The sequence below is a fragment of the Rhodobacteraceae bacterium Araon29 genome (assembly GCA_039640505.1).
GTDB lineage: Bacteria > Pseudomonadota > Alphaproteobacteria > Rhodobacterales > Rhodobacteraceae > CABZJG01.
Window position 1 is genome coordinate 1,705,857 of the sequence record CP046865.1, and the last position, 57,671, is coordinate 1,763,527.

Genomic DNA, 57,671 nt, shown 5'->3' on the forward strand with positions numbered 1-57,671 from the left:
AATGACCTCCTTTACGGCGGTCTTGGCGCTGACAGCCTTGCTGGTGGTAGCGGCACTGACACCCTTTACGGCGGCGCTGGAAACGATACAATCGAAAGCCGTTCTGGTAGAGACACGGTTTACGGCGGTGACGGTGCGGACTCTATCTATGACATTGCGCTGGATCTAGTCTATGGCGGTGCTGGTGATGATACGCTGACGGGTGTTTCAAGTGGTAGCGCGGGTGACAGGCTTTACGGTGATGCAGGTGCTGACAGTATAGAGGGCGGCGGCGGCAATGACCTCCTTTACGGTGGCACTGATGCTGACAATCTAGGCGGCGGTAACGACAATGACACGCTTTACGGCGGTCTTGGCGCTGACAGTATAGACGGCGGTAGCAACAACGACACTCTTTACGGTGGTGCAGGCGCTGACAGCCTTGTTGGCGGTGGCGGCGCTGACATCCTTTACGGCGGCACTGATGATGACAGCCTTGATGGCGGTAGCAGTAAAGACACTCTTTACGGCGGTCTTGGCGATGACAGCTTAGATGGCGGTAGCAGCAACGACACCCTTTACGGCGGCGTTGGTGATGACACTTATGTTGTTGATAGCTCAGGCGATGATGTCATTGAGGGCAGCGGTGAAGGCAGGGATCTTGTTGAAAGCTCGGTGAATTACACATTGGGTGATCATGTTGAAGATCTGACGCTGACGGGGGCGAGCAATCTGTCTGGAACCGGTAATGCGCTGGACAACGTGATCAAGGGCAATGAAGGCAATAATAAGCTTGATGGTGGTGCTGGCGCTGACACCCTTTATGGCGGCGCTGGTGATGACACTTATGTTGTTGATAGCACAGACGATGATGTCATTGAGGGCAGCGGTGCAGGCAGGGATCTTGTTGAAAGCTCGGTGAATTACACATTGGGTGATCATGTTGAGAACCTGACGCTGACGGGATCAGGTGATCTGTCTGGTACCGGTAATGCGCTGTACAACGTGATCAAGGGCAATGAAGGCAATAATAAGCTTGATGGCGACGGTGGCAAAGACACCCTTTATGGCGATGCTGGCAATGACACCATCGATGGCGGTGCTAGCCATGACATCCTTTACGGCGGCTCTGACGATGACATCCTTTACGGCGGTGGCGGTGGCGGCGCTGACAGCCTTTACGGTGGCGCTGGTAATGACATCCTCATAGGCGGTGTTGGTTCTGATGTGCTGGCTGGCGGCGCTGGTAATGATAGCATTGCTGTTGGCGGTAAAGATACGGCGACTGGCGGTGACGGTGATGATGTGTTCACACTGGATATCACTGACACGGGTTCACAGGTTAACGCAGAAATTACTGGTGGGGATGAGGGGGATGACACTGATACTCTTGATCTCTCTGGTGCTGCGGGCGGTGTTAACATCACTTACGCAGTTGACCCGGAAGAGGGCACTGTTAGCGGTCTTGATGCGGATGCCGACAAGGATTTAACGTTTGCAGAGATTGAGAAGGTTGTTGCTACTGATCATGCTGACACCATCGACGGATCAAATGCGACATCTTCTCTGACTGTAGAAGCGGGTGACGGTGATGATACTGTCACTGGCGGTACTGGTAATGACAGTATTGATGGCGGCGACGGCAATGATAGTCTGGCTGGAGGTACTGGCACAGACACTTTGGTTGGCGGCCTTGGCGATGACACCTATGTTGTTGATAGCGCGGACGATGATGTCATTGAGGGCAGCGGTGCAGGCAGGGATCTTGTTGAAAGCTCGGCTGATTACACATTGGGTAATCATGTTGAGGATCTGACGCTGACGGGATTGGGTAATCTGTCTGGTACCGGTAATGCGCTGGACAACGTGATCAAAGGTAATACGGGCGCTAATACGCTGAGCGGTCTTGACGGTGAGGATTCCATTTATGGCGATGCGGGCGCTGACAGTATAGAGGGCGGCGCTGGCAATGACCTCCTTTACGGCGGTCTTGGCGCTGACAGCCTTGCTGGTGGTAGCGGTGAAGACACTCTTTACGGTGATGCTGGAAACGATACAATCGAAACCTATTTTGGCAATGACACGGTTTACGGCGGTGACGGTGCGGACTCTATCTATGACATTGCGCTGGATCTAGTCTATGGCGGTGCTGGTGATGATACGCTGACGGGTGTTTCAAGTGGTAGCGCGGGTGACAGGCTTTACGGTGATGCAGGCGCTGACAGTATAGACGGCGGTAACGGCAATGACATCCTTTATGGCGGCACTGATAATGACAATCTAGACGGCGGTAGCGATAATGACACCCTTTACGGCGGTCTTGGCGATGACAGCCTAGATGGCGGTGCTAGCAAAGACACCCTTTACGGCGGTCTTGGTGATGACAGCCTTGATGGCGGCACTAATTCTGACACCCTTTACGGCGGCGTTGGCGCTGACACTTATGTTGTGAATAGCTCAGGCGATGATGTCATTGAGGGCAGCAGCGAAGGCAGGGATCTTGTTGAAAGCTCGGTGAATTACACCTTGGGCAATCATGTTGAGGATCTGACGCTGACGGGATTGGATAATCTGTCTGGCACCGGTAATGTGCTGGACAACGTGATCGTTGGCAATGAAGGCAATAATACGCTTGATGGCGGTGCGGGCTCTGATGAAATCGCTGGCCGAGACGGCTCTGATTGGATAGAGGGTGGCACTGGCGTTGACGACCTTTATGGCGGTGCCGATGACGATAGTCTTTATGGTGGCGCTGATGATGACCAGCTTGAGGCCGGCACTGGCAATGACCGCCTTGATGGCGGCACCGGCGATGACGAGCTTTATGGCGAAGCTGGCGATGACACTTATGTTGTTGATAGCACAGGCGATGTTGTCACTGAGGGCAGCAGTGCAGGCACGGATCTTGTTGAAAGCTCGATTGATTACACCTTGGGCAATCATGTTGAGGATCTGACGCTGACGGGATCGGATAATCTGTCTGGCACCGGTAATGCGCTGGACAACGTGATCGTTGGCAATGAAGGCAATAATACGCTTGAAGGCGGGGCGGGCTCTGATGAAATCGCTGGCCGAGACGGCTCTGACTGGATAGAGGGTGGCACTGGCGTTGACGACCTTTATGGCGGTGCCGATGACGATAGTCTTTATGGTGGCGCTGATGATGACCAGCTTGAGGCCGGCACTGGCAATGACCGCCTTGATGGCGGCACCGGCGATGACGAGCTTTATGGCGAAGCTGGCGATGACACTTATGTTGTTGATAGCACAGGCGATGTTGTCACTGAGGGCAGCAGTGCAGGCACGGATCTTGTTGAAAGCTCGATTGATTACACCTTGGGCAATCATGTTGAGGATCTGACGCTGACGGGATCGGATAATCTGTCTGGCACCGGTAATGCGCTGGACAACGTGATCGTTGGCAATGAAGGCAATAATACGCTTGAAGGCGGGGCGGGCTCTGATGAAATCGCTGGCCGAGACGGCTCTGACTGGATAGAGGGTGGCACTGGCGTTGACGACCTTTATGGCGGTGCCGATGACGATAGTCTTTATGGTGGCGCTGATGATGACCAGCTTGAGGCCGGCACTGGCAATGACCGCCTTGATGGCGGCACCGGCGATGACGAGCTTTATGGCGAAGCTGGCGATGACACTTATGTTGTTGATAGCACAGGCGATGTTGTCACTGAGGGCAGCAGTGCAGGCACGGATCTTGTTGAAAGCTCGATTGATTACACCTTGGGCAATCATGTTGAGGATCTGACGCTGACGGGATCGGATAATCTGTCTGGCACCGGTAATGCGCTGGACAACGTGATCGTTGGCAATGAAGGCAATAATACGCTTGAAGGCGGGGCGGGCTCTGATGAAATCGCTGGCCGAGACGGCTCTGACTGGATAGAGGGTGGCACTGGCGTTGACGACCTTTATGGCGGTGCCGATGACGATAGTCTTTATGGTGGCGCTGATGATGACCAGCTTGAGGCCGGCACTGGCAATGACCGCCTTGATGGCGGCACCGGCGATGACGAGCTTTATGGCGAAGCTGGCGATGACACTTATGTTGTTGATAGCACAGGCGATGTTGTCACTGAGGGCAGCAGTGCAGGCACGGATCTTGTTGAAAGCTCGATTGATTACACCTTGGGCAATCATGTTGAGGATCTGACGCTGACGGGATCGGATAATCTGTCTGGCACCGGTAATGCGCTGGACAACGTGATCGTTGGCAATGAAGGCAATAATACGCTTGAAGGCGGGGCGGGCTCTGATGAAATCGCTGGCCGAGACGGCTCTGACTGGATAGAGGGTGGCACTGGCGTTGACGACCTTTATGGCGGTGCCGATGACGATAGTCTTTATGGTGGCGCTGATGATGACCAGCTTGAGGCCGGCACTGGCAATGACCGCCTTGATGGCGGCACCGGCGATGACGAGCTTTATGGCGAAGCTGGCGATGACACTTATGTTGTTGATAGCACAGGCGATGTTGTCACTGAGGGCAGCAGTGCAGGCACGGATCTTGTTGAAAGCTCGATTGATTACACCTTGGGCAATCATGTTGAGGATCTGACGCTGACGGGATCGGATAATCTGTCTGGCACCGGTAATGCGCTGGACAACGTGATCGTTGGCAATGAAGGCAATAATACGCTTGAAGGCGGGGCGGGCTCTGATGAAATCGCTGGCCGAGACGGCTCTGACTGGATAGAGGGTGGCACTGGCGTTGACGACCTTTATGGCGGTGCCGATGACGATAGTCTTTATGGTGGCGCTGATGATGACCAGCTTGAGGCCGGCACTGGCAATGACCGCCTTGATGGCGGCACCGGCGATGACGAGCTTTATGGCGAAGCTGGCGATGACACTTATGTTGTTGATAGCACAGGCGATGTTGTCACTGAGGGCAGCAGTGCAGGCACGGATCTTGTTGAAAGCTCGATTGATTACACCTTGGGCAATCATGTTGAGGATCTGACGCTGACGGGATCGGATAATCTGTCTGGCACCGGTAATGCGCTGGACAACGTGATCGTTGGCAATGAAGGCAATAATACGCTTGAAGGCGGGGCGGGCTCTGATGAAATCGCTGGCCGAGACGGCTCTGACTGGATAGAGGGTGGCACTGGCGTTGACGACCTTTATGGCGGTGCCGATGACGATAGTCTTTATGGTGGCGCTGATGATGACCAGCTTGAGGCCGGCACTGGCAATGACCGCCTTGATGGCGGCACCGGCGATGACGAGCTTTATGGCGAAGCTGGCGATGACACTTATGTTGTTGATAGCACAGGCGATGTTGTCACTGAGGGCAGCAGTGCAGGCACGGATCTTGTTGAAAGCTCGATTGATTACACCTTGGGCAATCATGTTGAGGATCTGACGCTGACGGGATCGGATAATCTGTCTGGCACCGGTAATGCGCTGGACAACGTGATCGTTGGCAATGAAGGCAATAATACGCTTGGAGGCGGTGCTGGCGCTGACACCCTTTATGGCGGCGCTGGCGCTGACAGCCTTTCTGGTGGTAGCGGCAATGATACCCTTTACGGCGGCGTTGGCGATGACACTTATGTTGTTGATAGCACAGAAGATGTAATCACTGAGGTTGACAGTGAAGGCACGGATCTTGTTCGGAGCTCGGCTAATTACACATTGAGCGATCATATTGAGAACCTTACGCTGACGGGATCAGGTGATTTGTCTGGTACCGGTAATGCGCTGGACAACGTGATCACTGGTAACGAGGGCAATAATATTCTGAACGGTCTTGCCGGTGGGGATACCCTTTACGGTGGTCTTGGCGATGACACTTATGTTGTTGATAGCACAGACGATGTTGTCATTGAGGGCAGCAGCGAAGGTAGGGATCTTGTTGAAAGCTCGGTGAATTACACCTTGGGTGACCATATTGAGGATCTGACGCTGACGGGGGCGAATAATCCGTCTGGTAATGTTAAGCTGACAGGGGCGAATGATCGGTCTGGTACGGGCAACACGTTGGACAACGTGATCACAGGCAATGATGGCAATAATACGCTTGATGGCGGCGCTGGCGCTGACATTCTTTACGGCGGCGCTGGCGATGACAGCCTTGATGGCGGCACCGGCGATGACACCATTTACGGCGGCGTTGGTGATGATACCTATGTTGTGGATAGCACAGACGATGATGTCATTGAGGGCAGCGGTGAAGGCAGGGATCTTGTTCGGAGCTCGGTTGATTATACATTAGGCGATCATGTTGAGAACCTGACGCTGACGGGTACGGAAGAACTGTCTGGCACCGGTAACACGTTGGACAACGTGATCACTGGCAATACCGGTGCTAATACTCTGATCGGTCTCGACGGCGAGGATTCCATTTACGGCGGTGTTGGTGATGATTTGCTTTATGGCGGCAATGACAACGATACAATCTATGGGCATTCCGGAAGTGACACGGTATTTGGCGGATCGGGTGATGACTTTATCAATACCCGAACAGCACCTGGCACGGGTTTTCCGGATATCTCAGTTACCCTAGCGGGCACTAATGTGCCTGCTGATACTGATGATTCAAATGATCTTGATATCATCTATGCAGGTATTGGAAATGATAGCATCCTGAGCGGTGACGACCGTGATTTGGTTTATGGAGGTTCTGATAACGATGTTATAGATGGTGGTTATGACCGGGATACTCTCTTTGGCGACAGCGGCGATGATACCATTGTTGGCAACGAAGGCAGTGATCTTATTGAGGGCGGTGACGGTGATGATGTTCTCTATGGGTTTGCTGACCCGGCTGTTTTAGACGAGGATATACCGGGGCTTACCGGAATACCAATCAGCGCCTTTATCCAAGAAGATTCGGTTGATTCTGCTGATAATAATGATCGTGACACGATTGATGGAGGCATCGGTAATGACATTATTTTCGGTCAAGATGATGATGATAGCTTGTCTGGTGGCGACGGTAATGATGAAATTTTTGGTGGGATTGATGATGACACGCTGAGAGGCGGCCGCGGCGATGATATCCTTTACGGTGGTGATAATAACGACATCTTAGGTGGCGATGATAGTAGAGACTTGCTTTATGGTGGAAGCGGTGCTGATACCCTTGAGGGCGGTAGCGACAAAGACACCCTTTACGGCGGTCTTGGCGATGACAGCCTTGTTGGCGGTAACGGCAATGACACCCTTTACGGCGGCAATGATGCGGACAACATAAGTGGCGGCACAAGCGGTGACCGAATTTACGGTGGCACTGGCAACGACATCTTAGATGGCGACGGCGGCCTAGATCTAATTTATGGTGGCACCGGCAACGATATCATAGATGGTGGCTCGAGAAATGACATCCTTTACGGCGGCGCTGGCGATGACCACCTTGATGGCGGCACGAATAATGACAGGCTTTACGGCGGCGCTGATGATGACAATCTAGAAGGCGGAGCTGGCAATGACACGCTTTACGGTGATGCCGGAAACGATACAATCGAAAGCCGTTCTGGTAGAGACACGGTTTACGGCGGTGACGGGGCGGACTCTATCTATGATACAGCGCTGGATCTGGTTTATGGTGGTGCTGGTGATGATACGCTGACGGGTGTTTCAAGTGGTAGCGCGGGTGACAGGCTTTACGGCGGCGCTGATGATGACAATCTAGAAGGCGGTGGCGGCAATGACAGGCTTTACGGCGGCGCTGATAATGACCGTCTTGTTGGCGGCAGCGGCAATGACACTGTTTACGGTGGTACCGGCAACGATACAATCGATAGCTTTAGTCATGTAGACACAGTTTACGGTGGTGAGGGTGCGGACTCTATCTATGATATAGCGCTGGATCTGGTTTATGGCGGCGCTGGTGATGATACGCTGACGGGTGCTTCAGGTGGTAATTGGGCTGACACGCTTTATGGCGATGCCGGCGCTGACAGTATAGAGGGCGGTGGCGGCAATGACATCCTTTACGGTGGCGCTGATGACGACCGCCTAGATGGCGGTAGTGAAAATGACACGCTTTACGGCGGTCTTGGCGATGATACTATGTCAGGAGGTAGCGGTAATGATACCTTTACCGAAATCGCTGGCAATGGTGCGGACACGATTTCGGATTTTAACACTGGCAACACCGGCTCTATTGATGATGGTGATCAATCGAACAATGACTTTGTTGACCTTGCCGCGTTTTATAATCAAGGCGTAGTAGATGCCATCATCGATGGTGGTGGGCCCGATTTCAAACATGGTTTGAACTTACTTAAGGAGGATCAGAAAGACGGTCATCTGGATGGCACCATTGACGGCGTTGATTATATCGATATCGGTAATATTGACCTTTCTCTGCTATCAGGCGGTGCCGAAGTTGATGCAGATGATCTTTCATATGACAACACTAATGTTGTTTGTTTCAACCGGGGTACGTTGATACGCACTCAAAAAGGTGAACTTCCAATTGAGGACCTACGGCCTGGGGATTTGGTATGGACGCAAGACAACGGCTTTCAACCAATCGCTTGGATTGGTTCACAGAAATTGACCGTTGAGGAACTTAAGCAATATCCAAATATCCGGCCAATACGGATTGAAAAAGGCGCCTTAGGGCTTGAGTTGCCAAGCCGTGACCTTGTTGTTTCACCGCAGCACCGTGTCTTGATAAATTCGAAAATTGTAAATCGTGAAACAAAGAACTCAGAAATTCTAATTGCTGCCAAATTTTTGACGCAAATACCAGGTATATCAATGGATATCGATATAGAAGAGGTTGAGTATTTCCATATGATGTTTGAGACTCATCAATTGGTGATTGCCGAAGGTACATTAGCAGAATCCCTTTATTTCGGGACAGAAGCAGTGAAAGGGTTGCAACCTGCTGCCAGATTAGAATTGCAATTTCTATTTCCTGAGCTTTTTGAAAGTACATTCATCCCTCGGCCAGTCAGGCCATTTATATCGGGGAAAAGGGGGCGTAGCCTTGCTAAACGTCATACGAAAAACAACCAACCGCTACTAGCTAAATATCGAGCGTGATATATTATCAGGCATAGATATTAGGCCTGATATTTGGATTGGAAAACTTTTGAATTGATAAATTTAGGAGATGAGAAGTGAGTAAAATTACGATTAACCGAGTGGAATATGAAACTGATTTGTTTAATGACAAAGCCAAGGCATTGCTTAATTCAGTAAGGGTAATAGAAGATAGTTTAGTAAAGTTAAATGATGAAGTGAAAGTATATAATACCGCTAAAAGAAGTTATGTATCTTCTCTTTTGGCAGAGCTTGAAGAATATAGTGAACCCAAAGATTATAAAACAGGAAAAAAAGCCGCTTCGAAAAAAACTAGATCTTCTGCGAAATCAAAAAAATCAACATAAGTTATTATAGTTACTCATTGATAAATGAAGTAATAAATAAATCGTAATACATACTGTAACTCGTTTGATTTTTATCTGGAACCAGAGGGTAATCCCCCGAAAATTAATAGTGTTCATAAGTAGAGTTTTCTTGGCATAATATCTGAGGAGATTTTGAATGAAGAATAAACGATACAGCGATGCGCAAATTATGGGGATATTGAAGCAGACCGAGAGTGGTCTGCGAATTTCCGAACTTTGCCGCGAACCTGTCATGGTCAATGCCAGCTTTTATAAATGACGTGCGAAGTTTGGTTGCATGGACGCATCTATGATCACGGAGCTGAAGGAGATGACTGATGAAAATCGCTGTCTGAAGCGCATGTATGCCGAGATGAGCATGCAAAACGACTTTCTTAAAGAAAAGCGCTTGGAAAAAAGCGTTAAGGCCGTCTGTGCGTAAAGAGATGGCCGTGAAAGTAGTCGCTACCCGTGGTGTCAGCATTTTCTTGGACTGCCGTACGTTTCAAGTCAGCACATGCTGCTATCGGTATGAACGCATGCTGAGTGACAAGAACTCGGAAATTACCGAATGGCTGGACCGAAAAATCTTTGAAACTATTGAGGAGGTACAAAGCCAAGCTACAGAATGGCTCTGGACTTACACCAACGACCGGCCCAGCATGGCCATCGGTGGGATCACACCCGCTATGAAACTTAAAATGGCCGCCTAATTCCATAAGCGGACCCAATTAAAAATGGGGAGATTACCAGAGCTAGAGCATATCTGGTCTCGGCCAAATTACACACCGCTAAATCAAAATTCGGAATCTTGACATCCAGACTTTTTCAAGCTCAATTTAGTGAAAGATTTCGGGTCTTTCGTAAACAAAATGCGCTGCACCTGGATGAATAACCTGTAATAAAATTGTGAAAGTGTTTTGATATGGATATCTCAAATTACCTCGACTCTAGGAAGGCTATCATTGAACACTGGTATTCAAAAGAAACGGAAAGCTTGAAATTATCCTGTTTGGAAACTGACAAGGTGCTCGATATTATGGCCTGGCTTTCTGAGGAGCAAGAAGCCAGCTTAGCGGTTGTAAATTCAAAGCATATGTTAGTCGGTATTATTTCAGAACGTGATATTATAAAACATCTCGCTGAGAAAAATGTAATTGATGGCAATTTAAAGGTAAGTGATTTACTGACTCGCAATGTAGTCAGCGCGTCGCCTGATACATATTGTGTGGATGCTTTGAAGATTATGGTCAAAGGCGATTTTAGAAATTTACCGATTGTCGTAGAAGATAAGTTCTTGGGAATTCTATCAATTATTGATGCAGCCAAAGGAAGGTTGCTAGAAACAATTTCTAGAAGTAATGATGTTTTTGATGCGCTTAAATCTTTTGGAAGTGATTTGCCTTATGTAAATGTTGAACAAAGCATGCAGGAAGCATTTGAGGTTTTAGCTACAAATAAAGCTCCTTTTTTAACTGTTAAAGATGATGGGGAGATAGTTGACTATTTGTCGTCTCAAGAAATAAATCGTATTAGGTTGAGATATAAACAGATTTAGCACTTCAAATTTTAGCAATAAATATCCAATGATATGCATATAACAACATTCGAATTGCCACTTCATTTTAAAGGTAATGACGCACCACCTAATAGAACATCGTAATCAGGAGTATGGAGCAAAATATCTAAAGTTTGAATTGCGAAAGGGTCAGAAGGCCTTTGTTAATCAACAAATGAAATTTAGGCTTTTGATATACTCCAATGAGAATATGTACTCAAAAGACTTGCAAAGATTAAACGGAGGGTAAGATAGCCATTTAGGCTTCTAGGTTGATAGTTGCGGCTTGCTGACGGTAATTGAATATTGGAAGTAATTCTGGCTTTATAATGAAGCAAAAAAATAGTGGATGATCCAATTTTATGATTGATCACATTCTTTTTATACAAACTAAACGTATCTTATGGGTTTTATTGGTGGGTGATGAGAGACTCGAACTCCCGACATCTTCGGTGTAAACGAAGCGCTCTACCAACTGAGCTAATCACCCACTGGAGCACGATGTATCCAAAGGAATTGCCAGACGCAAGGGGCAAGTTGACAAATTATTTTCCTTTTTCCTTTCAACATAAATTTCTATCTACGGCAAAGAAGTTTCTGACTTTGTAACATTCTAAGCAAGTTGAAATTCTGTTGGGTAGCCCCTCACTCAGTGACGATTGAACCGAAGACTTGTTAAGCTCACTATCTAATGGGTTCTTACGGCCGTTCCAGTATCAACACTAACTGAAGAAGTTTGACTTTCTTCTGCTGTTTCATCCCATTCAATTTTTTGAGGTGTTTCTATCAATGCCTCTTCTAATACCTGTGATACATTGTTGACTGGAATAATCGTGAGCCCATCTTTTACGTTATCGGGTATCTCGCTTAGATCCTTTTCATTTTCCTCGGGAATCAAAACTATTTTAATTCCTCCACGCAGTGCAGCAAGAAGTTTTTCTTTTAAACCTCCAATGGCGAGTGCATTGCCCCGCAGCGTAACTTCTCCTGTCATGGCAATATCTTTCCGCACTGGTATGCCAGTAAGAACTGATACGATTGATGTAACCATTGCCAAACCAGCACTAGGACCGTCTTTTGGTGTTGCTCCCTCTGGAACATGCACGTGTATATCCAGTTTATCAAAACGGGTTGGTTTTACTCCGATATTAGGACTTATTGAACGCACATAAGAGCTTGCAGCGTCAATACTCTCTTTCATTACATCGCCAAGTTTGCCTGTTGTTTTCATGCGACCTTTTCCAGGTAAGCAAAGAGCTTCAATAGAAAGTAAATCTCCGCCAACTGAAGTCCAAGCAAGCCCGGTTACAACACCCACCTGATCTTCTTGTTCTGCTAAACCATAGCGAAATTTTTTCACACCAAGAAAATCGTCTATATTGTCACTGGTGACTTTAATTTCGTTGGCTTCTTTTTTGATAATCTTTGTGACGGCTTTGCGTGTCAATTTAGCAATTTCACGTTCTAGATTTCTAACACCAGCCTCTCTTGTGTAACGTCGAATGATTTCGTTAATTGCCTCATCTTCGACTTCAAATTCATCTTTTTTCAGCCCGTGGTTTTTAACTTGTTTCTCCACTAAGTGCCGCCGCGCAATTTCACGTTTCTCATCTTCTGTATATCCAGCGAGTGGAATAATTTCCATTCTATCAAGCAAGGGGCCTGGCATGTTATAACTATTAGCAGTTGTTAGGAACATTACATTCGAAAGGTCATACTCAACTTCCAAGTAATGATCTATAAAAGTACTGTTTTGTTCTGGATCTAGCACCTCAAGCATTGCAGATGCAGGGTCACCACGAAAATCCTGTCCCATTTTATCAATTTCATCCAAAAGGATAAGTGGATTTGTAGTTTTTGCTTTTTTCAAGGCCTGAATTATTTTTCCCGGCATGGAACCTATGTAAGTTCTTCGATGCCCGCGTATTTCAGATTCGTCACGAACCCCGCCTAAAGAAATCCTTATGAATTCACGACCAGTGGCCTTTGCAACCGATTTACCAAGGGATGTTTTCCCAACACCGGGAGGGCCAACAAGGCACATTATCGGGCCTTTTAATTTTTGACTTCGTTGTTGAACTGCCAAGTATTCTATAATACGTTCCTTGACTTTCTCCAAACCGTAGTGATCGATATCCAGAGTACTCTGTGCACGACTTAAGTCCTTTTTAATTCGTGACTTAGTTCCCCACGGAAGAGCGAGAATCCAATCAAGATAGTTTCTAACAACGGTCGCCTCAGCTGACATTGGGCTCATGTTCTTCAGTTTTTTAAGTTCTGCTTCAGTCTTATCAAGTGCTTCTTTGCTAAGTTTTGTTTTGCGGATACGTTCTTCTAGCTCTGCTACTTCTGTGACCCCATCCTCACCGTCTCCTAATTCCTTCTGAATAGCCTTCATTTGTTCGTTGAGATAATATTCCCGTTGAGTGCGCTCCATTTGCGATTTTACCCGGGTTTTAATTTTTTTCTCAACTTTGAGAACACTCATTTCTCCTTGCATCAAACCATAAACTTGTTCCAGGCGATCGCTGACCGACAACGTTTCTAACAGATTTTGTTTTTGCTCTAGGTCGACCCCCAGGTGACCAGAAACAAGATCTGCAAGCTTGGTTGGTTCTGTTGCTTCAGAAACTGCGCTTAGGGCTTCCTCTGGAATATTCTTTTTGATTTTAGCATATCGCTCAAATTCACGTGATACATTTTGTAAGAGAGCTTCAATTGCTTGCGCGTCACCCGCATTTTCTTCTAAATGTTCCGCCCGCGCTTCAAAAAAACTGTCATTATCAAGGTATTCAGTGATTTTGACGCGCGATTGCCCTTCGACTAAAACTTTTACAGTACCATCTGGTAGTTTCAGTAATTGCAGTACATTGGCCAACACCCCAACAGAAAAAATACCTTCTTTATCTGGATCATCTTCCGACGGGTCTTTTTGGCTTGATAAAAGAATTTGTTTGTCATCCTGCATGACCTCTTCCAGAGCACGAACGGATTTTTCACGCCCGACAAATAAAGGTACAATCATAAATGGGAAAACCACAATGTCACGTAATGTCAACACTGGGTAAGAGGCGTTGAGGGGGTCTAGCATGCTCGATCCTTTAATAATGGTTGTAGCAGGGTAGGGTCATCGTTAACCATCTGCCTTTCCCATAAATTGTTTTCCACATATATCTAGTGAGGTTGCATCAGGTTTTCAATCTTGCTGAGGTGTTTTACTTCTAAGTTTACCGGTGAAGTGAAATGTTTTTCATCGTGTGAGAAGTCTGGCAAAGCAAAAATAATAAAATGTATGGGATAGTTACCTCGTTCCATCCGATAGTTCTACGTCAGCAATGAAAAAAAAGATCGCTGATAAGCATAACTTCAACTATAATTTAAAAAATGACTTTACTTTATGATGAAAAACCATTCAAAATTAGCTTTGTTGGTGCGTGAAGTTCCTTCTATTCCGCCCGCTCTTATCCTACTTTCTTACATTTTTTGTATTTCGCTTCTTGACGAGGAATAAAGCTAAGCCTAAGACACTTTTCACACCAGATAATTCTGGTGAACAGCAAGCGGTTGTAGCTCAGATGGTTAGAGTACCGGCCTGTCACGCCGGGGGTCGCGGGTTCGAGCCCCGTCAACCGCGCCAATGCTGTTCTTTTGAAGTTGTTTTTGCGCGGTTGTAGCTCAGATGGTTAGAGTACCGGCCTGTCACGCCGGGGGTCGCGGGTTCGAGCCCCGTCAACCGCGCCACTTCTTCAAATTAGTCTATTTTTTGATTTCTAGCGCTGAAAGTTCAGTTGTTTGCATTTGGTCTGCGCGTTTTTCTACGAGCTCAACTATATGATCAATCATTTGGTTGTTATCTATACGGTGATCTTGTTTACCCGCCCAGTAGACCATGCCATGGCCGGCGCCACCGCCAGTGAAACCTACGTCGGTCATCAAAGCCTCGCCTGGGCCGTTCACGACGCAGCCAATGATTGAAAGGCTGATCGGAGCTTTAATGTGTGCCAGCCGTTGTTCTAAAATCTCAACAGTTTTGATTACGTCAAAGCCTTGTCGTGCGCAGCTTGGGCAGGAAATTATGTTTACTCCACGGTGGCGCAGTCCTAACGATTTTAGAATTTCATATCCAACTTTGACCTCTTCAACCAGATCTGCGGAAAGCGAAACTCTTATTGTGTCACCGATACCCATCCATAATAAATTTCCAAGTCCTATTGCGGATTTAATTGTTCCACTTGTTAAGCTGCCGGCCTCTGTAATACCGAGATGGATAGGCGCATCAGTCAATTCAGCCAAAGACTGATAGGCAGCCGCAGCCATAAACACATCAGAAGCCTTCACACTGATTTTAAATTCATTAAAGTCATTATCCTGCAAGATACGTATATGCTCTAAGCCACTCTCTACCATTGCTTCAGGGCAAGGCTCTCGGTATTTGTCCAAAAGGTGCTTTTCTAGAGAGCCTGCGTTCACACCAATCCGAATAGCACAGCCATGGTTTTTGGCGGCCCTTATGACTTCTTTGATGCGTTCGGACGACCCTATATTCCCTGGGTTGATGCGAAGACAAGCGGCTCCTGCTTCTGCTGACTCAATGGCTCTTTTATAGTGAAAATGTATGTCAGCAACTATTGGAACAGGGCTTTCCTTTGTAATAGTTTTCAGAGCTTTACTGCTTTCCTGATCCGGTATCGAAACACGAACTATATCTGCACCTGCATCAGCGGCCCTTTGAATTTGTGCGATTGTATTCGTCACGTCTGTAGTCAAAGTATTGGTCATTGTTTGTACGGAAATTGGAGCATCTCCGCCGATAGGTACTGAGCCGACATGGATTTTTCTAGAGGTTCGGCGGTAAACGTTTCGCCAAGGTCGCAAATTATTTGATGACATCATACCATTCCAAATTGCTGGCTTGTCGCGATCATTTTAATCGAGTTTAATCAAGTGTTTGCGTTAACACTTGAGAAATTGTAAAGCTAGAAATATCCGCTTCTGCAACAATCTTTTGCAAGTGTGGATCAATCTCAATATCTGCCAGTTGATAAGTTTGGGTCAAAGAGTCTACAGATAACGGTATTTGCTTGACAACTTTTGCGCCATCGCCTGCAGGTCCGTAGAGAGCACCGTTCACAGCAAAATAGAGAGAGCCTGACATACCAGCGCGTAATCTAGGTGCTACTTCGGTTTGTGGTAGAATAAATTCTTCCCCAGGGTTCATGATTTGCTCGTAAATCGTAGTTCCATCGGCGGCTTTAACCTGCACCCAAGCTGGCCGAACAGCAAATAAAGCAAGCCGTGGTGGAGAATCTTCAACCACTTTTGGGACAGAATTTAATGCTGAATTAGCCAATATTTCTGCAAGTCCAAGGTCAGATTCTGCTGTTTCGTTAATGTATAAGGTTTCTAGAGCAGGCTTGAAATTTCCAATTTGGCTGGGGTCAAGCGAAGAAATAGGGGCATCCCTTGCCACTAATATTGGAACTTCGAGGGCTTGTGGGCGATAAAGACGATCCAAGTTTTCTTTGGTGGTATTTTCTGCAAACAAATAACTTGCTCGACTCTCTTTGGTTTCAATACCTCCACCAATTGGATCTAAATCTGACAAAACTATTGGGGTATTTTCTGCGGGAGAAACCTGCACTCTTTGAACTTCCTTGATGATTGACCATGCTCCAAAGCTAATTGAGCTTATAAGTGCTATCATTACAATTGTCGAACCGATTGCACGAGTATCAAAATGATCTAAAGCAGACTTTTTGGGTGGCATAAATTGCGTCGAGGCAGCAGCCAATGTGGCGATACCTGAGGCATTCTGAGGATGGAGGGTGAGATTTTTTTTCTTTCCGCGTGACTTGGACGACAAAGTAATTTTTGTAGCGAATCCGCTTTCAGAACAAAACTTTTCAAAAACTTCCTCTGGTGGCATTCCTAAATACTTAGCATAAGACTTAACATAACCAGCAATAAAGCTTGGTGTGTCAAACGCTTCTGGATCACAATTTTCTATTGCTGATATATAAGAAGCTTTAATTCTTAACTCGCGTTGAACATCCAAAAGCGACTTGCCAAGCGTTGCACGCTCACCGCGCATAAGATCACCCAGCGTAAGCTGGTAATCATCAAAACCTTTCAAATCCGTGCTGTTTTCCTGACTTGAAAAAGTCGGATCGTGCCTTTTCATGTTTCTCTTTCGCCTCAGTGTCCCCAACTCCCACAAAGCCAAAGCCGAATCGGTTTGGATTTGCGACACTTACGAATAATTACCATAGGAATAACGGGATTGCACCTGAAGACAGGTTTAGGCGCTTATTCCGGCACGATTCAGCGCACAATGTGACCAAAGTTCATCCATTGCCTTAACAAGATGATCAATTTCTTTTGGCCCATGTACGGGTGAGGGGGTGAACCTTAACCTTTCCGTACCGCGAGGCACTGTGGGAAAATTTATGGGTTGGACATAAATTCCGAAGTTGCTAAGCAACATGTCTGACAGCTTTTTGGTATGAACGGGGTTACCTACAATGACCGGAACTATGTGACTTTGGTGATCTATAATTGGAAGACCAAGCCCTTTTAGCCTAAGCTTTAATATTTTTGCTTGTGTTTGATGCAACTCACGGAGCTGTGAATTAGATTTGAGATGTGAAACCGAAGCAATTGCACCTGCAGCGATTGAAGGTGGTAAAGAAGTGGTAAAAATAAAACCGGGTGCATAGGATCGTATAGCATCGCATAGTTTTGAACTAGCAGCTATATAGCCCCCCATTGTTCCATAAGCTTTTGCTAAGGTTCCATTAATAATATCAATGCGGTGCGTTAACCCGTCGCGCTCTGCTACACCTGCTCCACGAGCACCATACATTCCCACGGCGTGAACTTCGTCTATGTAAGTCAATGCACCAAATTCTTCAGCCAGATCGCATATTCCGCGAATAGGAGCAAAATCTCCATCCATGGAATAGATTGATTCAAACGCTATGAGTTTTGGTAATTTTGCATCATCTAAAGACATTAACTCACGAAGATGGTCTAGATCGTTGTGTCGGAAAATTCGTTTTGCGCCACCATTGCGCTTTATGCCTTCAATCATTGAGGCATGATTGAGTTCATCGGAGTATATAATCAAACCAGGAAATAATTTTGGCAGAGTGCTTAACGTCGCATCATTGGCGATATAGGCACTTGTAAACAGCAATGCGCTTTCTTTTGAGTGCAAATCAGCGAGTTCAAATTCCAGTTCTTTATGAAATCGCGTTGTGCCAGAAATATTTCGAGTTCCCCCAGAGCCGGCACCAGTGGCGTCAAGTGCTTCGTGCATTGCATTTATCACGATTGGGTTTTGACCCATGCCAAGGTAGTCGTTTCCGCACCATACTGTGACAGGTCTTTTAGTCCCGTCAGAGCATTGCCAAACCGCATTTGGGAAATTCCCGCGTTCTCGCTCTATGTCTATAAATGTGCGATAACGCCCTTCCTCGTGCAACCGATTTATTGCTTGCTCAAGGTGATCTTCATAGCTCTTAAGTCGATCTTGCATAGTCTATACTTATCTGCTTTTTTCCTGTTACCCAAGTGCAAAACAAATTTTGGGTAGTGCCATAGATTTCAAGTTTCTCTTGTTTCCGTATCAACCTCAACTGGACACCCTGACGATCAATGCTAAAGTGTCTACGATTGTTATATAGCAGGAGAAATTTATGTCGCTAGCCCCTGTTCTTGCGCAGATTGACGCAGATTTAGACGAATCTATTACACGCCTTTTTCATTTGCTGCGAATTCGCTCTATTTCCACTGATCCTGTTTACAAAACAGAATGTGAAAAAGCTGCTAACTGGCTTGTTAATCAACTCACTTTACTGGGTGCTGATGCAAAGAAATGCGACACACCTGGACACCCAATGGTGTTGGGAGAGGCTTTTCCAGAAAGCGCAGACGGAAAACCGCATGTACTTTTTTATGGGCATTATGATGTTCAACCGGTTGATCCCATTGATTTATGGGATCGTGAGCCTTTTGACCCTGCTATAGAAGTCACCGACAGGGGCAAAGTTATTCGTGCCCGCGGTGCAGCGGATGATAAGGGCCAGCTTATGACTTTTATCGAAGCCTGCCGCGCCTGGAAATCTGTGCATGGTGACTTTCCGTGTCGAATCACCTTCTTTTTTGAAGGTGAAGAAGAAAGTGGATCACCCAGCCTCGTGCCATTTATGAAAGACCATAAAGAAGAGCTTACAAGTGATGTGGTTTTGATCTGCGATACAGGATTGTTTCAAAGTAAAACCCCTGCAGTTGTAACAAGATTACGCGGTCTATTAGGGGAAGAAATTAGTATTACAGGACCAGATAAGGATTTGCACTCTGGTATGTACGGCGGCCCTGCAATAAATCCTATTCGAGTATTAAGCAAAATTTTGGCAAATTTGCATGATTCTGATGGCCGAATTACAGTTCCGGATTTTTATGACGGTGTGCCCGAGTTACCTGCTGAAATCAGTGCTCAATGGGCATCGTTAAATTTTGACCATGAGAGCTTTCTTGGCGATGTGGGTTTAAGTGTACCGGCAGGAGAAGATGGTTTTACACCACTTGAAATGATATGGTCTCGACCGACCTGTGAAATAAATGGGATTATTGGTGGTTACACAGGAAAGGGGTTTAAAACGGTTTTACCCAGTACAGCCAGTGCTAAGGTAAGTTTTCGTTTGGTAGGAGATCAAGACCCGCATAAAATTAGAGCCAGTTTTCGTGAATATATTCGGTCGATGGTGCCTGAGGATTGCAAAATAGAATTTAAAGGGCACGGTGCTTCGCAAGGGTCTGTTATGTCAACGCAAGCTCCTGAATTTGAAGCTGCGCGCAAAGCTTTGAGTGAGGAATGGCCTAATGATGCAGCATTTGTTGGATGTGGAGGATCTATTCCAATCGCAGGTCATTTCCAAAACATCACTGGTGTTACACCCATGCTTATTGGATTTGGTAAAGATGATGATCAACTGCATTCTCCTAATGAAAAATATGATTTGGAAAGCTTCCACAAAGGGATGCGCAGCTGGGCCCGCGTGCTTGCAGAGTTAACGAAATAATTACCTTAAACGGTGTGAGTAAAGTCAGATCTTTTTTTGGCTAAGAAGATGGTGAAAAATTATTTTTGAAGGTTTCAAGAAAGCCACAGTCCACATCAACGAGGTGGACATCTTTTACTGTATCGGTGGGCAGGGCGATCCTGTGCTGCTTTTGCATGGGTTTCCCCAAACCCATGTGATGTGGGCTGAAATTGCAGGATTTTTGGCGCAGAGTTTTACTGTGATATGTGCCGACTTACGAGGTTACGGAGCATCTAGTAAGCCGCGCGGTGTCAAGAATTACTCCTTTAGGGAAATGGGAAAAGATCAAATAGCTTTGATGCACCATCTGGGTTTTGACGAATTTCATCTGGTCGGGCACGATCGCGGAGGCCGCGTCGCTCATCGAATATCTTTAGATTTTTTGGAAAATGTTAAAAGCTTAACGCTTATGGATATAGTGCCAACACATCTTTTGCTGGATCAGATTAATAAAGAGGTGGCACGTGCTTATTACCACTGGCTTTTTTTGGCGCAGCCATACCCGTTTCCTGAAACCCTTATTTCATCCGATCCCGACTATTTTTACGAAAGCTGTTTGCTGGGGTGGGGAGGTGCGAAATTAAGTGATTTCCCAATTAAACATCTTACGGAATATCGAAAATCATGGCGAGATGCCGAAACCGTAAGGGCAATGTGTGACGACTATCGTGCTGCTATAGATTTTGACTTCAATCTTGATGAGATAGATTTAAGCCGCAGGCTTGATTTGCCTTCTCTCATCATGTGGGGCCAAGATGGCGCTATGGATCGTGCCTACGACATGAGCACAGTCTGGAAAAACCGGCTGTCAAACCTACAAACCAAGGCGATGCCAGGCGGGCATTTTTTCCCTGAAATTTCTTCTGAAATGACAGCCGAGGTTCTAAACTCCTTTTTAAAATCGCTTGAATGATGCCTGAAGCCAAACAACTGAAAAACGGAAATAACGTCGTTTAGCACAAAGTTAGCGCCGCTTGTCTGTAACCATTTTAACAAGAGCATCTGCTGGCACAAATCCGCGTAGTATTTCATCATGTAAAACAAATGTAGGGGTTCCTGTAATTTCCATAATCTGCCCCAAAGCACGGTTTTGTTGGATAACCGCGATCACGGAGTCGGTATTCATATGGTTCAAAATACTGTCTTTGTCTAAGTTAAGCGCTGTCGCAATGCGGCCTAGCGCGCTTGGCGTCGTATTACCTTTGAATGATATTAAAATATCATGGGCAGCTTTATAAGCTTTGTTTCCATAAAGCTGTTGAACTGCGATTGCAAATTGAGCTGATGTAATTGATGACTCTCCGAGGATTGGAAATTCTTTTATTATAAGTTTAATATTTCCGTCTCTTGCGAGTAATTCCTCAACTTCACTGTGGGCCTTTCGGCAATATCCACACTTGTAATCTACAAACTCGACCAGCGTAATATCACCTTCTGGATTGCCGCCAACATAAGAATACCCGTCAGCAAAAATTGCTGCGCTATTGTTTTCAACCAACTCAAGATCACGTTGAGTTTCTGTTTGCGCCTGTCTTTGTTGTAAAATATCGACGGCTTCATAGATGACCTCTGGGTTGTCTAAAAGATATGCTCGTATTTCGGCCCGAAAGGCGACTCTTTGGTTTTCCGTCATTTTACTGACATCAAAGGCAGCAGCCATTTGAGTAAAAAGTAGTAGACATAAAATACTGGCAAATGCGGTCTTATGCTGGGTCATGATTTTCCAATAGTGTTTTTATTTCAGTTGATTTGAGTTTACGATGTCTTGTGCTCTTTGCCATGGGGGGGAGCCTTGTGGCAAGAGAGACACAGCTTTTTTGGCGTGCCGCATTGCATCTTTGAGGTTGCCTTTAAGACCAAATCGTTCAGCTGTGATCAAAGACGCCATTCCTTGGTTTTCCAATTTTGCATAAGCTAAGGCCAAATCATGTAACAGCGTTATGTTTTTGAAATCCATGTCATACGCCTTTTTAAGCGGTTGCAAAGCACTTTCCGTTTGCCCTGCTGCTAACAATGCACGCCCTTGACCCGCAAGTATTAGTGATTGATCAGGTGCCATAGACACGGCTTTCGCATAGGCGTTGGCTGCCTGAGAAAACTGTCTATTTCGCATCAAAAGCTCTGCCTTTAGATCTTGGAAAAATGGATCTGCGGGGCGAATTTTCTGAGCTTTTTCAATGGCTTTCAGCGCTTGGGTGAGCTTGCCGCGACGTGAAAAAGCGATTGCGCGTTGCATAAAGGCAATATCCTCAGAAACGGCGGTTCCAGAAGCGGCAAGTGTTCGGTCAGGATCTTGTGAAAATGCACGGGTTTTCGCGACTGCACGGGCATGCCAGTAGCGCGCGTTGGGGTTGGGGCTTGTTGGCTCCTTAACCTGAGCTTGGGCTTTTGCTGACCTTAATCTATCGCGAGATAAAGGATGGGTTCTGGCGTAAGGGTCTTGCCGACTGGACGCGAGGTATTCTTGACCTGAAAGATAATCAAGCACTTGCAAAGCTCCTTTCGGATCAATGCCTAATTTTGAAAAATACATTAAGGCAGCTTGATCAGCTGCAATTTCCTCACTTTGTGTATGAGAGTTAAATACACGCTGAGCACTGTTTGACATTCCAATGGCTAATCCCGCCCCTAGGCCTGGGTTGTTATTTGCTTTGCCGGTTGCCAAGGCTAAGGCTAATCCAAACCGGGCTGCATTACGCGTTGCCTGCATATTTTGTTTGCGCCGGGAAAGATGCCCATTGGCAATATGGGCCACTTCATGGGCGATAACCGATTGCAACATTTCAGCGGACTCTGTTTTTAAGACCAAACCTACATTTAAAAAAATATGATGCCTATCAAACACAAAGGCGTTGAAAGCCGCATCATCAACCAACATGACTTTGACTTGGTCTGGTCTTAGTCCTGCAATTTGTAAAATAGGGCGCGCAAGTTCAGAAAATGCATGCTCTATATCCGCGTCTCGCAATAAACTTGTTGCGAAGGCCGGCGGCGCAATTGTTAAAAATGTGATTAGGATTGAAAAAGTTTTAATCATTCGTATTGACGCTGCCGTTAATTCCTTGAAGAACCTTTATATAAGACCACTTTGGGATTTGTTAATGAAAAACTCAAGTCGAGGGGCTATTGATCCCTTTATTGTGATGGATGTAATGGAATCAGCTCGGCAAGCCGAGCAGAGTGGCCGCAGCATTATCCATATGGAAGTTGGGCAACCAGGAACACCTGCACCGCAGGGGGCGTTGAATAGCTTAAAAAACGATTTATTGCAGGACCCAATGGGCTATACTGTTGCAATGGGGCTTCCCGAATTGCGTCAAAAAATTGCCCATCTTTACGCTGACTGGTATAACTTAGACATCAATCCAAATCGCGTTGTTATAACTCCGGGGTCATCTGGTGCGTTCATTTTGGCGTTTACCGCTTTGTTTGATGCAGGTGACCGAGTGGGGATTGGCGCTCCTGGATATCCCAGCTACCGGCAAATTCTCAAAGCGCTTGATCTTGTGCCAGTAGATATTGAAACCCAAATGGTCAACCGCTTTCAACCGATCGCCAAAGATATTTCTGATAACGAGCTTTCAGGTTTTTTAGTTGCATCGCCGGCCAATCCAACAGGAACCATGCTGGATCGTAAGGCCCTTAGCTCATTGATCAACGAAGCCTCTGATTGCGGCGTGTCCTTTATTAGTGATGAAATTTATCATGGGTTGGAATATGAAACCAAAGCAGTCAGCGCGTTGGAAATTACGGATGACTGTTTTGTGATTAATTCGTTTTCCAAATATTTTTCAATGACTGGGTGGCGTGTTGGGTGGATGGTTGTTCCTGCAACTCATATTCGGCAGGTCGAAAGATTGGCGCAAAATTTATTTATATGCGCCCCGCATGTAAGCCAAGTTGCCGCTTTGGCAGCTATGGACTGCAAAGATGAATTGGCAGAAAATATCAAAGTATATGAGCAAAACAGGCAACTCATGTTAGAAGGTTTGCCCAAAGCAGGCTTTGATAAAATTTCACCTCCGGATGGTGCCTTTTATATTTATGCAGATATCAGTCGGTTTTCTCGAGATAGTCTTGGGTTTTCGCGTGAACTTCTTGATATAGCAGGGGTTGCGGTTACGCCCGGTTTGGATTTTGATCCCAAGCGTGGCTCTACCATGTTACGGTTTTCCTATGCCCGAAGCACCGACGATATTCGCGAAGGGTTGCGCCGACTTGAAAATCACATGCGACAACGAGGCTTTATCGAGTAAAAGCAACATATGAGATATTTAAACTGGCCTGCATTGGCTTTGAACTTTCTTTTGACGGTTTGTGCCGTCGGCTCTGCTTCGTCCTCGGATATAAACTCTGCCTTGGCACGGGTGGATGCGAAAAACTCATCTATTGATGATATTTTATGGGGGCAGGTTCGACTGCAGCTTTCGCTGTCACAAGGGGTGCCTTACCGTGTCTATACTATAATTGAGCCTAATCGCGTTGTATTAGAGTTTAATAGAGCCATCATAGATGACATCGCTATGGATAAAGTAAACCACAGCGATAAAATTGACTCGGTTGAAGTCATGGTTTCGGCAGAAGGTTGGAATCAGCTTATTTTGACTACCAAACAACCGCTTATAGTTTTTTCAGTTGAAACTAAGGTCCCTGATGACGGTTCAAGCGCCACGCTAGATTTGGTTTTGGTACCGGTTACTCAAACGGAATTTGAGACAAACTCTAAACCGGTGCAGGCTAGAAAAGCAGAACCAATATCCCAACCTGCGACACTGCCTGGCAAAGAAACAATAAACGGAAAGTTACGCATTGCTATTGATCCCGGCCATGGAGGCATAGACCCGGGTGCGCAAGTTCAAGGGATTGAAGAATCTGATCTGATGTTGAGCTTAGCGCGAGATATCAAGGAAAGTCTTCTGAGAAACGATAATATCGAGGTAACACTTACGCGCGTAGAAGACATTTTTGTCTCTTTGGAGGAGCGGGTTAGATTGGCCAACTCGTTTCAGGCGGATATTTTCATTTCATTGCATGCAGACGCAGTGACTGAAGGGGTTGCGCGCGGTGCCACAGTTTATACACTTTCAGAAGAGGCCACCGATAAAGCCAGTGCAGCTTTGGTAGCCCGTCATGATCATGATCAATTAATTTCCGGTCTGGATCTAAGTGGTGCAGAGGGCGCAGTTACGGATGTATTGATAGATCTTGCGCGTTTGGATAATGGGCCGCGGTCTAAAGAGTTGGCTTTGTCTGTTGTCTCAGGGCTTAAAGAGGCACTTGGTCAGGTCAATGCGAAACCCTATCGAGAGGCCGGCTTTTCCGTACTCAAAGCAGCAGATATTCCATCAATTTTAATCGAGGCAGGATTTATGTCGACCAAGTCCGAATTGCAGAATTTGCAAGATGAAGCTTGGCGTCAGCTATTTGCAGAAGGTGTGCGAATTGGTGTTTTGAATTGGTTGGCCAAGGATGAGACGAGCAGGGCGTTGCGACGGCAATAGTTGGACATGTTTTGTTGATAGCAGCGCTTCCCTTTTGACGCTGGTTAAAACCGCGCGTATATGGAAAGCGCAAAGGTAATAGGAGCGGGATTTGCTCAGGAGCATTTTATCCTTTTTTGGCGGTGTGTTCACCTTTATCACGATGGGTTTTTTTGGTGCTGTCTTAACCCTCGGTGCGGTGTTTTGGATGTATGGCCGTGATTTACCTTCGCATGCATCCTTAGCCCAATATAAGCCTCCCACGATTAGCCGGATTTATTCTGGTGAAGGCAAGCTGATAGATGAATTTGCCCGCGAACGCCGGTTGTTTACCGCTGCTGAAGATATCCCGCTTAGCATAAAGCAAGCCTTTATTTCCGCTGAAGATAAAAACTTCTATTCCCATCCCGGATATGATTTGCGCGGAATTATTGCCGCCGCTGTCGATGCCGCGCGTTCAAGAGGTCGTAATGTACGCGGCGCCTCTACTATTACACAGCAAGTAATGAAGAATTTCTTACTAGATGGTTCGCGGCGAGCAGAACGAAAGATTAAGGAAATTATCCTTGCCACGCGAATAGAACGTACTTTGGACAAAGAGAAAATCCTTGAGCTCTATTTGAATGAAATTTTTCTGGGTCAAAATTCTTTTGGGGTTACAGCCGCCGCTCAGACTTATTTTAATAAGACCCTTGGCGAATTGGCGCCACATGAGGCTGCATTTTTAGCCGCGCTGCCAAAAGCACCATCGGATTTTCACCCCGTAAGGCGCAAAAAACGCCTTTTGCAGCGGCGTAATTATGTTCTTCGGGAAATGTGGCAAAATGGCTATCTTGATGAGGACAGCTTTCTTAGTGAAAAAGTGCAACCTTTGAAGTCCGTGCAAAATGGAGATTTTGCAAGCTTTAAGGCAGCTCTTCCAGCACGTGATTACTTTACGGATGAAATTCGTCGACAACTAAGCCGTGATTTTGGAGAAGAAGAGTTTTTTACTGGTGGGATGACTGTGCGCGCAACAGTTGATCCAGAAATGCAAGCCAGAGCTACACTCGCCTTGCAGCGCTCACTTGAAAAATATGATCGTGACCAAGGTATTTGGCATGGCACGGGGCTTTCGCTGGACGCAGATATTTTGCGCGACGAGGAAAGGTGGCGTGATGCATTGTCTGCTCTTTCACTACCGCGACGAATTATGCTTGACGGACAATGGCATCCCGCCGTTGTTCTGCGGCTCGGACCGAAATCTGTGCGCATTGGAATTGAAGGCGTAGAGGACGACGAAGATGGTCACTGGATCCCGTCTAGGGATGTTCAATGGGCATCAAAAGCCGTTGAAGGTGATGAACTGGGTCCCAAAGCAAAAGTCGCAAGTGATTTGCTAAGTCTTGGCGATGTGGTGCTTGTGAGAGCTTTGATTAACGACGAAGGTGAATTTGATCGTTGGTCTTTACGGCAAGTCAGTCAAGTCCAAGGGGCCTTTATGGCGATGGATGTCAATACTGGCCGGGTCATCGCCATTCAGGGTGGATTTTCTTATGAAGATTCAGTCTATAATCGCGCAACGCAGGCTGACCGCCAACCGGGATCAAGCTTCAAGCCCTTCGTTTATGCCTCTGCCTTGGATAATGGATACACACCTGCTGCCATTGTGATTGATGCGCCTATCGAAATCGATACTCCACAAGGTCTTTGGACACCCAAAAATTCCTCTAGTAAATTCTATGGACCAACCCCATTGCGCACCGGAATTGAACGATCACGAAATTTAATGACCATCCGTTTGGCCCGTGAAATCGGGATGGAAGTGATTGGTGAATATGCCGAAAAATTCGGAGTATACGATAACATGCGACCGTTTTTGGCTAATTCCCTTGGCGCAGAAGAAACAACGCTCTATCGCATGGTCGCCGCTTACGCAATGTTTGCCAACGGTGGTGAACGGGTCGAGCCAACGATGGTTGATAGGGTGCAAGACCGCTTCGGAGAAACGGTGTATCGTCATGACCCAAGGGAGTGTTATGAGTGTGCATATGACAGCTTACCGCTCGGACGAGCGCCGATGATTGTTTCCAACCGGGAACGGGTTATGGATGCCTTTACGGCCTATCAATTGACATCAATGATGCAGGGCGTTGTGGAGCGTGGCACAGCAAAATGGACGGTCAACTTACCAGTGCCGACGGCCGGCAAAACGGGCACGACGAATGAAGCAAAAGATGTTTGGTTTGTTGGCTTTACAAGCAATATAGCGGCTGGGTGTTATATCGGGCATGATTTGCCAAAACCGTTGGGCAAAGGGTCTTCTGGCGGTGGTATGTGCGGACCTGTGTTTAATGAATTTATGGAGTTTGCCACACAGAAATTCGGCGGAGGAGATTTCAAAGTGCCCGAGGGCGGGCAGTTCATAAACATTGATCGCTTTACAGGATCTCGGCTTCCAGAGGACGTCGAAGGTGATAATGTTGTTGCCGAGTATTTTCGCGATGGTCAAGAACCTGTTTTTGGTATTGCATATGATGGTGGTTTTGTTATGGGCAGCGATTTTGATATTATCGATCCAGAAGAAGCAATTGCCCGCGAAGTAACAACATCATCTGGACAAAAGACAATAGTTGGACCAAAGGCCAGCGTCGGTAGTCTTAGCTCTGGTGGGCTTTATTGAATTCATATTGCTAAACCTTCTGTAAAAGCTGTGATTTTATGCTCAATTTCGGTGACCTCTATATATCGTGATCATTTGCAAAAGATTGGAGCAATCTGATCTTATAACGCAGCATTGTAGGTCCTACCACGCTGGACACGATAGCCTGTATAGCAAGAGCGTCATGTTTGCTTGCCACGCCAGTATGGCTCATATATGACCGCTCCCATAGCTTTTAATAGGAACCAAAATGCGCGCCGATATTCAAAATATTGTCAATGAGATCAACAAATCACTGGCTCTTTTGCGACAGCGCATGGATTGGGAGAGCGTTGCCCATCGGCTCGAAGAGTTCAATGCCCGTGTAGAAAACCCGGATCTTTGGAATGATCCTGAAAAGGCACAAAAGCTTATGCGCGAACGACAATCTTTGGTCGATTCAGTGTCCGTTCATGACAGCATTCAGCAAGAGCTAAACGATCATATCGAACTGATTGAGCTGGGCGAAATGGAAGATGACGCCGAGGTTGTGGGTGAGGCCGAAGACGCGCTTTCAGCTTTGGTCAAAAAAGCTGCTGCAAAAGAGCTTGAGGCACTGCTAAATGGTGAGGCTGATGCCAACGACACCTTTCTTGAGGTTCACTCAGGGGCAGGGGGCACTGAAAGCTGTGACTGGGCGTCAATGCTGGCGCGGATGTATATCCGATGGGCCGAAAGATCTGGCTATAAGGTCGAAATGCAATCAGAAACTCCAGGCGAAGAAGCCGGCATAAAATCAGTCACTTACAAAGTCAGCGGACATAACGCGTATGGCTGGTTGAAATCGGAAAGCGGGGTGCATCGCTTGGTCCGAATTTCACCCTTTGACAGCGCTGCAAAAAGGCATACCTCTTTTTGCTCGGTCTGGGTGTATCCGGTCGTTGATGACAATATCGAGATCGAGGTTAATCCCGCTGATATCCGCATTGATACCTACCGCTCATCCGGGGCTGGAGGGCAGCACGTTAACACCACAGATTCTGCGGTGCGGATCACGCATCATCCGACTGGGATTGTGGTGACCAGCTCGGAAAAATCTCAGCATCAAAACCGTGATATTGCGATGAAGGCATTGAAATCACGGCTTTATCAGCTTGAGCTGGATCGGCGCAATGCAGCCATTAATGACGCGCATGAGAGCAAAGGGGATGCTGGCTGGGGCAATCAAATCCGCTCTTATGTTTTGCAGCCTTATCAGATGGTTAAAGACTTACGCACCAATTATGAAACCTCTGATACCAAAGGCGTTCTGGACGGCGATCTTGATGCGTTTATGGCCGCTACACTGGCGATGGATGTCTCTGGTAAGTCCCGCGCCGAAGCCACGGCCCAAGACTAAAACAGCCAAAATCCCATGTCTTTATTACGTCTGTATTGCAGCAGTATCGCGGCAGAGGCGTTTTTGCCCTGCGCATCCTGTTTTAAGCGCCACATACGCTTTAATCTGCCGGTAAATACTCTGGTAAACCGTCAGCGCTAAAGTCCGGGCCCATTGCTTTTTACTCTGGGAGCGCATAGCTCTAGAGGATCAAGTTTATAGTCATTTTAGGATAAATATTATGTCGAAGGATTGGAAGAAATACGAAGGCGTGACCTCGGTTCAAATTGGCGGATCCAGTTTGTGGTTCGTGCTCTGGCTGTTTACCATTGGCTATGCAAAGCTTGGATTCTGGTCTGGGGTCTTGGCAATAGCACTTTGGCCCTATTATATTGGGGCGCATCTTGCGGCACATTAAGGCAAGCTGTTTGTCTATGGGTTGTGGTCTGTGGCTCGGCTGAAAGAAAGCATTGTCCGAATTACTGCACTTGTTGCATCTGTTTTTAATAGCTCACACCAGTATCAATCATAGCTTAGTTTTATAGCATCACCAAAAAAGCGTCAGTTTAGCCATATGTGCCAGAAACGTATCTGCCGTGCCATTTGGTAAAGTTGTGCCATCCTCTATCAATATTATTGTGCGCAAAAGTTCTGGTCCAAATGACTTTTCATTGTAGAAAAAGATAGTTTCGATTTCTTTGTGATCTGCAAACTCTTGTTCTGAACGAAATCCTTTTAGCGCGTTGCCGCGAAGACTGATTGCGTAAGTTTCCAAGCACCTGCCATTGTGTCGGGTTACAAGGTTCATACAATAGACTTTGCGCTCTGAAAGATATCTTTCTGGTAAGGAGCTGTAATTCTCTGCCGTGTAAGGAGACACAATTTCTAGGTGCGCTGAAATGGCCTTGTCGCAAGCTATACAGCTATATTTAATAGAATTTTCTAGGACTTCAGCCTGCCAAACCTCATCTTTCTCTAGATTCTCAAAAAGGTAGGAGTCAGTAAGGCGCGAAAGTTGACGCTCTTCTGCGTATGCATAAGTTCCAACAAAAATGGATAAGATAAAAGTCAAACAAAGTACTTTTGCCGTTGTCTTCATTTTATTCACCAGTATTCTTTTACAGCACAGTAGCTTGCAGGTGATTTTTGTTCAAATCAATTTCGGTTTTACCGTGAAAAACAATGCCCTTATTGGCAAAGGCTATTAAAAAAGTAGGACTACCGACGGCAGCTGTGCCTGCAAAAGTTATGCGCCAGAGGAAGGCTCTGCTGTCATAGAGATCATTGAAAGAAGATTTTTAAAAGTACTTTACATTTTTTCTTATGACTTTTGCTTTGGTTGATTTTTTGCATCCTATTATTGCTTTAAGCGTATTAGGTTTAGGCTAGGAAATAGGTTATTTCAAAATCTGCCAAATTGTAGTGCTTTTTTTACCGGTAACGGAGCGGGGCAAGTGTTTTCTGTGCGCTTCGTTTTAAAAAGATGACTAAAGAACTTGTTTAATACCTGATTTTAACCAAGGATTGTACAAAAGTTCCGAGGTGGTCATGTCCGAATTATTTGAAAGTGCTGCTGGGCTCAGTTCTGCCATGGACAAAGGCACGCTCTCTGCTGCAGAATTAATGCAGAGCACGCTTGAGCGCATTTCAGCGGTAAACCCCGCTTTTAATGCCATTGTGTCCCTGCGCGAGCCTGAGGTGCTTCTGTCCGCGGCGCGCGCGGCCGATCAGCAACCAGTTGACCAACGCGGCCCTCTGTTTGGCCTACCGATTGCCATCAAAGATCTCGCAAACGCCAAGGGGTTTCCAACATCCCACGGATCGCCGATTTTTGCTGGAAAGATAGCGAAAAAAGATGATCTGATGGTGGCCCGTATTCGCGCTGCTGGCGCGATTGTCATTGGCAAAACAAATACACCGGAAATGGGGCTGGGTAGCCATACATTTAATCCGGTTTTTGGGGCGACCCGCAACCCTTATGACATTAGCCGGTCGGCGGGGGGCTCTTCTGGCGGTGCGGCGGCGGCCTTGGCGACTGGAATGCTGGCGATTGCAGATGGCTCGGATATGATGGGCAGTCTGCGCAATCCGGCGGCATGGAATAATGTCTATGGTTTTCGCCCCACATGGGGATGTGTGCCCTCAGAGCCAGAAGGCGATGTATTTTTGCATCAGCTTTCAACCAGCGGTCCGATGGCCCGCTCGCCAGAGGATGTATTAATGTTGCTGCGTGTGATGGCAGGGCCTGATCCCCGCATGCCAAACAGCCGCGCCGCACAGGATTTACCGCATAAATTAAAGGGTGATCTGCGCGGCAAACGATTTGCTTGGCTTGGCGACTGGGGCGGGGCACTGCCATTTGAGTCTGGCCTGCTTGACGCGTCGCAGAAGGCGCTTGATGTATTGCGGACGCTGGGCGCGCAGGTGGATGAGCTTGCACCACCCATTGAGCGCGAGCGTTTGTGGCAAAGCTGGACAACGCTACGCTCATGGGCGGTGGCTGGCGGTGATATAGGGCTTTATGAAAACCCGGTCATGCGTGCGCAGATGAAGCCGGCGCTGATCTGGGAAATTGAAAGAGGTCTTGCGCTAAGCGCGCTTGAAGTGCACCGCGCCAGTGTGATCCGCTCTGAGTGGTTTGCGGCCTGCCAAGCCCTGTTTGATCGCTATGATGCGCTTTTGATGCCTTCGACGCAGGTCTGGCCATTCCCGGTGGAAGATGTGCATCCGACAAATATCAACGGCGTCACCATGGATACCTATCATCGCTGGATGGAAGTGGTTATCCCTGCAGGATTAATTGGTCTGCCGGTTCTAAACCTGCCTGCGGGGTTTGGGGCAAATGGGCTGCCGCTTGGTTTGCAATTGATCGGGCCCAAAGGTGCAGACGCCAAGCTTTTATCAATGGGGCAGGCGTGGCATCAAGAAACAAACTGGCCAGGGCAGCGGCCACCTGCATTGGAATAATATCTGTTTGCGCATCACTTGAAAGCCACGGTTGATAAAGCGAAGACTTCTATTTCCCCAATTGGCAAGCGGTTGATAACGGACTAAACAAACCCATGGATTGGATAAACCGACTAACCGTCTTTTCACATTGGGACTTAAGCGCCGTTGGCTTGATCCTCATTTGCTATGTTTTAATTGGGGTGTTTATTGAAAACGCGCCGGCCTCCCATCCTTCAGTCTCGCAGTTAATGGCAGAGCACAGACGTAGCTGGATGCGCCATATGGCAGCGCGTGATGTGCGCATTTTCGATGCACAGGTTCTAAACGGTTTGCGCCAAGGTACGGCATTTTTTGCCTCGGCTACCATGCTGGCCACTGGGGGTGTTTTGGCGCTGATCGGCAATGCTGACACGTTGATTGATGTGGCCGATGATCTAAGTTTAAATCCCGCCTCTGACTGGGTTTGGGAAATAAAGCTTTTATTGACTTTGCTTTTCATCACGAACGCCTTTTTGAAATTTGTTTGGTCGCATCGGCTGTTTGGCTATTGCGCCATTTTAATGGCGGCTGTGCCCAATGCACCGGATGATCCACAAAGCCTGCTGATGTCGCGCAAGGCAGGCGAGGTTAATATAACCGCGGCCCGAAGCTATAATCGCGGCTTGCGGGCGATTTATTTTTCAATTGCATCTATTGCGTGGCTTTTAGGCCCATGGGCGCTGTTATTGGCAACTATAATAACCGTTGGTGTTTTGCTGCGGCGTGAGTTTATGTCAAAGTCGCGCGCTGTGCTTCTAGACAAAGATTAATCTAAGCCTCACAGGCGCTATGCCGAATTTGGCAAACAGCAAAGCTTCGATCAAGCATCCATTTCATTCCTGTGCTAAAACCATTGCGCCGAGGTGCTGGCTTGGGTATCTGGGGTCAATGACACATAAAATTGGAGGCACATTTGGCACGCGCATTTGTATGTCCCGGGCAGGGGGCGCAGAGCATTGGAATGGGAAAAGGTTTATCCGAGGCGTTTCCCGAAGCAAAAGCGGTTTTTGATGAAGTTGATGAGGCCTTGGGATTTGATCTCAGCGGGCTGATCTGGGAGGGTGATCTTGAAACTCTAACCCTGACCGAAAATGCTCAACCTGCGTTGATGGCAACCTCGTTGGCCGCCTTTCGTGCGCTTGAGGCGTCTGGCGCGGACATTGATAACGCGGATTATGTGGCCGGGCATTCCTTGGGTGAATATTCAGCGCTTGCCATAGCGGGGGCCTTTAGCATCGGCGATGCAGCGCGTTTGCTGCGCGCGCGCGGCCGCGCAATGCAAGCCGCCGTGCCCGTAGGGGTTGGCGCCATGGCGGCGCTGCTTGGGCTAAATTTCGAAACAGCACGCGAAGTGGCCGAAGCGGCCGCCGAGGGTGAGGTGTGTCAGGCTGCCAATGATAATGATCCGGGTCAGGTTGTGGTTTCTGGCCATAAAGCCGCCGTTGAGCGGGCGGTTGATCTGGCCAAGGAAAAAGGTGCAAAGCGAGCAGTTATATTACCTGTAAGCGCACCCTTCCATTGCGCTTTGATGGCGCCTGCAGCTGACGCCATGCAAGAAGCTTTGGCTGCGGTGAAAATCGCCGCGCCCAAAGTGCCTGTTGTTGCCAATGTCAGAGCAGAAGCGGTCGCCGATCCAGAGGAAATTCGCGGCTTGTTAATCGCGCAGATTACCGGATCTGTGCGGTGGCGGGAATCGGTTGAATGGATGTCCGCCAATGGGGTGAGCGAGATATGGGAAATCGGCGCAGGCAAAGCCCTAAGCGGCATGGTGCGGCGCATCAATCGGGATATTTCATGTCGCAATATTGCCCAGCCAGCGGATGTATCCGCAGCAGTAGAGAGCTTGAATTAAGGAGCAAAGATGTTTGATTTAAAAGGAAAAAATGTGCTTATAACCGGTGCATCAGGTGGCATCGGCGGCGCTATTGCACGGCATTTGCATGCAGCCGGCGCCAATGTGGTGCTCACCGGAACCCGCAGCGAACCGCTTGAGGCTTTGGCGGCTGAGCTGGGCGCAAATGCGCATGTACTGCTATGTAATCTTAGCGATATGCAAGCGGTCGAAGCGCTGCCAAAGCAAGCCGCCGAGGTGCTGGGCGGGGTGGATATTTTAGTCAATAATGCTGGAATTACCCGAGATAATCTGTTTATGCGGATGTCGGATAACGAATGGCAAAGCGTGATTGATGTCAACCTGACTGCCACCATGAAGCTGTGCAAAGGCGTGCTGCGCGGCATGATGAAGGCGCGCTGGGGGCGGATTATTAATATCAGCTCAGTAGTAGGCGCCACCGGCAACCCCGGTCAGGGTAATTATGCGGCCTCAAAGGCTGGTATGGTGGGCATGTCAAAATCGCTCGCCGCCGAAGTGGCAAGCCGCGGCATTACCGTCAATGCAGTGGCTCCAGGCTTTATCACAACGGCGATGACCGATAAGCTGACCGATGACCAGAAAGCCGCGATTATGGGCCAAATTCCCGCAGGACGGATGGGGGATGCAGATGAGATCGCCGCTGCCGTGCTGTATTTGGCCAGCGCAGAGGCAGGCTACGTTACTGGAACGACCCTGCATATCAATGGCGGTATGGCGATGCTTTAAGCCGCCAAGGTCATTGTGTTGCGTCCCGTATTATAAATCTCTGCTGAGTTTTGGATTTGCGGGCTGTAAGCGGTTGAATGAGAGCCTTGGTGCAAATTTATGCGATCTAGCAGCAACTTCTTTGTCCGAAACCGTTTGCCAAATCAGAAACCTGTGTTATAGGCGGCGCAGTTATTCCGGCAGGAGCGGTTGCACTGATCGGGGTTGACCTGTATTGCAGGCTTAATGAGCGGCCCATAAGGCCAGTGTGACAGCCCCAATGGGCTGGTAAAAATGGGCGGAAGCCTGAAGAATATGAGGACCAAACAATGAGCGATATCGCAGAACGCGTGAAAAAAATTGTTGTAGAGCATTTGGGTGTTGAAGAAGATAAAGTTGTTGAAAACGCATCTTTCATTGATGATCTTGGCGCTGACAGCTTGGACACAGTTGAGTTGGTGATGGCGTTCGAAGAAGAGTTTGGCATCGAAATTCCTGATGATGCCGCCGAAAACATTCAAACGTTTGGTGATGCGGTTAAATTTATTGGCGACGCCGCTTAATCCATCACGTTAAAATCTTTGTAAGCCCCTGTCACATTCGGCAGGGGTTTTTGTTTTCTGATTTGAAATTTTATGAATTTCAAACTCATGAATTAAAAGATTATCCTTTGGATAGAAAAGCTACTCTTGCTCCTTTGGGGCAAGTCACGCTATGTGCAAGGCAACATGATAGTTAAAAAGGGATAGGCCCATGCGTCGTGTGGTAATTACAGGTCTTGGATTGGTGACACCTTTGGCAAGTGGTGTGGACGCCAGTTGGGAACGTCTTTTAGCAGGTCAGTCAGGGGCAGGGCTAATCACCCGGTTTGACGCGGACCGCGTTGCAACAAAATATGCCTGCGAATTGCCTTTGGGCGATGGCGCTGACGGCAGCTTTAACGCGGACGACTGGATGCAGCCGAAAGAGCGCCGAAAAGTGGACGACTTTATCCTTTATGGAGTTGCAGCAGCAGAGCAGGCCGTCAGGGATTCTGGATGGATGCCCGAAGACGAGCATGGCCGGTTGCGCACCGGTGTGATGATTGGCTCTGGGATTGGCGGGCTGAATTCCATTGCCGAAACAGCTTTGCTAATCCACGAACGCGGCCCACGTCGCGTATCTCCATTTTTTATTCCCGGGGCACTGATTAATCTTATTTCCGGTCAGGTTAGTATTCGCTATGGCTTTAAAGGGCCCAACCATTCGGTTGTGACCGCCTGTTCCACTGGGGCGCACGCCATTGGCGATGCAGCGCGATTAATCATGACTAATGATGCTGATGTGATGATCGCCGGCGGCGCCGAGGCGGCCATTTCAGAAATCGGTATTGCCGGCTTTAACGCCTGTAAAGCGCTATCTACAAAACGCGCAGATGCGCCCGAAACCGCATCGCGGCCCTATGACGAGGACCGTGATGGGTTTGTGATGGGCGAAGGCAGCGGAATTGTGGTGTTGGAAGACTACGACCACGCGCGCGCCCGCGGCGCGAAAATATATGCTGAGGTGCTAGGCTACGGTCTGTCGGGTGATGCCTATCATATCACCGCGCCCTCAGAGGACGGCGCAGGCGGCGAACGCGCCATGCGGTTGGCTTTGTCCAAAGCTGGTCTAGAACCTTCAGCGGTGGATTATATCAATGCCCATGGCACATCGACCATGGCAGATGTGATTGAATTGGCGGCGGTTGAGCGGTTGATGGGGCCGGCGGCCGCGCAGGTGACCATGAGTTCGACTAAATCTTCCACCGGACATCTGCTTGGTGCGGCGGGGGCTATTGAAGCGATCTTTAGTGTTTTGGCCATTCGTGACCAAGTCGCTCCGCCCACAATTAATTTGGACAATCCTGCGGTGGACACCCCAGTTGATCTGGCCGCCAATCAAAAGCGGGAGCGTAAAATTGATGTGGCTCTTTCCAATTCGTTTGGATTTGGCGGCACCAACGCCTGTCTGGTTTTGGGCCGCGTTGAGTGATGTGGCGCAACGCAGCTTCTAACATTTTGACGTTTTTGGGGCTGGCCCTGTTGCTGTTGGGCGGTTTGGTTGTCTGGGGAAAATCCACCTATACTGGTTCGGGGCCTTTGGCAGAGGCGATTTGCTTGCGGATTGATCGCGGTTCAACCATGCGTGCACTTTCACAAAACCTTGAAGAAAGGGGCGCTGTTTCAAATGCGGCGCTATTTCGTATTGGCGTCGAATATCAGGACCGAACACAACAGCTAAAGGCCGGTAGCTTTTTAATTCCAAAATCGGTCTCAATGGATCAAATAGCACAGATCGTGACTCGCGGCGGTGCCAATACCTGCGGCACTGAAATTGTTTATCGGATTGGGATCAGTAAAACCATGGTTCAAATTCGCGAGTTAGATCCGGCCACCGAAACACTGGTTGAGCGAGCCAACTTTAATCAGGTTGAAGAAGCGCCAGAAGTCTTTACCGACGTAAATGCCCGCAGTGGAACTCGCCATAGAATAGCACTGGCCGAGGGGGTTACATCATGGCAGGTTGTACAGTCTTTAAGCAACATAGAATCGCTCGCCGGCGAATTAGTAGAAATACCAGAAGAAGGATCTATTGCACCGGACAGCTATGAGGTCCGGCAAGGCGAAAGCCGGCAGTCCGTGCTGAACAGGATGATGGCTGCCCAAGAGGCGATCTTGATCGAAGCTTGGGAAACCCGCGCCGAAGATCTTCCGCTAATCGCTCCGCATGAAGCGCTCATCCTTGCGTCGATTATTGAAAAAGAAACCGCGCTTGCCGCTGAACGTGATCAGGTTGCCAGCGTATTTATCAACCGTCTTAATCGCGGTATCGCGCTACAGACTGACCCGACCGTGATTTATGGTCTGACCCAAGGAAAAGCGGCCCTAGGGCGCGGATTGCGGCGCAGCGAGCTAAAAAAAGACACGCCTTGGAACACTTATTTGTATCGCGGCTTGCCGCCAACCCCGATTGCCAACCCCGGCCGTGACAGCATCCGCGCCGCGCTTAATCCCGCCGATACAAAATTTCTTTATTTTGTAGCTGACGGGCAGGGCGGGCATGCCTTTGCCACCAACCTAAAAGATCATAACAAAAATGTAGCGAAATGGCGGGCAATCGAAGCTGAGCGTAAAAAGAACTAGGCCAGCTGCCTTGGTGCTAAAGACGGCGAAAAGCAGATGCTCTTGCCGTCTGATGCCGGATTAGAAGACCTTTCCTCTCCTGGGTACATTCCGCGCTGTACCATATGCCAGTGCGCGCCACAGCCATTCTGCCGGTCCATAGCGATAGCGTGCAAGCCACCACAGTGATAGCCAAAGCTGAAACGCCCAGATGAGCAGCACCACAAGATAAAGCTCGGTTCTGTGCAATGTACTCGAAAGGCTAAATCTAATGCCTGTAAAGATAAACAGGCAGATCAGCGAGTGCATCAGGTAATTGGTTAAGGCCATGCGCCCGACAGCAGTTTGGACGGCCCTGGCTGTAAAGTTTATGCCGAAAACCTTAGTGCCTCCTTCAATTTGCCCCTACGTTCCAACGCTTGCTTCGACCATGTTAAGTCAAAATCGTAGATTTCATCAAATTGAGGTGCATCCTTGGGTAGGCAGACCCATGGTTGTTTTGAGCAGGTATAAATATGAACGTCCGGCGGCATTTGGTCTAAGATATCCAGCGTGCCGACACGAATGAAGTGGATATATTTCCGCAAAGCCCCGCCGAGGTTATAATTGCTCCAGACCGCAACTTTGCAAAGTGCGCATCGGGCAATGTCCTGTCCTGTGCCGCCGGGTGTTGGGACGGTGATCTCTTCAACTTCGCCTGTAACCAAAGTTACCCGATCGGCTTCGATCATAGCGTTGAGCGCAAAGGCCGATCCGGAGTTTTGCTGACAGCCATGACAATGGCAACAATGGACGATCAACGGGTCGGAAGTCATTTGATACCGGACATGGCCACAGGTGCACCCGCCGTTTCTAATTTTAGAACTGTTCGGCATGGTGTCCTCCGGAAATGTTGAGTTATGCATTAGTAACACAGGTTCGGCGATGAACGGCTAAGCTGTCACAATATCCGCTTTGAGACTTTCGAGAAAGGCCATCACCTCGCCGCCCTCAGTTTCACCCACACAAAGTGCGCCTGCGACGTTTACCACAATCTGAATAAACTGATCCCAATCATCCTGCGTGATGCCCATGCCTTGATGTGCAAGGGCCATGTCTCGCCCTGTATAATACATCTGGCCGCCCGTTTGATTGACCAAGTAATCGATCAAAACTTGCAGATCACGGGCGTTTCGGTCGGCCCCGCGATTTTGCCAAAAGCGTCCAAGAAGATCGTCCTGTTGCGCCTGTCCAATCAGTTGAGTTGCGAACATGGCAATTCCGTCGTAGCCGCCGAGACGGGTATAGAGTGATGCTGTCATTTGATTTCTCCAAATGTATTGGCTGGGTTGGGCATTACATGATAGTAACTTCCACCGTCGATGGCGTTTCCGCGCGGCACCCATCAGCGACAGGTGAATGGGCGATCGCGTAGCTTACGATATCGCGCAAAGTCTTTTCATCGACACCGGCGGCCCCAATTTTGACGCGGGTTCGCAGGCTTAATGATCCGGCTCGCACCGTTGTATCCATTCCGAACAAGCCACGGTCGTCGTCTATACTATCAGCCGTCACCTCAAGCGTATCGAGAGAAAGCCCTAATTCAGCGGAGCGCATTGCAATTCTGGTCGCGTCACACGTTGCTAAAGCGGCACGTGACAACCAGCCTGGGGATGGTTCTGATCCACCACCGCCGATCGCTTTAGGCATGTCAGTAACGACCGTTTCGCCATTTGCCCCAGTCGCGCGACACCTCAGGCCACTGTCCATAACGGCGGTGATCGGTGCGCTTGTGCTGACCGCGTCTTTTGGGTTCTCGCTTAGATAGGCGATCACGTCATTTACGGAATTTTGGATGTGTTTGACTGACATCTGTTTTCCCTCATACAGGTTTATTTTTCAATTTTCTTTCGCTTGCAATGAAGGTTGCATTACGTCACAGTTTTGGGAATTGGGGAAAAATCGATAACTGTTTTGCATTTTTGCACAGTGAAAGGTGATGCGGATGCACTGGGATGACGCACGGATATTTTTAGCAGTTGCACGCGAGGGTTCATTCGGCAATGCAGCCAAACGGCTGGGAGTGCAGCATTCGACTGTATCGCGTCGTATTCGAGAGTTGGAAAAGAACCTCGCCACCCCATTAGTAGCGCGAAGGACATCTGGCTACATATTGACCCCAGCAGGCGAAGAATTGAAAAAATCCGCATGCCGTATCGAAAAAGAGCTTTTGTCATTCGAGGGAGAGGTCAGCGGTCAAGATGATGATGTAGCTGGCGAGTTGCGGATCACTGCAATCGCAAACATGGCATCAACAGTGCTGATGCCATATTTCGCACGGTTCAGCGCTGCCCATCCCAATATTGAGCTAAACGTCCAAGTGACCAACAATTCTGTGCGCCTGACAGAACGGGAAGCAGACATCGCCATAAGGCAAACAAACAAGCCCGGGGAAAACCTTATAGGAACACAGCTAACGACCATTGCGTCGGCAGTGTATGGTCAACGCGATTATTGTGCCGACATAACCGCTGGTCAGGCGGTTGAAAAATGGATTGGTGTCGATTGTTGCGAGTATCACAGAACTTGGACCAAGCAGGCGTGGCCGAGCGAAGATCACGAGTTTTATGTTGACGAAACATCATTGACGCTGGCAGCGATGAAGCAAGAACTTGGCGTTGGCTTCTTGCCATGTTTCCTAGGCGACAGTGACCCTGATCTTGTCAGGTTTCGCGAGCCGGAAGAGCAACATGAACTTGGGCTGTGGTTGCTTTATCATAAAGATTTACGCAACACTAAACGCGTGACCTTGTTTCGCAAACATATGCAGAGCGAGATTAAGGCGGCGTCGGCGCTGTTTGAAGGTTTAGGGCCTACCTCGATATAGGTGGTTGTCCGAACACAAAGGGAGCGTGCTTTTTTTACCCGGGCTTAAACTATTTTATCAGCGAAAAAAGCCTCGTTTGCACCTAGCCGCACTTGACCCCAAAATAGCGAGTCTGTCCTAAACTATACGCAATAGCTTCAAAATATCTTTGCCCGAAAGCTGTTTCAGATGCACAAATTCGGTTTCCCGCCTCGATAAAATTTTGGAACAGATTTTTGGGGAAAGACGCCCCTCATTTTAAGCCGTCCGCTAACCCCTCCAAAACTGCCTCCGCTTACTGTGTCACAAAAAGAAGCTCGATTAGGGGAGTTACGTCAATGCCGGGCAGGGCTTTAGGAAGACATGGTTAGGACGGAAGTCAATGCGCCCCTATGAGGAAAGGTTGTTGAGAAAGGGTGTTGGAAGTATGGTTTTAGAAATATACGATAGAGCAATATCTTGTGAGATTATTCGTCGCTAAACGAGGTCAAAATGTAACCGTCTGGTCTTCCCCCCTCTGACGCTTGTGTGGATGGCTTGATAATGTCCACCATTGGTAGTGGACATTTTGAGGCACTCTATGGCGGGCAAGAAAGGTTAAAAGTACAGCGTTCTAATGATATTTTCCAACAAATCGCAACAAACAGCTACTCGCAGAGCACGCCGAAACCTGTGATGGGTTTGGTACCTTTATGCCGACGAATCCCACGTGCTGGAGCAATATAAAAAGCACAAATTATAAAAAGCATGCTTTTTATCACCGTTCGGTGGTCTCAGAAATTTTTTATCAGCATTGAAGATATTGGCCTGCTCTCAATGCGGGCCATACCATGCTGATTGATCACAAGACCTATAAGAAAGCCTTCTCCGAATACCTGAGAAAAGGTACTCCGATCCTTTGGTCGGTTAAACAGGAGCGGATTACCTCGCGGTACATCTGGCGTACCAGGCGGGACGATAAGGTTTGATCAGAGCACGCAAGACCCGACGGGGAAGTTTTCTCGTGGGATAACCCACCATCTGGCGGATATCCAGGTGAAGACCATAACTGCCGATGTTGGGCCGAGCCTGTACCCGAAGCTGACCCATTACCTCCGATCAAAATCAGGAATAAATATCTTATTGCAGGCCCATTCGGAAAATGGGGGCCTTGGGTTGAAGTATTTGATCTATCGGATTCCGAGATGGGAAGGGGAGATGACGGATTCACCGTCACGCATGAGATCGATCTTGAATTCAACCGACGGGGAGACGGACCAGAGTCCACCTTAGGCGTTGAAATCGTAGGTCTGGGGCAGTCAGAGTGGGTTACAGGCCCCGGTTCCACCACCATCACGCAACCATATACCCTTTCTGCGACGGCAGAGTTACGTGCCCCAACACACGATAATTTCACTGGCACACTGAAGGCACGCGCAAGGGCACATACTCTAACCCAAAACGAAGATGCTCGAATAACCTTCAGATAAGGCTTCGAACAACACGGAATATGGTTCCCATCGACGTGAGAAAGGCGGAGTTCCCAACGCCTACTGTCGTCACAACGTTGAGAACCGCGATTGTGGCATAAGCTGCCCTCAAGTGGTTCCCCTGCATTATGCGGGATAGATTTAGGGTAAGGATAAGCCCGATCAAAATCAGAAAAGCTGCTACCGAGTGGAAAGCTCCGCTGGGGAAAATGAGCAGGCACGCCTTCCAGATCAGAGAAATCCCGACGTTTATCACTGCAAAGACAGCTATCTCAAAATATACACCTTTTATAAATTGCATGCTTTTTATCATTTATGCTTTTTCTAATTCTTGGCCGATACGATCCGTCTCAAACAAATGACAAAGGCTGCATTTTAAAGTTGATTCTTGTCAAGATATTTCCAACCCGCTGGTAATTCGTCTAATGTCGATATTGCAACCCATCGACAGCGACGGGCTGCTGTTTGGAATAGATTTAACGCGGAAACCACTACCTGAGATAAAATCGCTCGCCTTCCTTGCCCGGCCAGACTTTTCCGCGAGGCGTATCGTAAACAACGCCATTAGGTTCGTCGATCATCGCCAGCGCGGATTCTTTGGTGTCAGCTATACAATAAACTGATTTCTCACAGGGACTGTTCGGGTCGGGCAGGATTGTGATTTTCCATACTTGCATTCGTGCAGCATGTTGGCGGCATGGTTAAAATTGGGTGAATGGGCGACCCGCCAATTAACCAAAGCGTGATTTTCACATTTGATTTTTCCCGATAATATGCAGTGATAGACGCAGTGTTTAAGGTATTTGACAGAAGTTACTCAATAAAAGTTGAAGTTGAAAAGACCAAACGCAGCGTTGCGTTTTTCATTTTGGAGATGGTCATCATTTTCGCCACCGTCACTGCGCTATTTTTCAATGGCTATAAAATCTGGAAGGCAAGAGAGGACCGAAGGCTAGCTAGAGTAGATCCCGATTTGGCTCAAGAGGTTCGTAAGCGTGCGGAGGAGGATCGTGAGGCGGAGGGCATCGCACGCAATTGGGCGATCCTAACCACACCCGCCCCAGGCAATAGTGGTAAAAAGCAGGCAATCGAATATTTGGTGTCGCGGGGCGAGCCTCTGCAAAACATTGATTTATCCTGTGCCCGATGGGGCGGGGAAAAGACCCGAAAAGATAAAGACGGGAAAGATGAGACCTATTGTGACAGGGGCACCTATTTGGTTGGACTGTCTATAGGCGGTATGGACGCCGATCTGAGTGGTGCCAATCTGACTAGGGCTGAACTGTTTAGGGCGATGTCCACTAACGATGGTGGACACTATCAAGCCATCCACAGAAGCGTCAGAGGGGGGAAGACCAGACGGTTACGTCAAAATCAGAAAATATAAAGCAAAGTTGCTTGGGATATTACAGCTATGAGTGCAAGCACCGTGAATTGGGGCAAAGTCGTTGGAACGGTTAAGGTGAGATTACTGACATAGAAAATTTGCCTCTTTGCAATTTCATTGCACTACAAACTGGGATGAGAAAAACTGGGTTGAAATTTCACAATAGCTCCGCAATTGCGGCGTTTAATTTGCGTGCAAATTATGGCGCTTTGCCATAAGTTAGGGTGCGCCACAGCCATTCTGCTGGCCCATATCGGTAACGTGCAAGCCACCACGGCGATAGCCAAAGCTGAAATGCCCAGATCAGTATCACCACAAGATAAAGCTCGGTTCTGTGCAATGTGCCCAAAAGTCCAAATCCAATGCCTGTAAAGATAAACAGGCAGATCAGCGATTGCATCAGGTAATTGGTTAAAGCCATGCGCCCAACGGCAGCCAGTCTTTGTCCTATCCCAAACCGACGCATAGCTAGGATCAACAGACCAATCCACCCGAGTGCCACGCCCAAACGCCCAAGTTGATATGTGGGTTTAAAGTAAGCAAAGCTTGCCAAAATATCAAAATCAGATGCAATCATCTGATAAATTTCATAGGCATTGACGCTCAGCCCAATACCAAAACCTGCAAGAGCGGTGAAAAGGTAAAACCGGTCTGAATGCGCGCCTTGCAGGACCCGATAGCGATAAAGCGCCATGCCGATGCACATGAACACCAGAGCGTCCCAAAATAGAAGCATTGGAATAATTTCTAGCAACACCGAAGTGTATGCCGCTGCCGACCAAGACACCAGTGCAGAAAAGGATCCTGTGCGCTGTGCGAGTTCGGTCTTTATGACGGCTTGGCTGGGGGCAAACATGTCGTAAAACTCGGCCCAACCGGCGGCGGCCTCTGCGTTGTGGTCTGCGGCGCTCCGTAAAAACTCAAGGCCAAAATTAAGCGCAGCCGAATAGGCGCAAAGACAGGCAAACAGAACCGCACTGAGGATGGTCAACCCTCTTGGGCTTTTGTTGCGCAGAAAATATAAAACAAATCCCGCCAGCGCGTAGGTGGAAAGAATATCACCAGACCACATCAAGACATAGCCATTTATGAGACCAAAGATAAGCAGCCAAAATGTGCGCTTGAAATGTAATTTTCCCCGGCCCTCACCGCGATCCAAGAACAACAAAACCCCTGCGCCAAACAGCATGGAAAAAAGCGCCCGCATAGCGCCTTCGGCGGTCAGTTCTACCGCCCCCCAGATCCATATGTCACTTGGCAGTGAAAACCCTAAAGACGGGTTGAAAGCCATCGCTGAAAGAGCGCCAAAGCTAAGGATATTAACCAATAAAATACCAAGCAAGGCAAAGCCGCGCACCACATCAAGACTTAAAATACGGTCAGTTTCAGATATGGATTGTTTCATCATGCGCCTCATACTTCTATTTTGTTTTTCATGCTAGCCCTTGCCAGTTTACACCCGACCTTAATCGCTAAAGTCAAATTCTTGTTCCCATCCGGTGAAAACCTTTGGTGTGCTTGAAGGCGCTGCAGCGTTATTACACGGAAGTTCGGTGTCACATTTGAACTGTTCTAGAAAGGGATCAACGCAGGATGCTTTTGGGTTGGTTTCACTGCAGGCGCAGAGAGATGCAAATAAAATCAAAGACAACAAAAGCCGGATCATAATATATTGATAACTTTCTAAACCCTACATTCAGATATATTAAAGGTAAGATTTTGCTAAGGTATCAAGCTCGATGGTTTTAGGGGCCGGTCTATTGGTTGCCCGGTAAAATATTGACTAAATAACATGGTTGAGTTTTCGTTTGCGCACAGCGCTGCGGATCAAAACAAAGCACATCCCAATAAATCCACCTAAGACCACTGATAATGCAAGGATAAGATTTGTCTTCTTCTCCGATGTCACCTCAGCCAAGTTGAGGTTAAATAAAACCCACCGCCTTGGATCATCCGTGTCGATCATCTGCCGCGCTCCCACAAGCCGAGAGATAGAAACATCATTTTCCAAGGCATAAATGTCTTGCTGAACCTGTGCGTACTCATCGCTAAGCGCCATCCTGTCTTCGGACGAGCGGGCTTGGATTAAAGCTATTTCCTTTTCAATGGCCTTATAGCCGCGCATATAAAATGGAAGTGATGATGTTACGCTGAGTGAAAGCCCACTTTCTTGAGTGCTGAGTAGCCCTTGTGTGTTTTGTAGGTCAGCTTTTGCCATCAATTCCTTAGATGCGGCCGCAGCCACCCCCAATTCCCTTGCGATGGTGGCTTGTTCAGCTAAAAACAACAGTTTCTGATTGTCTGCGAGCCGTATCCCTTCTTTAATGATATCTTTTTGTAGGTTAGCATTTTCAATTTTGATGGTTAGTTTGCTTTGAGCCCCCTGTACGAATTGATCAATATCTTGGGCAAGCGTTGCGTTTACATTGGTCAAAACAAGCTGAAGAGATGTTTCAAATATTCTTTTTCCGGCGTCTATGTCACCCCAAGTAAACCGCAATTCCGTTTGTATTTCATCTTTTTCTGGCGGCACTATTTCAAACTGCTTGGCGCGAGAAATAATAAAGCCCTCTCGTTCACTTTCTTCAATTTCAGACAGTTCTTGGATAACAGATCCATCACTGCGTAGGGTTTGAATGACCTCTTCAAGATCATTGAACTCTGAAATGAAAGCATCGAATACAAATTTATCGTCAATTTTATAGTTGAAATCACCTGATAGAACAGCTCGATCAGTTTCAGACAGAGACTTTTCAGTTTCAGACAGAGACTTTATAGCTTCGGACAGAAAAGTATAACGGGTAAAAGCAGAGGGCTGAGCTGCCCTTACAAAGGTCGTTCCGGAATAACTGTTTGGCAATGCCATTGAATACAGTGTCCCTAAAATTGTGGCGCCGACCGTTGCCGTTATAATTGTCCATTTGCCTTCCCACAGCGTTATAAAAAGCTCGAACAAGTCGATTTCGTCATCAATGCGTGCGGGTGTTTCAGACATTAAAGACCCCAGACTATAGACGCGAAAAGCGCACAGAGCGATGAAGCACATCCAATCGCGATGAAAATTACGAAAAATACGGACCCTAGGCTATAATTTTTTCGATCTGCCATCAAATTATGACTTATGTTAAAACCGTGCATTATTGTAATCCAAAAAGAATAAAAAGAATAAAAATCGATCTGTCGGAACATACAGGGAGTATTTAGAGTTGTAAACTAACGTAATTTTTTAACTTGGATTTAAATTATAAAAACATAAACTATCAAAACAGCCACATTGATCTTATTTCTTCATTCCCACTCAATAGTGCCCGGAGGTTTTGAGGTGATGTCATAGGTTACCCGATTAATGCCTTCGACCTCATTTATAATCCGGGTGGCTGTTTCGCCCAGAAACTCGTGGCTAAAAGGGTAATAATCGGCCGTCATTCCATCCACGGACGTCACTGCACGCAGGGCGCAGGCGTAATCATAGGTGCGCCCATCGCCCATCACCCCAACGGTACGTACGGGCAATATGGCCACAAAGGCTTGCCATATTTCATCGTACAGCCCGTGTTTGCGGATCTGATCGATATAAATTGCATCCGCCTCGCGCAAAATATCAAGCTTGGCGCGGGTTATTTCACCAGGGCAGCGGATCGCAAGGCCGGGGCCGGGAAACGGGTGGCGTCCTATAAAACTTTCGGGCAGTCCCAATTCACGGCCCAAAGCGCGTACTTCGTCTTTGAACAGCTCGCGCAGCGGCTCTACCAGCTTAAGGCCCATTTTTGCCGGCAACCCGCCGACATTGTGGTGCGATTTAATGGTGACCGACGGGCCGCCGCTAAAGGAAACAGACTCGATCACATCCGGATACAGCGTTCCCTGCGCCAAAAATTCAGCCCCCTCAATGGAATTTGCATGTTTTTGGAACACGTCAATAAACAGCCGCCCAATGATTTTGCGTTTGGTTTCAGGATCGGATTGGCCGTCCAATTCCCCCAAAAAAAGCTCTTGCTCATCCGCGTGGATCAACTGCATATTATAGTTATCGCGGAACATTTTAACCACTTCGGGGGCTTCGTCTTTGCGCAGCAGCCCATGGTCGACAAACACGCAGGTGAGTTGATCGCCAATGGCTTCATGGATTAATACCGCTGCAACCGAGCTATCGACGCCGCCCGAAAGGCCGCAAATAACTTTTTTATCACCTACTTGCGCGCGGATCGCCGCAATGGCTTTTTCGCGGTAGGCACCCATGGTCCAATCACCTTTAAAGCCAGCAAGCTGTATAAAGTTTTCATAAAGCTTAGCCCCGTTTGGAGTGTGATGAACCTCGGGGTGGAATTGCACCGCAAAAAGCTGCCGCTTTGGATCGGCGGTGATCGCGAAAGGCGCATTGGGCGAGGTGCCATAAACTTCAAACCCGGGGGCAATGGCGCTGACGTGATCACCATGCGACATCCAGACCTGCTCGCGGTCGGCTTCGAACCAACCCTTTAAAAGCCTTAAATCTTTTTTTTCTTTACTGACGTAGGCCCGACCAAATTCAGCCGTGCCATGACCGCGTTCAACTTTACCGCCCAGCATGTCCATCATCACCTGCTGGCCATAACAAATTCCCAAAATGGGAATGTTTAAATCAAAAACACTGCGCGGGGGGCGCGGTGCATTTTGGTCAAGAACCGACGACGGACCGCCCGATAAAATCACCGCTTTGGGGTCAAAGCGTTTCAGAAATTGTTCATCGACGCTCTGAAAAGGGTGGATTTCACAATAGACATTCAATTCGCGCAGACGGCGGGCAATCAATTGCGTTACTTGGCTGCCAAAGTCGATGATTAAAAGGCGGTCTTGGGTTTTGTTTTCCATGCGCGCGTCCTAAGCCCCAAAGCAGAATTGTGCAAGTCTACATCCGTTTGCATCAACGAAAAACCATGAAATGCCTCAGAAAATTGGCAGATGTCGCTTTCCCGTCTGAGACGGCGCAATTGGGGTGAGGTGGCCGTCTTGAATGTATTAGACCATAGGTGCAAATGGGATGTATGCGGCGATAAGAAAGGGTAAAATATGACAGATGTGGCAACGCGTAGGCGGTCTCGCGGAGGCGGAGGAGCCGCGCGCCGGGCCGAGCGAACTTCTGTTAAAGTGGAAGCGGCTAAATTTATCGAGCGGAATATCCCAACTTTTGATATTTTATCCCAAGAAGCCCTCGAAATTATCGAAGCCAACGCTGAAAAAGTTTTGGAAGAGGTCGGGGTGAATTTTGTTAATAACCCTGGCGCGCTTGATTTATGGCGACAAGCTGGCGCCGATATTAATGGTGAGCGTGTCCGTATCCCGCGTGGGTTGGCCCGCCAACTATGTTCCACGGCGCCGTCCCGCTATACCCAGCATGCACGCAACCCAGAGCGCACTGTTGAAATAGGCGGAAACACTTTGGTCTGTGCACCGGTTTATGGACCTCCGTTTGTGCGCGATATTGCCGGAGGCCGCCGCTATGCAACCATCGCTGATTTCCAAAAATTTGTAAAACTTGGCCATATGTCCAAATGGCTGCACCACTCAGGGGGCACTGTATGTGAACCTACAGATATTGCGGTCAACAAACGGCACCTCGATATGCTTTTGGCGCATATGACGCTCACGGACAAGCCGTTTATGGGATCGGTAACAGACCCCAGCCGCGCGCAAGACAGTGTCGATATGTGCGAAATTTTGTTTGGACAAGAGTTTGTGCAGAACAACAGCGTGATGACTTCATTGATCAACGTGAACTCACCATTGACCTTTGATGATGTGATGATGGGCGCGCTTGAGGTCTATGCGAAAAATAACCAAGCCTGCATTGTTTCGCCGTTTATTGTCGGTGGGGCCATGGCGCCGGTGTCTGTTGCCGGCACATTGACCCAAGTGCTTGCCGAGGTTCTGGCGGGTATAGCCTATTCACAATTGGTGCGCCCGGGCGCCCCAGTGATTTTTGGCGCATTTGTTTCCTCCATTGATATGAATTCAGGCGCGCCAACATTTGGCACCCCTGAGGCCAGTCAAATCCTATATGGGGCTGGACAGTTGGCGCGCCGCTTGGGACTACCGTTTAGATCTGGTGGCAGTTTGTGCGGATCAAAACTGCCCGATGCGCAAGCCGCCTATGAAACAGCACATACCCATAATGCTGCACTATTGGGGGGCGTGAATTTCATGCTTCATTCCTGTGGCTGGCTAGAAGGCGGTCTGGTGTCGTCCTTTGAAAAATTTGTCATGGACGCGGATCAACTTGGCGCATTGCATCAACTGGCTAAAGGTGTTGCCATTGATGAGAATGCTCAAGCCATGGATGCCATCGAAGAAGTTGGCCCGGGCGGTCATTACCTTGGCTGCGCCCATACACAGAAAAATTTTAAAGAAGCCTTTTGGCGCAGCGATGTGCTGGATTACAAGCCCTTTGAGACATGGGATGAAGAAGGCGCGCGCGATACGATGTTACTGGCGGCTCAGCGCATAGAAAAACTGATGGACAATTATCAAAAGCCTGAGCTTGATCCGGCGATAGCCGAAGCGCTGGAAACTTATGTCGTACAGAAAAAGGCCTCGGTTCCGGATAGTTTTGTGTGATCGGCTGATTGCATGTCCACCGAGACCTCGGCCAGAAGCGCGCTGAGAACCTGAACATGGGTTTTAAGATCATAAGAGGCGTCGCCAAGACGCCTTTTTTGATTGATCGAGTGCTCTAAATCAAAAAGCTGCTGGTGAATAGAGCTGTTCAAGGCCGGATGGCTGTATCCCAAAACCCGGGATAAATCCCGAGAGCGCCGATAAGTCTGGCTGGCAATTTTCGCTGCTTTAATTAGGATTTTTGGTCGCTTTAGGTTGGATAATCTATTTTGAAATTTAGACACTTTCAAAACTCCTTTGGATGTGGGGTTGGTTGAGGCATCTTCCCCGCTCGGAGCTTTCTGGATGTTTTGCGCAACGTTCGCTGCGATTTAGGTTTGTTTACGATTTGGAAACAAAGTGGCTTCAACTCGATGACAGTTAACAACTCATTAAAGAAAGCAACCTAAAGTTGTATTTCAAAATTGATAATTTGTAATTCACGCGTGACGGGACACAGCATGATACCCACAGATTCAGAATCAAAAGCCGAAAACCGTTTTAAATGGCTGCCAATTGCCGCGCAGCATTATCACCTGCACAAAGAACAAGGTAAGCCCATTCGCACCATTGCCCGCGACCGTGGCTGTCATGCATCAACAGTTTCGCGTCAGGTAAAGCGCATCGAGCGGATGCGAGATGATCCCGCTGTTAGGGCGACCCTAAATAAGCTCAAGCAGGTTCAATCCTTGCAAAGCCCGCAACTGCCGAGCAAACCCGAAGCCGAATCCGAAGAAAAACGAATTTTGCGCTTGTTGCGAACAAAAGGGGCGGTCTTGGTTTTGGCTGAAAACATGCAAAAAGCGCTTATCGTAACGGAAGAGCAAGCCCAATCAACCATCCCAATTGGTACTGTCTCGGCCGAAGTGGCACAGGCCCTGGCAATGCAGGGCACACTAAAATGTGTGTCTAAGGGAAAGTTATCACGGTTTATTTTGGCATCCAGCACGGTGGCAACTTCGGGGCAAGATCGACTGTCAGAACACGCCGCAAAATATGTAGCGACAGTAAATGCTGCAGATGTTGATAAACCCAAATCAAGTTCTGCTGGACCACAAGAAACCCCACTTGCAATTTTGGCACGGCGCCGCGATAAATCTGGTAAAGCCTTTTTATCCCGTGCGCTTGTGGCCGCCGGTCAAAGATTACGTGAAGATTTCGAAATTGGCAAACTTGCGTCATGCGATCATGGCACATGGGACCAGTGCCTTCTGGATGCTGCGCCAGAGGCGGCACTTTCCAAAGATCCAAGGCAACGTGAAGCGATTGCGCATGTCGCCGCAGCGCTACGTGAATTGGGGCCCGGTTTGGGCGATGTAGCATTGAAATGTTGTTGTTATCTCGAAGGCTTAGAGGTCACTGAGCAATCACTGGGCTGGTCGGCCCGATCGGGAAAAATTGTTCTTAGAATTGCGTTGCAAAGATTAAAGCGGCATTACGATCAAACCTATGGTCCGGGTGGTGGGCAAATTCACTAGACTTGGCTATGGTTGTTGAGGGGGTAGATCGTGCCTAGATGGGCTTGTGGATAAATTTTGAAATTTGCTCAAAGTGATCTTTAAGCGGGTTCTTTTTTCGCCAGATCATCCCAATGATGCGCGAGGGTTGCGGTGGATCAAAACGCGAGACGGCAATGGATGCAGAACGTTGCTCAACTGCCAGAGCCATTTCAGGGATCAATGTCACACCAATTCCCGCGCTGACCATTTGCACCAATGTGGATAGCGAACTGCCGCTCATGAGATCACGAGGCGAGGCAGATTTGGTTTTGCAAAATGCCAAGGCCTGATCGCGAAAGCAATGACCCTCTTCAAGCAACAAAAGGCGCATTTCGCGCAACATTTCAGGTTTTGGAACTGGCTTATCGGCATCTTTTTTTGGACGCACAAAGATGAAGTCTTCGGAAAAAAGTGGGTATTCGGTCAAGCCGGGTTCAGACACCGGCAAAGCAACCAGGGCCGTGTCAAGACGGCCTTCAAGTATATCCTGTATCAAATTGGCGGTGACTGTTTCTTTGAACTTAATTTCAAGATCTGGAAAATGCGTGGTCAGGTCTCTCATCATGGTGGGAAGCACATAGGGCGCCACAGTGGGAATCACTCCGATCCTCAAGGTTCCAATTGGTCTGCCGCGCGCGGCCTGTGCAAATTCGCCCAAGCCTTTTACGGCGCGCAGTATGTCCGAAGACTGGTTTGAAAATTGCTCTCCAAACGCAGTTAGGCGTAGGGGTCGAGCGCTTTTTTCAACCAAGGGTGAGCCGAGCAATTCCTCTAATTCTTTGATTTGCATAGAAAGGGCAGGTTGCGAGATTGCACAATCTTCCGCAGCCCGGCCAAAATGCCGATGCCGGGCCAGAGCTTCAAAATATCTAAGTTGTTTTAGGGTGATGCTGGACATAAGAAAAACTTATAATAGTTATCAGAAAATGCAAGTTTAACTAATTTTTTTTGTGTGCTAGCCTGTCTTCAGCCTTGGTATGTATTTTCTTTTTAAATGTCTAAAAGTACCAATTTTACATTTTAGGTATTGAATTGGCTAAACTGATAATGCACCGGGCGTATAAGTAAAAACTTAGGAGATTTACATGAGCGAAAGTACAGCCAAGTGCCCAGTAATGCACGGAGCAGTGACATCAGCCAATAGCGGAACACTAAACAGCGACTGGTGGCCAAACCAGCTTAATTTAAATATTCTTCGCCAGCATGGCAAAAAATCAAATCCAATGGATGCTGGGTTTGATTATCGCACAGAATTTAGTGCTTTAGATTATGACGCGCTCAAGTCTGATCTGCATGATCTTATGACCAACTCACAAGATTGGTGGCCAGCGGATTACGGTCATTACGGCGGGTTTTTTATTCGTATGACTTGGCATGCTGCTGGCACCTATCGGACCGGCGATGGGCGAGGCGGCGGTGGTACAGGGGCGCAACGTTTTGCTCCGCTCAACTCTTGGCCTGATAACGGAAATCTGGACAAGGCGCGCCGTTTGCTTTGGCCGATCAAGCAAAAATATGGCAATAAAATTTCTTGGGCAGACCTGCTAATTTTGACTGGTAATGTGGCGATTGAGTCCATGGGCGGTAAAACCTTTGGATTTGGCGGTGGACGTGAAGATATCTGGCATCCTGAAGAAGATATTTATTGGGGTGCTGAAACCGACTGGCTTGGGGATAAACGCTATGGCGAGACGCGCCAGTCTTTAGAAAATCCGCTTGCTGCGGTTCAGATGGGATTGATTTATGTGAACCCCGAGGGCCCCAACGGCAATCCTGATCCGCTTCTCAGTGCGCAAGATATTCGCGAAACATTCGGCAGAATGGCGATGGATGATGAAGAAACTGTGGCGCTGGTTGCCGGTGGTCACACCTTTGGCAAAGCCCATGGGGCAGGCGATCCGGACCTTGTTGGCTCAGAGCCAGAAGGTGCAGAGATCGAGGAAATGGGTTTGGGCTGGATTAACAAACATGCCTCTGGCAAGGGCCGTGATACCACAACCAGCGGCGTAGAAGGCCCTTGGACAGCCAACCCGACCCAATGGGATAATGGCTATTTTGATCTGCTTTTCAAATATGACTGGGCGCTGACCAAAAGCCCGTCGGGGGCTAATATCTGGCACCCTGTTGACGTAGTTGAAGAGGATATGGCGCCAGAAGTTGATGATGCAAGCCGCAAGGTTACACCAATGATGACCACAGCGGATATGGCCCTGATCAAAGATCCCGACTACCGGAAAATTTCTGAGCGTTTTCATCAAAATCCTGACCAGTTGGCCGATGCCTTTGCCAGAGCATGGTTTAAATTGCTCCACCGGGATATGGGCCCCAAGGTCCGTTATCTTGGGCCAGAAGTGCCTGAGGAAGAGTTGATTTGGCAAGACCCCGTGCCGGCCGGCAATGGTGATTTTGATGTTGCAGCCGTTAAAGACGCGCTGAAAGCAAGCGGTCTTTCTGTGCAGGAAATGGTCGAAACAGCTTGGGCCTCTGCGGCAACATTTCGTGGATCAGATATGCGCGGCGGTGCAAATGGGGCGCGTATTCGGCTTGCGCCACAAAAGGACTGGGCGGTGAATAAACCTGACCAACTTGGCCGCGTGCTTGCCGTGCTTGAAGGGATTGCACATCAGCATAATGCAAGTGTTGCTGATGTGATTGTTCTGGCAGGTAATGTCGGGATTGAACGCGCTAGTGGCGCAGATGTGCCCTTTACGGCAGGTCGCGGGGATGCCAGTGCCGCGCAGACAGATGCCGTGTCCTTTGCCGTCTTAGAGCCTGTAGCTGATGGGTTCCGCAATTATCAAAAATCTGATTTCTCGCGGTCTCCGGAAGAAATGCTTTTGGATAAAGCCCAGCTTATGGGACTGACAGCACCGGAAATGACGGTGTTGGTTGGAGGGTTGCGCGCCTTAGGCATTAGCGCAAGCGGCGATGGGGTTTGGACCGATGGGCAAACACTTAGCAACGACTGGTTTGTCACATTGCTGGATATGAGTGTTGCTTGGTCTGCTACAGGCTCGAATAGCTATCAGGCAAAAGACCGGACAAGCGGAGAGGATGCGCGCAGCGCCTCAAGGGTGGATTTGGTTTTTGGCTCAAACTCAGAGCTTCGGGCCATTGCCGAGGTTTATGCCCAAGATGATAACAAAGGTAAATTTGTGAGGGATTTCATTGCCGCTTGGACCAAGGTTATGAATGCGGATCGCTTCGATCAAATTTAATTTAAAAATGCTCCCCGTGCAGGCGGCACGTGCGGGGGGCACACTACTGGCTTGGATGATTTCTTCCATACTGCCTTAAGCGCACAGCTGTGGGCAGTTTTAGTTGATCTGCATAGCAGATATGTGCGGATAAAGCTTGGTAAGCGGTCAAACTGTGGTATTATATCGGCAAAAATGGAAATCACCTTTGCCAGATCTTAAACAGCCCAAGCAGCGTCATCCGGAAAAAGCTCACCGCCCGGACAATGCTCAGCCAAAAAAACCTGACTGGATCCGTGTGAAAGCGCCCACCAGCGCAGGTTATAAGGCAACGCGTAATATCCTTAGGGATAATAATCTGGTCACCGTTTGCGAAGAGGCAGGCTGTCCCAATGTCGGTGAATGTTGGAGCCAGGGACATGCCACCATGATGATTATGGGCGAGGTCTGTACCCGCGCCTGTTCATTTTGCAATATTGCGACCGGAAAGCCACCCAACGCTTTAGACGTGTTCGAACCGGGTAGGGTGGCCGATGCGGTCGCAAAACTTGGATTGAATCATGTGGTCATCACCTCTGTCGATCGGGATGATATTGCCGATGGTGGGGCCGAACACTTTGCCCAAACAATTCGAGCGGTCCGGCACCGAAGCCCTTCTACAACCATAGAAATTCTTACGCCTGACTTTTTGAAATGCGACCCGAAAGTTTTAGAAACTGTGGTTGAGGCGCGCCCTGATGTGTTTAACCACAACCTTGAAACTGTGCCTGGTCTTTATCCCGAGGTGCGCCCGGGCGCCCGTTATTTCCATTCTCTTCGTCTGTTGCAGAGGGTGAAGGAATTAGATCCAAGCATGTTTACCAAATCGGGGATCATGGTGGGCTTGGGCGAGGATCGGCAGACCGTGACGCAAGTTATGGATGATATGCGTGCCGCAGATGTCGATTTTTTGACCATCGGGCAGTATCTGCAGCCCACTCCAAAGCACCACGCAGTGGACCGGTTTGTGCACCCAGATGAGTTTAAATCCTATGAAAAAGCCGCTTATGGTAAAGGCTTTTTGATGGTCTCTGCAACACCGCTTACACGATCATCTTATCATGCTGGGGATGATTTCGCTCAACTGCGGCAAGCGCGTTTGAAAAAGCTTTCTAGTGGGTAATTAAGGCTTGCCAGGTTGGGTTATTTTGACTTTTCCATGACCTTTGGGGTTTGCTGTTAGCACATCCGGCCAACCAACATAGTGTTCTATTCCTGCGATCAGTAGGCCACTGGCCACAATTGAAAAGACCATAATCACCATTTTCAAACTGGGCGGACGTCGAGCCCATTTCGCCATTCTTACAATTCTTCTGGGGCTGAGCATTTTAAAATCCTTTTCTCGTAAAATTACATTTATTTTTTTAAAATTAAATAATTATAGATAATTACGAGGGTTAATTAATGTGTTGGGGCTAATCAATCTTGTAGGGTTTCGATTTTACTATCACTTATAAATGCATCAAGTACGCTTAGGCTTGGTTTGCTCAGATTGCTTAAGACCTTATCAAACGCGCTGCGACAGTGCATCCCGGGCCAGCCTTCGGGGAAAAACCATTCTGGAACATCAGGGTAACGCAAAATAGCGCGCCGCCAGCAATGCACCAGCAGACTTCTGAGGATGGAGACTTGTAATGGATCAAATTGGTTTTTTGCATCTATCGCGCTTTGAAGGGCTGTGAACTGCTGCGTTAGAATTTGTAAGTTTTTGTCTCTTTCCGCGTTAAATAATTTATCTTTGACCCAGTTTGGAACTGCGCTTATCTCGCCCGAAATGACAAAGTGATCTCCGCAGTTCTTGGGCGCATTGCCACGCGCAAAAAAAATGTTTTGACCGAGGGCAATATACCCATTGGCCGGATCAGCCCATGGACCTTTTGCTCTGGCTTTTTCCGTAAGCACAAGATGCCAGTGATCGCCGCGTTGAACATCTAATCCATAGATCCGCTGACTGGCAATTTGCGATTGCAGTAATCCTTTGGCGGTCAATGAATAAATCGAATTACGTCCCAATTTTCGTACAGTTATCCACTCTTCCTTGCGCAGCCTGTGTAAAGCAACGCGTGTTGCTTCAGGCTTTATGCCGATCAAAGCGGTCATTTTATTGATTAAATGCGCGCTCAGCTCATCATCGGGGTTGCGCGCGAGGTCGCCAAAAATACTCGCAATGAAAGACCAAACACGCGGTGTCCTGCCAGAGAGTAAAATATCTAACGCCTGTTCAAAGGCTGTTTTTTCACTGCTTTCCATTGCTGTTAGCGTACACGGTTTTACCGGTAAAATTCAACCAGTTATTGGTGATCAGCTGTATAGGCATTCATGGTTAAAAGTTCATACTCTGCGACTAGATCCGTATCTTGATTATGAATTTGGACATGCCACCTTACTTCGCCATACTCTGCCGTT

Annotated in this window: 41 protein-coding genes, 3 tRNA genes and 29 pseudogenes (1 of these 73 only partly in view); 53 read left to right on the forward strand and 20 right to left on the reverse strand. The window is 48.0% G+C overall.

The window, feature by feature from the left end:
* Nucleotides 1-90: 90 nt before the first annotated feature.
* From GN278_08210 to GN278_08360, 31 genes and pseudogenes are all read left to right on the forward strand, one after another.
* A pseudogene (locus tag GN278_08210) lies at nt 91-198 on the forward strand (hypothetical protein).
* A gap of 60 nt (nt 199-258) precedes the next feature.
* Nucleotides 259-423 (forward strand): annotated as a pseudogene (locus GN278_08215) (calcium-binding protein).
* 21 nt (nt 424-444) lie between these two features.
* Nucleotides 445-582, forward strand: a pseudogene (locus GN278_08220) (calcium-binding protein).
* Nucleotides 583-612: 30 nt separating this feature from the next.
* Nucleotides 613-825: pseudogene (locus GN278_08225) on the forward strand (calcium-binding protein).
* Nucleotides 826-1,119: 294 nt separating this feature from the next.
* Nucleotides 1,120-1,686, forward strand: a pseudogene (locus GN278_08230) (hypothetical protein).
* 129 nt (nt 1,687-1,815) lie between these two features.
* Nucleotides 1,816-1,986 (forward strand): annotated as a pseudogene (locus tag GN278_08235) (calcium-binding protein).
* Between the two features lie 51 nt (nt 1,987-2,037).
* Nucleotides 2,038-2,145: pseudogene (locus GN278_08240) on the forward strand (calcium-binding protein).
* Between the two features lie 60 nt (nt 2,146-2,205).
* Nucleotides 2,206-2,370: pseudogene (locus GN278_08245) on the forward strand (calcium-binding protein).
* 3 nt (nt 2,371-2,373) lie between these two features.
* Nucleotides 2,374-2,421, forward strand: a pseudogene (locus GN278_08250) (hypothetical protein).
* Between the two features lie 6 nt (nt 2,422-2,427).
* Nucleotides 2,428-2,640, forward strand: a pseudogene (locus GN278_08255) (hypothetical protein).
* A 336-nt stretch (nt 2,641-2,976) separates the two neighbouring features.
* A pseudogene (locus GN278_08260) lies at nt 2,977-3,231 on the forward strand (hypothetical protein).
* 150 nt (nt 3,232-3,381) lie between these two features.
* Nucleotides 3,382-3,636: pseudogene (locus tag GN278_08265) on the forward strand (hypothetical protein).
* Nucleotides 3,637-3,786: 150 nt separating this feature from the next.
* Nucleotides 3,787-4,041, forward strand: a pseudogene (locus tag GN278_08270) (hypothetical protein).
* 150 nt (nt 4,042-4,191) lie between these two features.
* A pseudogene (locus GN278_08275) lies at nt 4,192-4,446 on the forward strand (hypothetical protein).
* Nucleotides 4,447-4,596: 150 nt separating this feature from the next.
* Nucleotides 4,597-4,851: pseudogene (locus tag GN278_08280) on the forward strand (hypothetical protein).
* 150 nt (nt 4,852-5,001) lie between these two features.
* Nucleotides 5,002-5,256: pseudogene (locus GN278_08285) on the forward strand (hypothetical protein).
* Between the two features lie 129 nt (nt 5,257-5,385).
* Nucleotides 5,386-5,553: pseudogene (locus GN278_08290) on the forward strand (calcium-binding protein).
* Nucleotides 5,554-5,580: 27 nt separating this feature from the next.
* Nucleotides 5,581-5,796 (forward strand): annotated as a pseudogene (locus GN278_08295) (calcium-binding protein).
* 186 nt (nt 5,797-5,982) lie between these two features.
* Nucleotides 5,983-6,129 (forward strand): annotated as a pseudogene (locus tag GN278_08300) (hypothetical protein).
* Nucleotides 6,130-6,288: 159 nt separating this feature from the next.
* Nucleotides 6,289-6,456: pseudogene (locus GN278_08305) on the forward strand (calcium-binding protein).
* Between the two features lie 129 nt (nt 6,457-6,585).
* A pseudogene (locus tag GN278_08310) lies at nt 6,586-6,750 on the forward strand (calcium-binding protein).
* A 60-nt stretch (nt 6,751-6,810) separates the two neighbouring features.
* Nucleotides 6,811-6,981: pseudogene (locus GN278_08315) on the forward strand (hypothetical protein).
* 48 nt (nt 6,982-7,029) lie between these two features.
* Nucleotides 7,030-7,197: pseudogene (locus GN278_08320) on the forward strand (hemolysin-type calcium-binding protein).
* Between the two features lie 48 nt (nt 7,198-7,245).
* Nucleotides 7,246-7,413 (forward strand): annotated as a pseudogene (locus GN278_08325) (hypothetical protein).
* 51 nt (nt 7,414-7,464) lie between these two features.
* Nucleotides 7,465-7,521: pseudogene (locus GN278_08330) on the forward strand (hypothetical protein).
* A 48-nt stretch (nt 7,522-7,569) separates the two neighbouring features.
* A pseudogene (locus tag GN278_08335) lies at nt 7,570-7,743 on the forward strand (hemolysin-type calcium-binding protein).
* Between the two features lie 51 nt (nt 7,744-7,794).
* Nucleotides 7,795-7,965: pseudogene (locus GN278_08340) on the forward strand (hypothetical protein).
* A 51-nt stretch (nt 7,966-8,016) separates the two neighbouring features.
* A complete protein-coding gene (locus GN278_08345; GenBank protein XAT62601.1) occupies nt 8,017-9,000 on the forward strand; it encodes a calcium-binding protein in 984 nt (327 codons plus the stop codon).
* A gap of 77 nt (nt 9,001-9,077) precedes the next feature.
* Nucleotides 9,078-9,347 carry a hypothetical protein gene (locus GN278_08350; protein XAT60746.1) on the forward strand — a complete coding sequence of 90 codons (270 nt, stop codon included), beginning with the start codon at nt 9,078-9,080 and terminating at the stop codon, nt 9,345-9,347.
* Nucleotides 9,348-9,504: 157 nt separating this feature from the next.
* Nucleotides 9,505-10,060: pseudogene (locus GN278_08355) on the forward strand (transposase).
* A 212-nt stretch (nt 10,061-10,272) separates the two neighbouring features.
* On the forward strand, nt 10,273-10,905 hold the full coding sequence (locus tag GN278_08360) for a CBS domain-containing protein (GenBank protein XAT60747.1): 633 nt from the start codon (nt 10,273-10,275) through the stop codon (nt 10,903-10,905).
* A gap of 414 nt (nt 10,906-11,319) precedes the next feature.
* On the opposite strand, the gene GN278_08365 is transcribed toward GN278_08360, so the two are convergent.
* Nucleotides 11,320-11,395 (reverse strand) — tRNA-Val (locus GN278_08365).
* Between the two features lie 198 nt (nt 11,396-11,593).
* The gene (locus GN278_08370) at nt 11,594-13,996 is read right to left on the reverse strand and encodes an endopeptidase La (protein ID XAT60748.1); all 2,403 of its coding nucleotides are present in this window, start codon (nt 13,994-13,996) and stop codon (nt 11,594-11,596) included.
* Between the two features lie 469 nt (nt 13,997-14,465).
* Between GN278_08370 and GN278_08375 the strand changes: the two genes are divergently transcribed.
* A tRNA-Asp gene (locus GN278_08375) sits at nt 14,466-14,542 on the forward strand.
* A 27-nt stretch (nt 14,543-14,569) separates the two neighbouring features.
* Nucleotides 14,570-14,646 (forward strand) — tRNA-Asp (locus GN278_08380).
* A 15-nt stretch (nt 14,647-14,661) separates the two neighbouring features.
* Here the strand turns inward: GN278_08380 and ispG are convergent.
* The 3 genes from ispG to hemA all read right to left on the reverse strand — a co-directional run bounded on the left by ispG (nt 14,662) and on the right by hemA (nt 18,442).
* Nucleotides 14,662-15,795, reverse strand: coding sequence for a flavodoxin-dependent (E)-4-hydroxy-3-methylbut-2-enyl-diphosphate synthase (ispG, locus tag GN278_08385; protein XAT60749.1), 1,134 nt, complete (start codon nt 15,793-15,795; stop codon nt 14,662-14,664).
* Nucleotides 15,796-15,841: 46 nt separating this feature from the next.
* Complete coding sequence (locus GN278_08390; protein ID XAT60750.1) at nt 15,842-17,086, reverse strand: DUF4115 domain-containing protein; 1,245 nt, start codon at nt 17,084-17,086, stop codon at nt 15,842-15,844.
* A 117-nt stretch (nt 17,087-17,203) separates the two neighbouring features.
* The gene (gene hemA, locus GN278_08395) at nt 17,204-18,442 is read right to left on the reverse strand and encodes a 5-aminolevulinate synthase (protein ID XAT60751.1); all 1,239 of its coding nucleotides are present in this window, start codon (nt 18,440-18,442) and stop codon (nt 17,204-17,206) included.
* Nucleotides 18,443-18,602: 160 nt separating this feature from the next.
* On the opposite strand from hemA, the gene GN278_08400 reads away from it, so the two are divergent.
* The gene (locus GN278_08400) at nt 18,603-19,988 is read left to right on the forward strand and encodes a M20/M25/M40 family metallo-hydrolase (GenBank protein XAT60752.1); all 1,386 of its coding nucleotides are present in this window, start codon (nt 18,603-18,605) and stop codon (nt 19,986-19,988) included.
* Between the two features lie 61 nt (nt 19,989-20,049).
* Nucleotides 20,050-20,922, forward strand: a complete 873-nt coding sequence (locus tag GN278_08405; GenBank protein XAT60753.1) for an alpha/beta fold hydrolase — start codon at nt 20,050-20,052, stop codon at nt 20,920-20,922.
* Nucleotides 20,923-20,973: 51 nt separating this feature from the next.
* Here the strand turns inward: GN278_08405 and GN278_08410 are convergent, their stop codons facing one another.
* Complete coding sequence (locus GN278_08410) at nt 20,974-21,726, reverse strand: thioredoxin domain-containing protein (GenBank protein XAT60754.1); 753 nt, start codon at nt 21,724-21,726, stop codon at nt 20,974-20,976.
* 18 nt (nt 21,727-21,744) lie between these two features.
* Nucleotides 21,745-23,046 (reverse strand): M48 family metalloprotease, encoded by a 1,302-nt coding sequence (locus GN278_08415; protein XAT60755.1) that lies wholly within the window; start codon nt 23,044-23,046, stop codon nt 21,745-21,747.
* A gap of 64 nt (nt 23,047-23,110) precedes the next feature.
* Here GN278_08415 and GN278_08420 point away from each other — a divergent pair, with 64 nt between their 5' ends.
* The 4 genes from GN278_08420 to GN278_08435 all read left to right on the forward strand — a co-directional run bounded on the left by GN278_08420 (nt 23,111) and on the right by GN278_08435 (nt 29,508).
* The gene (locus GN278_08420) at nt 23,111-24,265 is read left to right on the forward strand and encodes an aminotransferase class I/II-fold pyridoxal phosphate-dependent enzyme (protein XAT60756.1); all 1,155 of its coding nucleotides are present in this window, start codon (nt 23,111-23,113) and stop codon (nt 24,263-24,265) included.
* A gap of 9 nt (nt 24,266-24,274) precedes the next feature.
* Nucleotides 24,275-25,510 carry an N-acetylmuramoyl-L-alanine amidase gene (locus GN278_08425; protein ID XAT60757.1) on the forward strand — a complete coding sequence of 412 codons (1,236 nt, stop codon included), beginning with the start codon at nt 24,275-24,277 and terminating at the stop codon, nt 25,508-25,510.
* A 91-nt stretch (nt 25,511-25,601) separates the two neighbouring features.
* The gene (locus GN278_08430) at nt 25,602-28,151 is read left to right on the forward strand and encodes a PBP1A family penicillin-binding protein (protein XAT60758.1); all 2,550 of its coding nucleotides are present in this window, start codon (nt 25,602-25,604) and stop codon (nt 28,149-28,151) included.
* Between the two features lie 229 nt (nt 28,152-28,380).
* Nucleotides 28,381-29,508, forward strand: coding sequence for a peptide chain release factor 2 (locus tag GN278_08435; protein ID XAT60759.1), 1,128 nt, complete (start codon nt 28,381-28,383; stop codon nt 29,506-29,508).
* A 526-nt stretch (nt 29,509-30,034) separates the two neighbouring features.
* Here the strand turns inward: GN278_08435 and GN278_08440 are convergent.
* Nucleotides 30,035-30,586 carry a hypothetical protein gene (locus tag GN278_08440; GenBank protein XAT60760.1) on the reverse strand — a complete coding sequence of 184 codons (552 nt, stop codon included), beginning with the start codon at nt 30,584-30,586 and terminating at the stop codon, nt 30,035-30,037.
* A 449-nt stretch (nt 30,587-31,035) separates the two neighbouring features.
* Here GN278_08440 and GN278_08445 point away from each other — a divergent pair, with 449 nt between their 5' ends.
* From GN278_08445 to mltG, 7 genes are all read left to right on the forward strand, one after another.
* Nucleotides 31,036-32,454, forward strand: a complete 1,419-nt coding sequence (locus GN278_08445; GenBank protein ID XAT60761.1) for an amidase — start codon at nt 31,036-31,038, stop codon at nt 32,452-32,454.
* Between the two features lie 95 nt (nt 32,455-32,549).
* The gene (locus GN278_08450) at nt 32,550-33,245 is read left to right on the forward strand and encodes a DUF599 family protein (protein ID XAT60762.1); all 696 of its coding nucleotides are present in this window, start codon (nt 32,550-32,552) and stop codon (nt 33,243-33,245) included.
* 143 nt (nt 33,246-33,388) lie between these two features.
* Nucleotides 33,389-34,327 carry an ACP S-malonyltransferase gene (gene fabD, locus GN278_08455; protein ID XAT60763.1) on the forward strand — a complete coding sequence of 313 codons (939 nt, stop codon included), beginning with the start codon at nt 33,389-33,391 and terminating at the stop codon, nt 34,325-34,327.
* A 9-nt stretch (nt 34,328-34,336) separates the two neighbouring features.
* On the forward strand, nt 34,337-35,074 hold the full coding sequence (gene fabG / locus GN278_08460) for a 3-oxoacyl-[acyl-carrier-protein] reductase (protein ID XAT60764.1): 738 nt from the start codon (nt 34,337-34,339) through the stop codon (nt 35,072-35,074).
* Nucleotides 35,075-35,382: 308 nt separating this feature from the next.
* Nucleotides 35,383-35,616, forward strand: a complete 234-nt coding sequence (locus tag GN278_08465; GenBank protein XAT60765.1) for an acyl carrier protein — start codon at nt 35,383-35,385, stop codon at nt 35,614-35,616.
* Between the two features lie 190 nt (nt 35,617-35,806).
* Nucleotides 35,807-37,066, forward strand: coding sequence for a beta-ketoacyl-ACP synthase II (gene fabF / locus GN278_08470; protein ID XAT60766.1), 1,260 nt, complete (start codon nt 35,807-35,809; stop codon nt 37,064-37,066).
* Nucleotides 37,066-38,217 (forward strand): endolytic transglycosylase MltG, encoded by a 1,152-nt coding sequence (gene mltG / locus GN278_08475; GenBank protein XAT62602.1) that lies wholly within the window; start codon nt 37,066-37,068, stop codon nt 38,215-38,217. Before fabF ends, mltG begins: the two co-directional genes overlap by 1 nt.
* A gap of 60 nt (nt 38,218-38,277) precedes the next feature.
* Here the strand turns inward: mltG and GN278_08480 are convergent, their stop codons facing one another.
* The 4 genes from GN278_08480 to GN278_08495 are packed head-to-tail and all read right to left on the reverse strand — an operon-like array spanning nt 38,278 to nt 40,047.
* Complete coding sequence (locus tag GN278_08480; protein ID XAT60767.1) at nt 38,278-38,526, reverse strand: DUF418 domain-containing protein; 249 nt, start codon at nt 38,524-38,526, stop codon at nt 38,278-38,280.
* 38 nt (nt 38,527-38,564) lie between these two features.
* Entirely contained in the window at nt 38,565-39,071 is a 507-nt protein-coding gene (locus GN278_08485) for an aldehyde-activating protein (GenBank protein XAT60768.1), read from the reverse strand.
* Between the two features lie 57 nt (nt 39,072-39,128).
* A complete protein-coding gene (locus GN278_08490; protein XAT60769.1) occupies nt 39,129-39,497 on the reverse strand; it encodes a group 1 truncated hemoglobin in 369 nt (122 codons plus the stop codon).
* A 34-nt stretch (nt 39,498-39,531) separates the two neighbouring features.
* Complete coding sequence (locus GN278_08495; GenBank protein ID XAT60770.1) at nt 39,532-40,047, reverse strand: hypothetical protein; 516 nt, start codon at nt 40,045-40,047, stop codon at nt 39,532-39,534.
* 133 nt (nt 40,048-40,180) lie between these two features.
* Here GN278_08495 and GN278_08500 point away from each other — a divergent pair, with 133 nt between their 5' ends.
* The 3 genes and pseudogenes from GN278_08500 (at nt 40,181) to GN278_08510 (ending at nt 43,897) form a co-directional block, all read left to right on the forward strand.
* A complete protein-coding gene (locus GN278_08500) occupies nt 40,181-41,062 on the forward strand; it encodes a LysR family transcriptional regulator (GenBank protein ID XAT60771.1) in 882 nt (293 codons plus the stop codon).
* A gap of 950 nt (nt 41,063-42,012) precedes the next feature.
* A pseudogene (locus GN278_08505) lies at nt 42,013-42,510 on the forward strand (hypothetical protein).
* A gap of 790 nt (nt 42,511-43,300) precedes the next feature.
* Nucleotides 43,301-43,897: a hypothetical protein gene (locus GN278_08510; protein XAT60772.1), complete on the forward strand. Its 597-nt coding sequence runs from the start codon at nt 43,301-43,303 to the stop codon at nt 43,895-43,897.
* A gap of 199 nt (nt 43,898-44,096) precedes the next feature.
* Here GN278_08510 and GN278_08515 read toward each other — a convergent pair whose 3' ends face one another.
* From GN278_08515 to guaA, 3 genes are all read right to left on the reverse strand, one after another.
* Nucleotides 44,097-45,314, reverse strand: coding sequence for a DUF418 domain-containing protein (locus tag GN278_08515; protein ID XAT60773.1), 1,218 nt, complete (start codon nt 45,312-45,314; stop codon nt 44,097-44,099).
* A 366-nt stretch (nt 45,315-45,680) separates the two neighbouring features.
* Nucleotides 45,681-46,943 (reverse strand): hypothetical protein, encoded by a 1,263-nt coding sequence (locus GN278_08520; protein ID XAT60774.1) that lies wholly within the window; start codon nt 46,941-46,943, stop codon nt 45,681-45,683.
* A gap of 242 nt (nt 46,944-47,185) precedes the next feature.
* Nucleotides 47,186-48,748 (reverse strand): glutamine-hydrolyzing GMP synthase, encoded by a 1,563-nt coding sequence (gene guaA, locus GN278_08525; GenBank protein ID XAT60775.1) that lies wholly within the window; start codon nt 48,746-48,748, stop codon nt 47,186-47,188.
* Nucleotides 48,749-48,946: 198 nt separating this feature from the next.
* Here guaA and GN278_08530 point away from each other — a divergent pair, with 198 nt between their 5' ends.
* Entirely contained in the window at nt 48,947-50,491 is a 1,545-nt protein-coding gene (locus tag GN278_08530) for a trimethylamine methyltransferase (GenBank protein XAT60776.1), read from the forward strand.
* Here the strand turns inward: GN278_08530 and GN278_08535 are convergent.
* Nucleotides 50,446-50,775 carry a hypothetical protein gene (locus GN278_08535; protein XAT60777.1) on the reverse strand — a complete coding sequence of 110 codons (330 nt, stop codon included), beginning with the start codon at nt 50,773-50,775 and terminating at the stop codon, nt 50,446-50,448. The two genes, GN278_08530 and GN278_08535, sit on opposite strands and share 46 nt — an antisense overlap.
* Nucleotides 50,776-50,991: 216 nt before the next feature.
* Between GN278_08535 and GN278_08540 the strand changes: the two genes are divergently transcribed.
* Nucleotides 50,992-52,008, forward strand: coding sequence for a helix-turn-helix domain containing protein (locus GN278_08540; protein ID XAT60778.1), 1,017 nt, complete (start codon nt 50,992-50,994; stop codon nt 52,006-52,008).
* Nucleotides 52,009-52,042: 34 nt separating this feature from the next.
* On the opposite strand, the gene GN278_08545 is transcribed toward GN278_08540, so the two are convergent.
* A complete protein-coding gene (locus GN278_08545) occupies nt 52,043-52,927 on the reverse strand; it encodes a LysR family transcriptional regulator (protein ID XAT60779.1) in 885 nt (294 codons plus the stop codon).
* A 187-nt stretch (nt 52,928-53,114) separates the two neighbouring features.
* Between GN278_08545 and katG the strand changes: the two genes are divergently transcribed.
* Together katG and lipA are read left to right on the forward strand one after the other, a co-directional pair.
* A complete protein-coding gene (katG, locus tag GN278_08550) occupies nt 53,115-55,247 on the forward strand; it encodes a catalase/peroxidase HPI (GenBank protein ID XAT60780.1) in 2,133 nt (710 codons plus the stop codon).
* Nucleotides 55,248-55,434: 187 nt separating this feature from the next.
* A complete protein-coding gene (gene lipA / locus GN278_08555) occupies nt 55,435-56,388 on the forward strand; it encodes a lipoyl synthase (GenBank protein ID XAT60781.1) in 954 nt (317 codons plus the stop codon).
* Here lipA and GN278_08560 read toward each other — a convergent pair whose 3' ends face one another.
* The 3 genes from GN278_08560 to paaZ form a co-directional block, all read right to left on the reverse strand.
* A complete protein-coding gene (locus GN278_08560; protein ID XAT60782.1) occupies nt 56,389-56,592 on the reverse strand; it encodes a hypothetical protein in 204 nt (67 codons plus the stop codon).
* Between the two features lie 92 nt (nt 56,593-56,684).
* The gene (locus GN278_08565; GenBank protein ID XAT60783.1) at nt 56,685-57,515 is read right to left on the reverse strand and encodes a hypothetical protein; all 831 of its coding nucleotides are present in this window, start codon (nt 57,513-57,515) and stop codon (nt 56,685-56,687) included.
* 41 nt (nt 57,516-57,556) lie between these two features.
* Nucleotides 57,557-57,671, reverse strand: partial view of a phenylacetic acid degradation bifunctional protein PaaZ gene (gene paaZ, locus GN278_08570; protein ID XAT60784.1) — the 3' end only. The gene runs 1,916 nt beyond the window's last position; 115 of the gene's 2,031 nt are visible here — the last part of the coding sequence; the start codon falls outside the window, past its right edge — the gene reads right to left on this strand; it ends in the stop codon at nt 57,557-57,559.

What these genes read in the sequence shown, in the direction of transcription:
- GN278_08425 (XAT60757.1), top strand. Translation starts at nt 24,275, where the DNA reads ATGAGATATTTAAACTGGCCTGCATTGGCTTTGAACTTTCTTTTGACG.
- GN278_08490 (XAT60769.1), bottom strand. Translation starts at nt 39,497, where the DNA reads ATGACAGCATCACTCTATACCCGTCTCGGCGGCTACGACGGAATTGCC.
- fabG (XAT60764.1), top strand. Translation starts at nt 34,337, where the DNA reads ATGTTTGATTTAAAAGGAAAAAATGTGCTTATAACCGGTGCATCAGGT.
- GN278_08390 (XAT60750.1), bottom strand. Translation starts at nt 17,086, where the DNA reads ATGAAAAGGCACGATCCGACTTTTTCAAGTCAGGAAAACAGCACGGAT.
- GN278_08485 (XAT60768.1), bottom strand. Translation starts at nt 39,071, where the DNA reads ATGCCGAACAGTTCTAAAATTAGAAACGGCGGGTGCACCTGTGGCCAT.
- GN278_08520 (XAT60774.1), bottom strand. Translation starts at nt 46,943, where the DNA reads ATGTGCTTCATCGCTCTGTGCGCTTTTCGCGTCTATAGTCTGGGGTCT.
- GN278_08540 (XAT60778.1), top strand. Translation starts at nt 50,992, where the DNA reads ATGATACCCACAGATTCAGAATCAAAAGCCGAAAACCGTTTTAAATGG.
- GN278_08480 (XAT60767.1), bottom strand. Translation starts at nt 38,526, where the DNA reads ATGGCCTTAACCAATTACCTGATGCACTCGCTGATCTGCCTGTTTATC.
- fabF (XAT60766.1), top strand. Translation starts at nt 35,807, where the DNA reads ATGCGTCGTGTGGTAATTACAGGTCTTGGATTGGTGACACCTTTGGCA.
- GN278_08495 (XAT60770.1), bottom strand. Translation starts at nt 40,047, where the DNA reads ATGTCAGTCAAACACATCCAAAATTCCGTAAATGACGTGATCGCCTAT.
- hemA (XAT60751.1), bottom strand. Translation starts at nt 18,442, where the DNA reads ATGCAAGATCGACTTAAGAGCTATGAAGATCACCTTGAGCAAGCAATA.
- GN278_08500 (XAT60771.1), top strand. Translation starts at nt 40,181, where the DNA reads ATGCACTGGGATGACGCACGGATATTTTTAGCAGTTGCACGCGAGGGT.
- GN278_08410 (XAT60754.1), bottom strand. Translation starts at nt 21,726, where the DNA reads ATGACCCAGCATAAGACCGCATTTGCCAGTATTTTATGTCTACTACTT.
- GN278_08370 (XAT60748.1), bottom strand. Translation starts at nt 13,996, where the DNA reads ATGCTAGACCCCCTCAACGCCTCTTACCCAGTGTTGACATTACGTGAC.
- GN278_08545 (XAT60779.1), bottom strand. Translation starts at nt 52,927, where the DNA reads ATGTCCAGCATCACCCTAAAACAACTTAGATATTTTGAAGCTCTGGCC.
- GN278_08440 (XAT60760.1), bottom strand. Translation starts at nt 30,586, where the DNA reads ATGAAGACAACGGCAAAAGTACTTTGTTTGACTTTTATCTTATCCATT.
- GN278_08360 (XAT60747.1), top strand. Translation starts at nt 10,273, where the DNA reads ATGGATATCTCAAATTACCTCGACTCTAGGAAGGCTATCATTGAACAC.
- GN278_08400 (XAT60752.1), top strand. Translation starts at nt 18,603, where the DNA reads ATGTCGCTAGCCCCTGTTCTTGCGCAGATTGACGCAGATTTAGACGAA.
- GN278_08515 (XAT60773.1), bottom strand. Translation starts at nt 45,314, where the DNA reads ATGAGGCGCATGATGAAACAATCCATATCTGAAACTGACCGTATTTTA.
- GN278_08530 (XAT60776.1), top strand. Translation starts at nt 48,947, where the DNA reads ATGACAGATGTGGCAACGCGTAGGCGGTCTCGCGGAGGCGGAGGAGCC.
- GN278_08560 (XAT60782.1), bottom strand. Translation starts at nt 56,592, where the DNA reads ATGCTCAGCCCCAGAAGAATTGTAAGAATGGCGAAATGGGCTCGACGT.
- GN278_08420 (XAT60756.1), top strand. Translation starts at nt 23,111, where the DNA reads ATGAAAAACTCAAGTCGAGGGGCTATTGATCCCTTTATTGTGATGGAT.
- GN278_08450 (XAT60762.1), top strand. Translation starts at nt 32,550, where the DNA reads ATGGATTGGATAAACCGACTAACCGTCTTTTCACATTGGGACTTAAGC.
- GN278_08435 (XAT60759.1), top strand. Translation starts at nt 28,381, where the DNA reads ATGCGCGCCGATATTCAAAATATTGTCAATGAGATCAACAAATCACTG.
- GN278_08565 (XAT60783.1), bottom strand. Translation starts at nt 57,515, where the DNA reads ATGGAAAGCAGTGAAAAAACAGCCTTTGAACAGGCGTTAGATATTTTA.
- GN278_08345 (XAT62601.1), top strand. Translation starts at nt 8,017, where the DNA reads ATGTCAGGAGGTAGCGGTAATGATACCTTTACCGAAATCGCTGGCAAT.
- katG (XAT60780.1), top strand. Translation starts at nt 53,115, where the DNA reads ATGAGCGAAAGTACAGCCAAGTGCCCAGTAATGCACGGAGCAGTGACA.
- GN278_08465 (XAT60765.1), top strand. Translation starts at nt 35,383, where the DNA reads ATGAGCGATATCGCAGAACGCGTGAAAAAAATTGTTGTAGAGCATTTG.
- ispG (XAT60749.1), bottom strand. Translation starts at nt 15,795, where the DNA reads ATGTCATCAAATAATTTGCGACCTTGGCGAAACGTTTACCGCCGAACC.
- GN278_08445 (XAT60761.1), top strand. Translation starts at nt 31,036, where the DNA reads ATGTCCGAATTATTTGAAAGTGCTGCTGGGCTCAGTTCTGCCATGGAC.
- GN278_08415 (XAT60755.1), bottom strand. Translation starts at nt 23,046, where the DNA reads ATGATTAAAACTTTTTCAATCCTAATCACATTTTTAACAATTGCGCCG.
- mltG (XAT62602.1), top strand. Translation starts at nt 37,066, where the DNA reads ATGTGGCGCAACGCAGCTTCTAACATTTTGACGTTTTTGGGGCTGGCC.
- guaA (XAT60775.1), bottom strand. Translation starts at nt 48,748, where the DNA reads ATGGAAAACAAAACCCAAGACCGCCTTTTAATCATCGACTTTGGCAGC.